Origin of the sequence: Phytopseudomonas straminea (genome assembly GCF_900112645.1) — a bacterium.
Lineage (GTDB): Bacteria > Pseudomonadota > Gammaproteobacteria > Pseudomonadales > Pseudomonadaceae > Aquipseudomonas > Aquipseudomonas straminea.
This window is the reverse complement of sequence record NZ_FOMO01000008.1, coordinates 113,625-169,971: the sequence shown is the minus strand read 5'-3', so window position 1 is coordinate 169,971 and position 56,347 is coordinate 113,625. Positions and strand designations below refer to the sequence as shown.

The window sequence follows — 56,347 nt, the reverse complement described above, 5'->3', positions numbered from 1 at the left end:
ACCTGATCGGCTGCTTCGGCATGGGCCTGAGCCCGTCCGACGTCATCAACATGTGGCCGCTGAAGATTTTCTTCATCATCTTCTCGGTCTGCCTGTTCTACAGCTTCGCCACGGTAAACGGCACCCTGGAGAAACTCGCCGAACACCTGATCTACCACTGCCGTCGGGTGCCTCAGCTGCTGCCCTTCGCGGTGTTCTTCACCGCCACGGTGATCGCCGGCATGGGCGCGGGTTACTACACGGTGCTGGCATTCATGGCGCCGATCACCCTGCTGCTTTGCCAGCGCACCGGCATGGGCCTGATCGTCGGCGGCATGGCGGTGAACTATGGCGCGCTGAGCGGCGCCAACTTCATGTCCAGCCAGAGCGGCATCATCTTCCGCGGCCTGATGACCAATGTGGGACTCAGTGACAGCGATGCGTTCATCAATGCATTCGGTATCTTCGTCAGCACCTTGATCATTCCGTTGCTGGTGATCTCCGCTTTCGTGTTCCTGACCCGCGAAGGGCGAGCCATGAAAACCGCCGTGTTCGACACCAGCGAACCAGCGCCGCTCAATCGTGAGCAGAAGATCACCCTGTGGTTGACCCTGGCGATGATGGCCATCGTGCTGGCCGCGCCCATCGCCCACATCCTGCTGCCGGCCAACGGCACCATCACCTTCATCAACTCGAAGATGGACATCGGCCTGATCGCCAGCATCTTCTCGGTCATCGCCCTGCTGCTCAAACTGGGTGACGAGCGCAAGGCCATGGCCTCGGTACCCTGGGCCACGCTGATCATGATCTGCGGTGTGGGCATGCTGATTTCGGTGGCCATCAAGGCGGGCACCATCGATGTGCTGGCCTCGTGGATCGGCGGCAGCATCCCGCCGGTGCTGGTGCCCGTGGTATTCGGTGTAGTGGCGGCCATCATGTCGCTGTTCTCCAGCACTCTGGGCGTGGTGACGCCGGCCTTGTTCCCCATGGTGTTGCCGATTGCCCAATCCATGGGGATCGAGCCGATGGTGCTGTTCATCGCCATCGTGGTCGGCGCCCAGGCCACCTCGATCTCGCCGTTCTCCTCCGGCGGCAGCCTGATCCTCGGCTCCTGCGCTTCGGAGCAGAGCCGCACCAGCCTGTTCCCGCAGCTGCTGTTCAAGGCAGCGCCCATCGGTTTCGTGGCGGCCCTGGTATTCAATGTGCTGCTGACGTTCGTTTACTGAGCCGAAATCCCGGCATAAAAAAACCGCAGCCTGGCTGCGGTTTTTTATGGTCCTGACGTTGCCTGTGCATCGTCGAACTACTGGTTATTTCGGGAGGAGCTCCAGCAGCCGTCCATCAGCGCCATCCTCCAGCAGCCAGATGCTGCCATCCGGGCCTTGCTCCACTTCGCGGATGCGCGCGCCCATGTCATAGCGCTCGGCCTCGCGGGCGTTGTCGCCGTCGAAGGCGACGCGCACCAGTGCCTGGGACGACAGCCCGCCGATCAGCCCGGCGCCGTTCCAGCCGGGAAAACGCTCGCCCTGATAGATCACGAAGCCTGCCGGGGAAATGACCGGGTTCCAGGTGATTTTCGGCGCTGCGAATTCGGGGCGGGTGTCGTGGTCGGGAATCGGCTTGCCACCGTAGTGATCGCCGTTGGAAACCTCGGGATAACCGTAGTTTTCGCCGCGTACGATCAGGTTCAGTTCGTCGCCGCCGGCCGGGCCCATCTCGTGCACCCACAGCTTGTCATTGGCGTCGAAGGCCAGGCCGAGCATGTTGCGGTGGCCCAGGGACCACACCTGCGCGGCCACACCGCCCTGGTCGGCGAAGGGATTGTCGGCCGGCAGGCTGCCGTCGTCGTTCAGGCGTACCAGTTTGCCGAGGTTGGATTTCATATCCTGGGCCGGGCTGAATTTTTGCCGCTCGCTGGAGGTGATCCACAGCTTGCCATCCGGGCCGAATGCCAGGCGATGGCCGTAGTGCCCTGCACCGCTGACCTTGGGCGTTTGCTGCCAGATCACGCTCAGCTCGGTCAGTGCGCCGCTGCCGTCATCGTTGAGCTGCAGCTTGGCGCGGGCCACCGCCGCGCCGCGGGTGTCGCCGTCACCGGCTTCGGCGTAGCTGATATAGACGTACTGGTTGTTGGCGAAGTCGGGGTGCAGGATCACGTCGCCAAAACCGCCCTGGCCGCCGTAGGCGACTTCCGGTACACCGGCGATGTCGTGGCTCTTGCCGGTCTTCGGGTCGAGGTGCTTGAGCACGCCGCGCTTCTCGGTCACCAGCAGCGTGCCGTCGGGCAGAAAGGTCATGGCCCATGGCTCATCCAGCGTGGCGCGCGGCTCGGCGGTGAACGGCCATTGCTCCTGGGGCAGGGCGTCAGCCGCCTGTGCGCCGAGGCTGGCGAGACCGAGTGCGATACCACCGAGCAAAAGATGAACGGGACGGGTCATGGCAAATCTCTCCTGATAGCGGGCCTCACACGTTACCCGCCCGCCGAGGATGTAACAGGACGTTTTTGTTACCACGCACGTCAAACGATCTGCGTCGCGGCAAGGCCCCGCCAGCCCGCAACAATGCCACAATAGCGGCCTGCTACCGTTTCGAGCCCAGCCCTGCCTCCATGAAAATCCTCAGCCTGCGCCTGAAGAACCTCAATTCGCTCAAGGGCGAGTGGAAGATCGATTTCACCGCCGAGCCTTTCGCCAGCAATGGTCTGTTCGCCATCACCGGGCCTACCGGCGCGGGCAAGACCACGCTGCTCGACGCCATCTGCCTGGCGCTGTATCACCGCACCCCGCGCATGGACAAGGTCGGTGGCGAGAACGAGCTGATGACCCGGCACACCGCCGAGTGCCTGGCCGAGGTCGAATTCGCGGTGAAGGGCCAGGGCTACCGGGCGTTCTGGAGTCAGCGCCGTGCCCGCGACAAGGCCGATGGCGCGCTGCAGGGCGCCAAGGCCGAGCTGGCGAAGCTGGACGGGGAGATCATCACCGACAAGCTCAGCGAAAAGCCCAAGGAGGTGGAGCGCCTGACCGGCCTGGATTTCGGCCGCTTCACCAAATCGATGCTGCTGGCCCAGGGCGGCTTCGCGGCCTTTCTCGAAGCCTCTGCCAATCAGCGCGCCGAGTTGCTCGAGGAGCTGACCGGCACCGATATTTACGGGCAGATTTCCCAGCGCGTGTTCGAGCAGACCCGCGAGGTGAGAAACCAGCTTGATCAGCTGCGTGCTCGCGCCGAAGGCGTCGAACTGCTGGCTGACGAACAACGCCAGGCGCTGGCTGATGAGGCGGCGCAGCTGGCGGTCGAGGAGGGCGAAACCCAGCAGGCCCATGCCGAAGCCACCCGCCAGCGGCAGTGGCTGACTGACCTGGCGCGTGCCGAGGAGCAGGCCGCGGCTGCTACCGCTCAGGTGGATGCGGCTGCTCAGGCCGAGCGCGACGCCGCCACCGAGCTGGCGCGCCTGCAGCTGAGCGAGCCCGCCCAGCGCCTGCAGCCTCTGTACCAGGCCCGGCGTGATGCTGACCGCGCACTGGCAGCCAATGAAGAGCAGCAACGCAATCATCAACAGGAACTTGCCCAGGCCCAGGCGCACTGGCACAGCAGCCTCGAACAGGCTACTCGGGCCAGCGCAGCCCTAGGGCTGGAGAAACAGCAGGCGGTGCAACGCCTTGAGGCTGAATGCCAGGCGCTGGATGCGCAGCTGCAAGCCAACGCTGACCATGAACGTCTGGCTGCCCAGCTAAGCGGCTGGCAGCAGGCCTTTCAGGCCCGTGATCAGGCCCGCCAATCTCTCGCCAGTCTGCAGGCTCGCCAGCAGGCCGGTGCCGGCCAGTTGCAGCAGTTCGCCGGGCAGCTGAATGGCCTTGCCCAATCGATGCAGGCTGCCGTCCAGGCGAAAGCCGAGGCTGAGCGGGTGGTCAGTGAGGTGGAAGGGCGCTGGCAAGCCGCGTTGGCCGGTCGCAGCGAGGCGCAGTGGCGTGAGCATTGGCAGCAGGTGCACGCCCGCGGCAGCGTCCTTGAGCAACTCGCGCAGCTGGCCGAGCGGCGCAGTCAGTTGAATCAGCAGCGCCAGCGCACCGCGGCCAACCTGGCCCGCCAGCAGCAAAGCCTGGCTGAAAAGGAGGCCGAGCGTGGGGTCTTGCGCGAGCGCTATCGCGAGGTCAAGCAGCGCCTGGTCGATCAGGAAAAGCTGCTGGAGCAGGAACAGCGCATCCGCGCCCTGGAAACCTACCGCGCGCAGTTGCAGGCCCATGAGCCCTGTCCGCTGTGCGGCGCCACCGAGCATCCGGCCATCGCCGCCTATCAGGCGCTGGACGTGTCGGCTACCCAGCGTGAGCGTGACGAGGCGCGGCAAACGCTGGAAGCCCTGACCGAGCAGGGCCAGCAGCTCGGCAGCCAGGTCGCTGCCCTGCAAACCCAGGTTGGCCAGAGCCAGGAGCAGGATCAGGATCTGCAGCGTCAGCTCGATGCCCTGGCCGCCACCTGGCAGCGCCTGGGCGAAACCCTCGATCCGCTGCCTGAAGACGAGCAGGCACTCGCGGCCGCACAAACCCGCCAGCTCAGCGAGCACGTCGAGATCAACGCCACGCTCAAAGCACTCGACGGCCTCAAGATCGAGCTAGAAAGAGCCCGTCAGGCCGCCAATATGGCCAGCCAGAAACACCAGGCGGCCCAACATCAGCAGGCCGCCATCGAACATGAGCGCGATCTGGCGCAGGCCGCCCAGCAGGCGCTGGACGAGCAACTGGTTGCCCAGGGTGAGCGCCTGAGCGCAATCGAAAGCGACCTGGCCACGCAACTCGCGGCCTTCGGCCATGAACTGCCGCAGGACGGCGCCGCCTGGTTGGCTGCCCGCCAGGCCGAGGCTAACTGCTGGCAGGAAACCCAGCAGCGGCGCCAGGCGCTGGCCCAGCAACTGCCGGCGTTGCAGCACCAGGCCGGCGAGACCGACAAACAGGCTCAGCAGTGGCAGGCCCGCTGGCGGGAGGCAGAGGGCGAGCCGTTTGCCACCGAGCTGATGGAGCAGGCCGCGGCCCGTCTCGAAGCGGCCCAGGCCAACTGGGAGAGCGCCGAGCGGCGTTGCCTGGAACTGCGCATCACCTTGGACGGCATCGCTCGCCAGCATCAGGCGCTGCTTGAGGCCGAGCAGGCTGCGGCGCAGCAGTGGCAAACGGCACTGGCCGGCAGCCCGTTCGCCGACGAGGCAGCGTTTCTAGGTGCCGCTCTCGATGACGAACAGCGCGAACAGCTGCTGGCGCTCAAGCAGCGCCTGGAGAAAGCTCAGACCGAAGCGCGTGCCCTGCAGGCCTCTGCCCAGGCGCAACTGGCCGCGTTGCGCGCCGAGCCGCAGACCGAGCACAGCGCCACATATCTGGATGAGCATCTGCAGAGTCTGCAGGCGATCTTGAAGCAACTTGGCCAGCGCCAGGGCGAGATTCGCGGGCTGTTGCAGGGCGACGATCAGCGCCGCCTCAACCAGCAGGCGCTGTTCGAAGCCATCGCCCGGCAGCAGGGCGAGTACGACAGCTGGCAACAGCTCAACAGCCTGATTGGCTCGGCTGATGGCGCCAAGTACCGGCGTTTCGCCCAGGGCCTGACCCTCGGCCACCTGGTACATCTGGCCAATGGGCAGTTGCAGCGTCTGCACGGCCGTTACCAGCTGGCGCGCAAATCCCTCGGCGAGCTGGAGCTGGAAGTCATCGACACCTGGCAGGGCGATGTGGCGCGCGACACCCGCACCTTGTCCGGTGGCGAGAGCTTTCTGGTCAGCCTGGCGCTGGCCCTGGCGCTTTCCGATCTGGTCAGCCACAAGACGCGCATTGACTCGCTGTTCCTGGACGAAGGCTTCGGCACTCTGGACGGCGAAACCCTGGAGGTGGCCCTCGATGCCCTGGACAATCTCAACGCCAGCGGCAAGATGATCGGCGTGATCAGCCACGTCGAGGCGCTCAAGGAGCGTGTTGCCGTGCAGCTCAAGGTCAATAAAGGTGTAGGTATGGGCTACAGCACGCTGGAGAAACGCTATGCAGTTTAGGGTTCTGATTCTTTGTCTTTTAGTCGCTGGCGCAGCCCACGCCGAAGACGTACAGAAAGACCACGGCCTGCAGCCGATGGACGAGCGCGGCTGCGTGCTCGGCAATGCCGGCATGCAGGCGCCGACCCTGACCCTGATGGCCGCCGCTTACGGCGAGTCCGAGGCGCGCAAGGCCATGGCGCTGAAGCAGATGAAACAGGCGCTGGAGGCTGGTTGCCCGGTCGACGAGCCGGACCAGATGGGCCTGTCCGCCCTCAATGGCGCCATCCTCTATGACGAGCCGGTGCTGGTGAAACTGCTGCTCGAACACGGCGCCAACCCCAAGCGCAAGATCGTCAGCCCCAAGACCACCCTCAACGGCCTCGATTCCTTCGCCTTTCTCGACCTGCTCGACAAGCGCGACGGCAAGCGCGATCGCAAGGCCATTCGCAACCTGCTTAAGGCGGCACGTTAGCGTTTCGCTTGTGCCGCTGATGGTGTTTCGCGGCGGTTGCACATTCGGCGCGGAACCATGTGGCGGGTAGGGCTATCTGTTGTAGGTATTTTTCCATCGCCCTGCAGGGGCGGTGCCTAGATTCCTTACCGATTCAGGGATGCCCATGCATAGACGTGACCTCCTCAAAGCCTCGATGATGATGGCCGCCGCCAGTGGTTTGCCGGCCAGCCTGTTCAGCCTGCACAGCTTCGCCAAGACCGCCGACGGCGAGGCCGAGCCCTTCGACTTCAAGCAACTGCAGGCGCGCGCCAAGAGCATGGCCGGCCAGGCCTACAAGAGCACCGCCGAGGTGCTGCCCAAGACCCTCGCCGAACTCACGCCCCAGCAGTTCAACGCCATCCAGTACGACCCGGCGCACTCGCTGTGGAACGAGTTGGGCGGCCAGCTCGACGTGCAGTTCTTCCACGTCGGCATGGGCTTTCGCCAGCCAGTGCGCATGCACGCCGTCGACCCCAAGACTCGTCAGGCCCGCGAGGTGCACTTCCGCCCCGAGCTGTTCGAATACGGCAAGAGCGGGGTGGACGTGTCGCAGCTCAAGGGTGACCTGGGCTTTGCAGGCCTCAAGGTGTTCAAGCAACCGAACATCGCCAAGTACGACATCGTCTCGTTCCTCGGTGCCAGCTACTTCCGCGCGGTGGACAACACCGGCCAGTACGGCCTCTCGGCCCGCGGCATGGCTATCGACACCTTCAGCGACAAGCCGGAAGAATTCCCGGACTTCATCGAGTTCTGGTTCGAGACCCCGGCCAAGGATGCCAGCCGCTTCGTGCTCTACGCATTGCTCGACTCGCCGAGCGCCACTGGCGCCTTCCGCTTCGATATCGACTGCCTGGAAGACCGCGTGGTGATGGATATCGACGCCCACATCAACGCCCGCAAGGCCATCAAGCAGCTGGGCATCACGCCAATGACCAGCATGTTCTCGTGCGGTGGCCATGAGCGGCGCATGTGCGACTTCATCGCCACGGCGATCCACGACAGCGATCGCCTGTCCATGTGGCGCGGCAACGGCGAGTGGGTCTGCCGGCCGCTCAACAACCCGGAAAAACTGCAGTTCAACGCTTTCGCCGATACCAACCCGAAAGGCTTCGGCCTGGTGCAGTTCGACCACGACTTCAAGTCCTACCAGGACACCGTGGTGTGGTACAGCCGCCGCCCGAGCCTGTGGGTCGAACCGACCACCCAGTGGGGCGAGGGCAGCATCGACCTGCTGGAGATTCCCACCACCGGCGAAACCATGGACAACATCGTCTGCTTCTGGAATCCCAAGCAGACCATCGAGCCCGGCACCTCGCTGAACTTCGGCTACAAACTGCACTGGGCGGCGCTGCCGCCGGTCAAACCGACCCTGGCTCAGGTGCATGGCACGCGCTCCGGCATGGGCGGTTTCACCCTTGGCTGGGCGCCGGGCGAGCACTGGCCGAAAGTATGGGCGCGGCGTTTCGCCATCGATTTCGCCGGCGGCCCGCTGGCAGAGATGGATGCCAAGGCTCAGGTCGAGGTGGTGGTCGAGGCTTCCCATGGCGAGGCCAAGGATTTCAGCATCCTGGCCCTGTACCCGGAGATCGAAGGCTTCCGCGCGCAGTTCGACTGGTTCCCCACCAGCGACAGCGTCGAGCCGGTGAACATGCGCGCCTACCTGCGCCGCGTCGACAACAAGGAAGTGCTCAGCGAAACCTGGCTGTACCAATACTTCCCGCCGGCGCCGGCGGAGCGCCGTTACCCGGATTGGAAATCGGATAGCTGATCGAGCGAGCAGGGCAGGCGCTTCCTTTGGGCAGCGCGCTGCCCATGCTCCTGGCCGGGCTGATAGACTGGCGCACTTTTCCCCGATTCCAAGAAGTTCGCCATGGCCCTGCCGTCCACGACCTACAAAGTCGATCTCAACCTCACCGATATCGACCGCAACATCTATGAAAGCCTGCGCTTCACCGTGGCCCGCCATCCCTCGGAAACCGAGGAGCGCCTGGCGTCGCGGCTGATCGCCTATGCGCTGTTCTATCAGGAAAACCTCGCCTTTGGCCGTGGCCTGTCGGACGTCGACGAGCCGGCGCTGTGGGAAAAGAGCCTGGATGGCCGTGTGCTGCACTGGATCGAAGTCGGCCAGCCGGACAGCGAGCGCATCACCTGGTGCTCGCGGCGCACCGAGAAATTCAGCCTGGTGGCCTATGGCAACCTGCGCGTCTGGCAGAGCAAATGCCTGGACCCGGTGCGCAGCCTGAAGAACATCAATGTCGTGGCCCTCGGTCAGGAGGCGTTGGCCGAACTGTCCCAGGATCTGCCTCGTTCGCTCTCCTGGAGCGTGATGATCAGCGACGGCGAGCTGTTCGTCACCGACGAGCGCGGCCAGCACGAAATCCCGGTGGAATGGCTGGCCGGCGAGCGCGAACTGAGCAACTGATGCAAACCGGCCCGGCACCGCCGGGCATCGGCCCCCGAGTCAACCGCACGAGTAGAAAATCACGTCCATGCGTATCGAGTCCCGCCCGCTTCCCGATTCACTGCCCGACCTGGGCAATCTGCCGCCCCTGTTGACCCGCCTTTATGCAGCACGTGGGGTGCGTTCGGCAGTGGAGCTGGAAAAGGGCCTGGCGCGGCTGATCCCGTTCACCCAGCTCAAAGGTATCGAGGAGGCGGTCGAGTTGCTGGTCAAGGGCCTGCAGCAACGCCAGCGTATGCTGATCGTCGGCGACTTCGATGCCGATGGCGCCACCGCCAGCAGCGTCGGCATGCTCGGCCTGCGTATGCTGGGCGCCGCTCACGTCGATTACCTGGTGCCCAACCGCTTCGAGTACGGCTACGGCCTGACCCCGGAAATCGTCGCCGTGGCGCTGAGCCGCGAGCCCGACCTGCTGATTACTGTGGATAACGGCATCTCCAGCATCGAAGGCGTGGCGGCGGCCAAGGCGGCCGGGCTGAAGGTATTGGTTACCGACCACCATTTGCCGGGCCACGAATTGCCGGCGGCCGATGCCATCGTCAACCCCAACCAGCCGGGCTGCACGTTCCCGAGCAAGTCCCTGGCTGGCGTCGGGGTGATTTTCTATGTGCTGCTGGCGCTGCGTGCGCGGCTGCGCGAGCTGGGCTGGTTCACCACCGAGCGGCCCGAGCCGAACCTGGGCGAGCTGCTCGATCTGGTGGCCCTGGGTAGCGTCGCCGACGTGGTGCCGCTGGACGCCAACAACCGCATCCTGGTGCACCAGGGCCTGGCGCGCATCCGCGCCGGCCGCGCCCGGCCGGGTTTGCGCGCGCTGCTGGAAGTGGCCGGCAAGCAGCACGCCCGCATCACCTCCACCGACCTCGGTTTCATCCTGGGGCCGCGCCTGAATGCGGCCGGGCGTCTGGATGACATGAGCCTGGGCATCGAGTGCCTGCTTTGTGAAGACGAAGCCCTGGCCCGCGACATGGCCGTGCAGCTCGACCAGCTCAACCAGGACCGCAAGGCCATCGAGCAGGGCATGCAGCGTGAGGCCCTGGCCCAGCTCAAGGACCTGCCGCTGGAAAATCTGCCGTTCGGCCTGTGCCTGTTCGAAGCCGACTGGCACCAGGGCGTGATCGGCATCCTCGCCTCGCGCCTTAAGGAGCGCTACCACCGCCCGACCATCGCCTTCGCCGATGCCGGGGAGGGCATGCTCAAGGGCTCGGCGCGTTCTGTGCCGGGCTTTCATATCCGTGATGCACTGGACGCCGTGGCCTCGCGTCACCCAGGGTTGATCAGCAAGTTCGGCGGCCATGCCATGGCCGCCGGCCTGTCGCTGCCGGCCGAACACTTCGAGACCTTCGCCAGGGCCTTCGACGACGAAGTACGCCGCCAGCTCTGCGAGGACGACCTGACCGGTCGGCTGCTTTCCGATGGTGTGCTGAGTATCGACGAATTCAACCTGCCGCTGGCCCGTGAATTGCGTAATGCCGGCCCCTGGGGTCAGCATTTCCCCGAGCCGCTGTTCCACGGCGCCTTCCAACTGGTGCAGCAGCGCATCGTCGGCGAGCGTCACCTCAAGGTGGTGCTCAAGAGCGAGTGCGGTAGCGTTCAGCTCGACGGCATCGCCTTTGGCGTCGACCGCGAAGTGTGGCCCAACCCCACCGTGCGCTGGGTCGAACTGGCCTACAAACTCGATGTAAACGAGTTTCGCGGCCAGGAGTCCGTACAGTTGCTTATCTCGCACCTGGCGCCGCGCTGATCGCATCACCACGCGCCCTATCGCCGCGCTGAACGTTGCCTGTAGGTCATCTGTCTATCGACCTGCGGGTGCCGGCCGTTCGCGCAATATCCTGACGCAATCTGTAACCGACGGCGGCCAGGCTTCGCAGTAGATTCATCCGTTCCGAATCCTTGGAGACGTCCATGAATACGCGTGGCTTGCTCGATCAACTGCTCAAGTCCGGGCAGCAATTGCTGCAACAGAAAACCGCTGGTAAATCCTCATCCGGCCTGGGCGACGCCCTGGGCGGCTTGCTTGGCGGCGCTTCTGGCAAATCCTCTGGTGGTGGTAGCGATCTGGGCTCGATGCTCAAGGGCGCTGGCGGCGGTGCGGCGCTGGCCATGCTGCTGGGCAATAAGCGCGTCCGCAAGGTCGGTGGCAAGGTGGCGATCTATGGCGGCCTGGCCGCCCTGGGAGTGATCGCCTACAAGGCCTACGGCAACTGGCAGGCCAAGCAGGCGGGCGCTCCCAAGGGTGAGCCGCAGACCATCGATCGACTGCCGGCGCCCGAGGTGGAGCTGCACAGCCAGGGCATCCTCAAGGCGCTGGTGGCTGCAGCCAAGGCCGACGGTCATGTCGACGAACGCGAGCGCGAGCTGATCGAGGGCGAGTTCAGCAAGCTGGCCAGCGACAGCGAAACTCAACATTGGCTTCACGCCGAACTGAACAAACCACTGGACCCGGCCGAGGTGGCGCGCGCCGCCAGTACGCCGGAAATGGCCGCGGAGATGTACGTGGCCAGTGTGCTGATGGTCGACGAGGAGCACTTCATGGAGCGCGCCTATCTGGACGAGCTGGCCCGCCACCTCAAGCTCGACCCGGCCCTCAAAGCCGAGCTGGAAGCCCAGGTTCGCCAAGACCTCAATTAATCCCCTCGCACTATGACTGCCGGTGGCCTCGTGCCGCCCGGCAGCTGTCCGCGTTCTCCCTCTTCATGTCCGGGTGCCTGTTCTACAGTGAATAGGTCCGGTCTCGCTTGCGCTGCACTCGCAACGCCCCTAGAGTCCGGCAGGATGAGCTGGAGGCGCTGCCCTGCGGCGGATCAGTAATATCGGCAGATGGGGTTGAATGTGAAGAACTGGACTGTTCGCCAGCGTATCCAGGCAAGTTTTGCGGTCATCATCGCGATCATGGTGCTGATGGCGGTGTCATCCTTCGAGCGCCTGCTGAAGGTCGAGGAAGGCGCTACTCGCCTGCTGGACGACGCCATGCCCGGTATGTTCCAGATTACTCAGGTGCGCAGCGGCTGGACGGACATGTTTCACCAGACCATCGTTCAGGTCAGCTTGCGTGAAGTGCACAGCCTCGCCGACGCGGACAAGCAACTGATCAAGGGGGCTAACGACAAACTGGCTGCGTCCCTCACTGACTACCGCGCCACCATCCGCGATGACGCCGACCGAAGCGCACTCGAGGCGTTCGAAAAGACCCGAGATCTGTTCATTCAGCAGCAGGCTGAAGTCCTCGACCTCTATGACCTGGGGCGTCAGGCCGACGCCGAGGCACAGCTCAACGGTCAGCTCACCAATACTTGGAACGAAGGCCGCACGCAGCTGACCTCGATGATCGAACTCAATCGCGATGTGGCTTATTCCTCTGCGGGCGACATCGTGTCGGCAGTCAACCGCGCCGAGCTGAGCATGGCAATTTCCGTGCTGTTGGCGATCATCGTCGCATTCGTGTGCGGCTACTTCCTGATGCAGGCGATTACCCGCCCGGTGCAACAGGTGGTCAACACCCTGCAGACATTGGCCAGTGGCGATCTGACCGCGCGGCTGAATCTGGGCCGTCGCGACGAGTTCGGCGCTATCGAAACCGGTTTCAACGGTATGGCAGAAGAAATCAAAGCGCTGGTCGCCCAGGCGCAGCGCTCGGCCGTGCAGGTCACCACCTCGGTGACCGAGATCGCCGCTACCTCCAAACAGCAGCAGGCTACGGCCACCGAAACGGCTGCCACCACTACGGAAATCGGTGCCACCTCTAGGGAAATCGCTGCTACGTCCCGGGACCTGGTGCGCACCATGACCGAGGTTTCCGGCGCCGCCGAACAAACCTCGACCCTGGCCGGTGCCGGCCAGCTCGGCTTGGCGCGCATGGAAGACACCATGCACCAGGTCATGAGCGCCGCCGAGCTGGTCAACGCCAAGCTAGCGATCCTCAACGAGAAGGCTGGCAACATCAATCATGTGGTCACCACCATCGTCAAAGTGGCGGACCAGACCAACCTGCTGTCGCTCAATGCGGCCATCGAGGCGGAGAAGGCCGGGGAGTACGGGCGGGGGTTCGCGGTGGTCGCCACCGAAGTGCGCCGCCTGGCTGATCAGACGGCGGTGGCCACCTACGACATCGAGCAAATGGTGCGTGAGATCCAGTCGGCAGTATCCGCCGGTGTGATGGGCATGGACCGCTTCTCCGAGGAGGTACGCCGCGGTATCGCCGAGGTGGGGCAAGTTGGTGAGCAGTTGGCGCAGATCATTCATCAGGTGCAGGCGCTGGCGCCGCGCGTGCTGATGGTCAACGAAGGCATGCAGGCGCAGTCCACCGGTGCCGAGCAGATCAACCAGGCGCTGGTGCAGCTCAGCGAGGCCTCGTCGCAGACCGTCGAGTCGCTGCGCCAAGCCAGCGCCTCCATCGACGACCTCAATCTCGTGGCGAACGGTCTGCGCACCGGCGTCAGCCGCTTCAAGGTCTGAATCAATGACCGAGGCAGGCAGGTCTTCGCCGGGGCGGCGTAGTCCGGGACAACTGTTCCTGCTGTTCAGCATGGGCAGCGACCGCTACGCCCTGGACGTTCACGAGGTGGTCGAAGTGTTGCCGTTGCGCCGCTTTAAGCAGATTCCCGCCGCACCGGCGTGGGTGGCTGGATTGTTCGTGTTTCGCGGCACACCCGTGCCGGTGATCGACCTGGCTGCCCAGGCGCTAGGGCAGCCTGCAGTGGTGCGCACCAGCACCCGCTTGGTCGTCGTGCATTATCAGACCCGCTGGCTGGGCCTGATTCTGGAGCAGGCCAGTGACACCCTGCGCAGCCCTGCCGAGTCCTTTGTGGACAGCGGCGTCGACCTGCCGAACGCCCGGTATCTGGGCCCGGTCCTCAAGTCCGAGCAGGGCCTGGTGCAGTGGGTTCGGGTCGCGGACCTGCTCGACGAGCCGGTCCGCGAGTTACTGTACGCGCCGCTTGCGGAGGGCGGTCGATGAGCGCGCGTTTTGAACGGCTCCTGCACGGCCTTATCGGCCTGGATGCCGAATCAGTCGGTCAGGTGGTGATCGAGCGTGCGGTTCGTCAGCGTATCGCGGCACTGAGCTGTGGCGACGAGGATACCTACTGGTTGAAAGTGCAGGGGTCGGCCAGTGAGCAGCAGGCGCTGGTCGAGGCGGTGGTGGTGCCGGAAACCTGGTTCTTCCGTTACCCGGAATCCTTCGTCGCGCTGGTCAGCCTGGCCCGTGAGCGCTGCGTGCAACTGGCTGGTGCCCGGCCGCTGCGCATCCTCAGCCTGCCATGCTCAACCGGCGAGGAGCCCTATTCGATCGCCATGGCACTGCTTGATGCCGGTGTGCCAGGCGACGGCTTTCGCATCGATGCCATGGACATCAGCGAGGTCAACCTGCAGAGAGCCGAGCGGGCCCTGTATGGCCGCAATTCCTTTCGTGGCGACGACCTGAGCTTTCGTGATCGTCATTTCAGCGAAACCCCAGAGGGCTTCGAGCTGCGCACTGAGGTACGACGCAAGGTGCGCCTGTTGGCTGGCAATCTACTGGCGCCCGGCTTGCTGGCCGGCGAAGCGCCCTATGATTTCGTGTTCTGCCGCAACCTGCTGATCTATTTCGACCGACCGACCCAACATGCGGTAGCCAGTGTGTTGCAGCGACTAATGCGCAATGACGGTGCAATGTTCATCGGCCCCGCCGAGGCCAGCCTGTTCAGCCAGATCGGCATGCAGGCGTTGAGTATTCCGCTGGCGTTTGTATTTCGTCGTCAGGCCGCGCGGCCAGTGCAGTCGCCAGCGCCAAGCCTTCAAGTTCCGGCGAAGCCTGCGCCCAGAACAGCGCCTTTACCGCGCTCGGCTGCCCGGGTGCCTGCTGCGGTAATTCGCACGCCGCCCGCGGCGCCTGCACCTGCTGCGGTCGTTGCCGATAGCGCACTGGAGGAAATTGCCGCCCTCGCCAATGCCGGGCGCAGTGACGAAGCGCGCGCCGCCTGTGAGCGCTACCTCGCCGCCCATGGGCCAGACGCCCAGGTGTTTTACTGGCTAGGGTTGCTCAGCGATGTGGCCGGGCGCCGCAGCGAAGCCCAGGCCTATTACCGCAAAACCCTTTACCTGGCGCCGACCCATGCCGAGGCCCTGGCGCACCTGTCGGCGCTGCTCGCCGCCGGTGGCGACTTGGCCGGTGCCAAGCGCCTGCAACAGCGAGCGGGCCGTGGAGTGAGCCGTGATGAGCGATAACTTGCTGCCGCTGAGCGATGCCGAGCGCGATGCCGTCGACGACTGCTGGAACCGCATCGGCGTGCAGGGCGACAAGTCCTGCGAACGCCTGGTCAAACATATCCACTGCCGCAATTGCGAAGTGCACGCCGAACTGGCTACTCGACTGCTTGACCGCTTCGCGCTGCAGCGCAGCGACGCCCAGCCCGATGAGGAATGGGTCGAACAGGACGACAGCGAGCGCCGTTCGCTGCTGCTGTTCCGTCTGGGTGATGCCTGGTTGGCCTTGCCGACCCGGGCGCTCAGCGAAGTCGCCGCCAGTACGCCGATCCATTCCCTGCCGCACCAGCGCTCGCTGGGGCTGATCGGCGTGACCAACGTTCGCGGCGCCCTGGTGGCGTGCTTTTCCCTGGGCGAAATGCTCGGGCTCGAGCCCGGCGAGGCGGTAAGCGAGCGCCGCGTGGTGCCGCGTATGCTGATCTTCAACCTGGCGGACGGGCCGGTGGTGATTCCGGTCGACGAGGTCGAGGGCATCGAGGCGATCGCCGTCGGCCAGATCGTCGAGTCCGGCGCTGGCAGCGTACCGGTGGGCCGCCGGTTCGCGGCGGGCGTGTTGCAATGGAAAGGCCGTAGCGTGACCCTGCTCGACGAACAGCTCGTGCAGCAGACCATCGCCAGGAGTCTCGGATGACACCCGATCAGATGCGCGACGCATCACTGCTGGAGCTGTTCAAGCTTGAAGCCGAGGCCCAGACCCAGGTGCTCAACAGCGGCCTGATGGTGCTCGAGCGTGACCCACGGCATGCCAGCAGCCTCGAGGCCTGCATGCGCGCGGCCCACTCGCTCAAGGGGGCGGCACGTATCGTCGGCCTGGATGCCGGGGTCAAGGTCGCCCACGTCATGGAGGATTGCCTGGTCGAAGCCCAGGAAGGCCGCCTGCTGCTCAGCCCTGAGCACATCGACGCCTTGCTGCAGGGCGCCGATATTCTGCTTGGGCTTGGCACGCCGCTTCAGCCCGGTGCGGTCGATCCTGGTATCGACGCCCTGGTGGCGCGCCTGGGCGCATTGGCGCGCGGGCTCCCGGCTCCGTCTGCGGCGCCGGTGCAAGCATCAACTCCTGTTGCGGAGCCTGCTGCCGCCATTGCGCCATCCGAGTCGTCAGTTAAAGCACCTGTTGTCGAGCCGCCCGTTGCACTGCCGCCTGCCAAACCGGAACCCAGCGAGCCTGCAGGCGAGGGCCGCGCTCGGATTCTGCGGGTCAGTGCCGAACGACTCGATCACCTGCTGGATATCTCCAGCAAATCCCTGGTGGAATTCCAGCGCATCAAACCCCTGGGCGACAGCCTGCAGCGCCTGAAACGTCTGCAGGCCACAGCCCGCCGCGCACTGGATATGGCACGCGAAGCGTTGCCCAAGGGCGCTGTGGATGCCCAGGCCGAGGCCATGCTGCAGGAAACTCGCCAAGCGCTTGGCGAGTGCCAGCAGCTGCTGGTTCAGCACATGACCGACCTGGACGACTTCGGCTGGCAGGGTGGACAGCGCGCCCAGTCGCTCTACGACGCTGCGCTGGCCTCGCGCATGCGTCCATTCGCCGATGTGCTGGCCGGGCAGGAACGCATGCTGCGTGACCTATCCCGCTCGCTTGGCAAGCAGGTGCGCCTGGTGGTCGAAGGCGAGAGCAGCCAGGTCGACCGCGATGTGCTTGAACGCCTCGAAGCGCCGCTCACCCATCTGCTACGCAATGCTCTGGACCACGGTATCGAGACGCCCGAGCGGCGCCTGGCTCAGGGCAAACCGGCCGAAGGGCAGATTCTGATCCGTGCCCGTCACCATGCCGGCATGCTGTTGCTCGAGCTGCGCGACGATGGCGGCGGCGTTGATCTCGAGAAGCTGCGCCAGGCGGTGATCAGCCGCGGTTTCGCCACCGAGCAGACTGGCCAGCAGCTGACCGAAGACGAACTGCTGGCTTTCCTGTTCCTGCCTGGCTTCAGCATGCGCGATCAGGTTACCGAGGTGTCCGGCCGTGGTGTTGGCCTGGACGCCGTACAACATATGGTGCGGCAGCTGCGTGGCGGCGTACGCATGCAGCAGCGCCACGGCAAGGGCTCGACCTTCCACCTGGAAGTGCCGCTGACCTTGTCGGTGGTGCGCAGCCTGGTGGTCGAGGTGGGCGGCGAAGCCTACGCGCTGCCGCTCGCCCATATTGAACGCATGACCCGTCTGCAGGCCGAGGACATCGTTCAGCTCGAAGGTCGTCAGCACTTCTGGAGCGAGGGCCAGCACGTCGGCCTGATCGCCGCCAGCCAGATTCTCCAGCGTCCGGAAGGCAAGCCCAGCGACAACGGCATCCCCGTGGTGCTGATCCGCGACCGCGACAGCCTGTTCGGTCTGGTGGTCGAGCGCTTCATCGGCGAACGCACCCTGGTGGTGATGCCGCTGGACGCGCGCCTGGGCAAGGTGCAGGACGTATCCGCCGGCGCCCTGCTGGACGACGGCACTCCGGTGTTGATTCTCGATGTCGAGGACATGCTGCATTCGGTGGCCAAGCTGCTCGGCAGCGGGCGCCTGGAACGGGTCGACCGCAACGCTCGGCAACTGTCCGGCAGCAAGCGCAAGCGCGTGCTGGTGGTCGACGACTCGCTGACCGTGCGCGAGCTGGAACGCAAGCTTTTGCTGTCGCGCGGCTACGACGTGGCGGTGGCAGTGGATGGCATGGACGGCTGGAACGCGCTGCGCGCCGAGCACTTCGATTTGCTCATAACTGACATCGACATGCCACGCATGGACGGCATCGAATTGGTCACCCTGGTACGCCGCGACAGCCGCCTGCAGTCGCTGCCGGTGATGGTGGTGTCCTACAAGGATCGGGAAGAAGACCGCCGGCGTGGACTGGATGCCGGGGCCGACTATTATCTTGCCAAGGCCAGTTTCCATGACGAGGCGTTACTCGACGCCGTGGTTGACCTGGTAGGGGAACCACACGAATGAGGATCGGGATCGTCAACGACATGCCGCTCGCGGTGGAGGCCATTCGCCGCGCGTTGGCCCAGGAGCCGGCGCATCGTATCGTCTGGGTGGCGGGCAACGGTGCCGAGGGCGTGGCGTGTTGCCAGGCTGACACGCCGGATCTGGTATTGATGGACTTGCTGATGCCGGTCATGGACGGTGTCGAGGCGACGCGGCGGATCATGGCGCAGACGCCCTGCGCGGTACTGATCGTCTCGGTGGATATCGAGCAGTACGTCAACCGCGTGTTCGAAGCCATGGGGCATGGTGCTCTGGATGCCGTCAACACCCCTTCGCTTGGCGGGCAAAGTAGCGAAGCTGCGGTGCTGCTGCGCAAGATCCAGAACATCGGCTGGCTGATCGGCCAGAGTAGCAACCGCAAGCCGATCGCCGCGGCAACTGCGCCAGCTAACACAGCCGCCCGCCGCCTGGTGGCTATCGGTGCCTCGGCCGGCGGGCCGGCGGCGCTGGCCGTGCTGCTCAAGCAATTACCGCGTAACTTCAATGCTGCAGTGATGCTGGTGCAGCATGTCGACGAAGTGTTCGCTGCCGGCATGGCCGAATGGCTGGCAGGTGAGTCGGCCCTGCCGGTGCGCCTGGCTCGCGATGGTGAGCAACCGCAGCCGGGCCTGGTGTTGCTGGCCGGTACCAACAACCATATGCGCCTGCAGCGCAACGGCACCCTGACCTACACCGCGGAGCCGCGCAGCCACGTATACCGGCCTTCCATCGATGTGTTTTTTGACAGCTTGGTCGAGCACTGGACGGGCGAGGGCATTGGCGTGCTGCTCACCGGCATGGGCCGCGACGGTGCCCAAGGTTTGAAGAACATGCGCAACCGTGGTTTCACCACCATCGCCCAGAACCAGGCCAGTTGCGCGGTGTATGGCATGCCCAAGGCCGCCGCCGAACTGCAGGCGGCCAACGAAATACTCACGCTGGAGCGTATCGCACCACGCATCGTCGAACTGTTTGGCTGATAGACTAACCGCCACTCACCAGAGGCCTGCCTTCAACCGGTCCGGAGACCAACATGCAAGTCCCACCCCAATCCATGGAAGAATTCGGCTCACGCAAGGACGGCGCGGTCATGGTGTTGCTGGTCGATGACCAGGCGATGATCGGGGAGGCGGTTCGTCGTGAGCTGCTGGGCGAGGAGGGCATCGATTTCCACTATTGCTCCGACCCGACTCAGGCCATCGCCGTGGCCGAGCAGCTGCGCCCGACGGTGATTCTGCAGGATCTGGTGATGCCCGGTGTCGACGGCATTACCCTGCTCGGCGAATACCGTGCGCGCCCGGCGTTGCGCGATGTGCCGATCATCGTGCTGTCGACCAAGGACGATGCCACGGTAAAGAGCTCGGCATTCGCCGCCGGCGCCAACGATTACCTGGTCAAGCTGCCTGATACCATCGAGATGGTGGCTCGTATTCGCTATCACTCGCGCTCTTACATGGCCCTTCTGCAGCGCGACGAAGCCTACCGCGCATTGCGTGAAAGCCAGCAGCAACTGCTGGAAACCAACCTGGTGCTGCAGCGGCTGATGAACTCCGACGGCCTGACCGGGCTGTCCAATCGTCGCCATTTCGATGAGTACCTGGAGATGGAATGGCGCCGTGCGACCCGCGAGCAGACTGCGCTGTCGCTGCTGATGATCGACGTCGACTTCTTCAAGAGCTTCAATGATCATTTCGGTCATGTGGCCGGTGACGATGCTCTGCGCCGTGTAGCAGCCGCGCTACGCGGTAGCTGTAGCCGCTCTACCGACCTGGCTGCACGCTACGGCGGCGAGGAGTTCGCCATGGTGTTGCCCGGCACTTCAGCTGGCGGTGCGCGACTTCTGGCCGAAAAGGTACGCCGCGCGGTGACCGACCTCGGCATCCCCCACCACAAACCAGAGCCGGACTCGGTGCTGACCGCCAGCATCGGCGTCGCCACCCTGGTGCCGCGGGTCGGCCAGACGTCTCTGCAACTGGTCAACCTTGCCGACCAGGGCCTGTACATGGCCAAGCAGGCTGGCCGCGATCAGGTCGGTCTGGTCAACGACACCAGCGCATTGTCCTGAGTCACTGCGGCTCGTCCGCCGGCGCTTCGCCGTGCAGCATGACGCGGCCGCGGCCGGTCTGCTTGGCGCGGTACAGGGCCTGATCGGCCATCTCCATCACCTTTTCGAGATCCGCATCGTGCTGTGGCCAGAGCGCGCCGCCGATGCTGCAGCCGATCAGCAATTGCTGGCTTTCCCAATGTATCGGCGCCGCCAGGGCCTGGAGCGTGCGCTCGGCGATCTGCCGGGCCTGGTTGGCGGCGTCATCGGCAGCCACCTGCAGGATCATCAGAAACTCGTCGCCGCCCAGGCGCACCACCAAGTCGCCGCCGCGCAGGCAGCCACGCATCCGTGAGGCCGCCTCGCGTAGCACCTGATCCCCAGCGCCGTGCCCATAGCGGTCGTTGACCGGCTTGAAACCGTCTAGATCCAGATAGAGCACCGCCAGGCCGTCCTGGGCGCTCTGATTACGTTGCTGCGCCCGGGGTAGAAAGCGCGCCAGCGCGGCGCGATTTGGCAGGCCGGTCAGCGGGTCGTGGTGGGCACGGTTTTCCAGCGCATCAAGTTCGGCGTGCTGATGGGTGAGGCTTTCCACCAGGTGGCGGATGGAATGGCTGAGCCGGGCGATCTCGCGAGGACTACCGATTTCCGGGATCACGGTGATTTCGCCACTGGCCAGGCGGTCGGCCGCGCGGGCGATGGTGCGCAGCGGGCGGGTCACGTAGCTGGCCAGCAGCCAGCCGCAGGCGGCGAACAGCAGGGCCAGCACCACGCTCCAGGCGAGAATGATCAGGTGCATGGCCCGTACCGGCGCATCGGCCAGCTCAAGATCCTGACGGGCCACCACCATCCAGCCCAGGCCCGGATAGTCGAGGTAGCCCTGGCTGGCTGTCAGGCCGGTGAGGTATTGCTTGCCGTCGGGCCATTGCTGAACGGCCCAGTCGCTCTGCCGGGCCGACAGGTTCTGCATCATCGGCAGATGCAGTTTCTGTCCGACCAGCTCGCGGGGGCCAAGCAGGATGGTGCGATCGCGGCCGATCACGAAGAATTCCACCTGGCGGGTTTCCTCGATGGGCTTGAGGATCGCCTCGCGTACCTCGTCGGCCCAGGACCATGACAGATGCGAGGCCAGCACACCGACCAGGTGGCCAGCGTCATCGCGCACCGGCAGGCTGATGTCGACGAACTTCATCGCCTCGCCGGTAGGGTTGGGCAGCAGCTTGGCCAGTAGCACTGCCTCGTGCACGTCGCCGATGAACAGTTCCTTGCTGCCTTCGAGAAATACCGGCCGCTGGGCGATGCTGGCGCCTTCAAGAATGCCGTCGCTGGAAGCCCGTACCTTGCCCTGGGCATCGGTGAAACCGATCCAGGCGATGCTCGGGAACTTGCCCTGCAGCTCGTCGAGCAGGCGGCGTACTTCGCGGCTGTCGCCCGGGTGGCGCAGGGCACTGAGGCTGCCGATCACCTGTAGCATGCTGGCGCGGCTCTGCATGTCGCGATCCAGGCGATCGACCATGGTGTAGGAGACTTCGGCCAGGTCGCGGCCGATTTCTGCGCGGATGCGCTGGCTGGAATCCCGGCTGATCAGGCCGCCGAGCAGCAGGCTGAGCAGGCAGACCAGTGCCACGGTGAGCAGGGCATAGTGGCTACGCAGGCTTTGGGTGCGGAGCATTGGGGCTGGAGATCCTTGGCTCGATGGCGGGCTGCCCGTCGAGTATAGAAGGGCCGTTAGTGCGCAGGTGGCCGATCACCGCCTGGCGTGCTGCCAGAATAGCCTGAGTCGAGTATACTCCGCGGCTTTTCCGAAGTTTTACCTGCGAGTGCCGCCAGCCATGGAAATCAACCCGATTCTGAATAGCATCAAGGACCTGTCCGAGCGCACCCAGACTATTCGGGGGTATCTTTGACTACGATCACAAGCATGATCGTCTCGTCGAAGTAAACCGCGAACTCGAAGACCCGAACGTCTGGAACAAGCCTGAATACGCCCAGAGCCTGGGCCGTGAGCGCTCCACCCTGGCGCAGATCGTCGAAACCATCGACGACCTGACCGGCAGCCTGGCCGACTCTCGCGACCTGCTGGACATGGCTGTAGAAGAGAACGATCAGGGCGCCGTCGACGACGTCGCCGCTGAAATCGAGCGCCTGCGCGAAATTCTCGAGAAGCTCGAATTCCGCCGCATGTTCAGCCACGAGATGGACCCCAACAATTGCTACCTGGATATCCAGGCCGGTTCCGGTGGTACCGAGGCCCAAGACTGGGCCAACATCCTGCTGCGCATGTACCTGCGCTGGGCCGACAAGCGCGGCTTCAATGCCGAGATCGTCGAGCTGTCCGAGGGGGAGGTCGCCGGTATCAAGGGCGCCACCGTGCACATCAAGGGCGAGTACGCCTTCGGCTGGTTGCGTACCGAGATCGGCGTGCACCGTCTGGTACGCAAGAGCCCGTTCGACTCCGGCGCCCGTCGCCACACCTCGTTTTCGGCGGTGTTCGTCTCGCCCGAGATCGACGACAAGGTGGAGATCGAAATCAACCCGGCCGACCTGCGCATCGACACCTACCGCTCCTCCGGTGCTGGTGGTCAGCACGTCAACACCACCGATTCGGCGGTACGTATCACCCACGTACCGACCAACACTGTGGTGGCCTGTCAGAACGAACGTTCCCAGCACGCCAACAAGGACACCGCCATGAAGATGCTGCGGGCCAAGTTGTACGAGCTGGAGATGCAGAAACGCAACGCCGCCTCCCAGGCGCTGGAAGACAGCAAGTCGGATATCGGCTGGGGCCACCAAATCCGCTCCTATGTGCTCGACGACTCGCGCATCAAGGATCTGCGTACCGGCGTCGAGCGTAGCGATTGCCAGAAGGTGCTCGACGGCGACCTCGACGGTTACCTCGAAGCCAGCCTCAAACAGGGCCTCTGAGCCCGCACCCCATGCCGGGGCCGCTGCCCGTGAGCAGCGGCGCCCTGCGGATTTATTCATCGAATCAGTGACCAGACGCCAGGCAGACAGACGACCATGAGCGACCAACAGCCCGACCAGCACGAACTGCAACAGGAAGAAAACAAGCTGATTGCCCAGCGCAAGGAAAAGCTTGCTGCCATCCGTGAGCAGGGCAGTGCCTTCCCGAACGACTTCCGCCGCGACAATCTCTGCGCCGAGCTGCAGAAACAGTACGTGGACAAGACCAAGGAAGAGCTGGAAGCGGCGGCCATTCCGGTCAAGGTTGCCGGGCGCATCATGCTCAACCGTGGCGCGTTCATGGTCATCCAGGACATGAGCGGGCGTATCCAGGTCTACGTCAACCGTAAGACCCTGCCCGAAGAAACCCTGGCTCAGGTAAAGACCTGGGACATGGGCGACATCATCGCCGCCGAAGGCACCCTGGCCCGTTCCGGCAAGGGCGACCTTTACGTCGAGATGACCAGCGTGCGCCTGCTGACCAAGTCGCTGCGCCCGCTGCCGGACAAGCACCACGGCCTGACCGATACCGAGCAGCGCTACCGCCAGCGCTACGTCGACCTGATCGTCAACGAAGAAGTACGCGACACCTTCCGCGTGCGTTCCCAAGTCATCGCCCACATCCGCAAGTTCCTCGCCGAGCGCAACTTCCTGGAAGTGGAAACGCCGATGCTGCAGACCATTCCCGGGGGGGCCGCGGCCAAGCCGTTCGAAACTCACCACAATGCCCTGGACATGGCCATGTTCCTGCGCATCGCGCCGGAGCTGTACCTCAAGCGTCTGGTGGTTGGTGGCTTCGAAAAGGTCTTCGAGATCAACCGCAACTTCCGTAACGAAGGCGTTTCGACCCGGCACAACCCCGAGTTCACCATGCTCGAGTTCTACCAGGCCTACGCCGACTACGAAGACAACATGGACCTGACCGAGGAGCTGTTCCGCGAGCTGGCCCAGACCATTCTCGGCAGCACGGACGTGCCCTACGGCGATAAGGTGTTCCACTTCGGCGAGCCATTCGTACGCCTGTCGGTGTTCGACTCCATCCTCAAGTACAACCCGGAAATCACTGCCGCTGACCTGCAGGATCTGGACAAGGCTCGCGCCATCGCCAAGAAAGCCGGCGCCAAGGTGCTCGGCTTCGAAGGCCTGGGCAAGCTGCAGGTGATGATTTTCGAGGAGCTGGTCGAGCACAAGCTGGAGCAGCCGCACTTCATCACTCGTTACCCGTTCGAAGTCTCGCCGCTGGCCCGTCGCAGCGACGATGATCCAAGCGTGACCGATCGCTTCGAGCTGTTCATCGGTGGCCGCGAGATCGCCAATGCCTACTCCGAGCTCAACGACGCTGAAGACCAGGCCGCGCGCTTCATGCAGCAGGTGGCCGACAAGGACGCCGGTGACGACGAAGCCATGCACTTCGACGCCGACTTCGTGCGCGCCCTCGAGTACGGCATGCCGCCGACTGCGGGCGAGGGCATCGGCATCGACCGTCTGGTGATGTTGCTGACCAATTCGCCGTCGATTCGTGACGTGATTCTATTCCCGCACATGCGCCCGGAACTCTAAGAACCTGTTCGCGATCTGCTGCGCGTCGGCGCTCCTGCGTTAAAAACAAGCTCGGAATGCTCATTTACCACTTGTAAACTCCGCTTCCTCGCTTGTTTTTGCCTTGGATCGCTCTAGCTCGCGAGATCGTGAACAGGCTCTAAGGATCGAACGAGCCGCCTCAGGGCGGCTTTTTATTGCCCGCTATTCTGCGCCTATCCTTGAGATAGCGCGCTTGACGCAGTGCGCAGCAGGGTTGGACTATCAGGTCGTTGCCGGCCATACGCCTGTCTCAAGGAGAGCATGATGAAAGCCTGTCGCGCATTGGTGGTGCTGTCGTTGCTGCTCTTGAGCGGCTGCCTGGTGACCTTCAGGGAGCCGATTCCGGCCAACGAGGCGGCGCCGATTCCGCTGCTCGGCGTGTGGTCGCGGGTGGACGAGTGGGGCGAGCTGCGTTACCTGGACATCACCCGTGCCGGCTCCAACCTGTACAAGGCCGACACCTACGTCGACAACCCGGATAACGTGCCCAGCGTGCAGAGCTACAGCTTCACCGTGGCCCACCACGGGCGGCGCTGGTACCTGTCTGCAGGCCTGCCCAAGCGCATGGGCGCCAACTACGCCATCGGCGGCTTCGAACTGACACAGACCGGCGAGCTGGTGCTTTTCAACCTGGATGTTGAGCGTATTCGCCAGGCCATCGCCACGGGCGAGCTGGCCGGCAACGACGTACAGATGCCCCAGGGCCAGGGCGTGCTGGTCACCAGCAAGTTGGACAAGGTGTTCGCCTACCTGAACGATCCTGCCAACTCCGACCTGTTCGTCGAAGTGGCGCGCTACCAGCGCAGCGTGCCCTGACATTTTCAACGCAAAGAGGATTGCCATGAACAGCCACTTAGCACTCGACGGCTACCAATTGGCGGTGCGCGCGCTGTCCGACCGCATTGTCGAGGCGCAGACGCCAATCCGCGTGCTCGATGCGGTGAAATGGGACGATTCCGTTCGCCAGACCTTTCTCAAGCACAAGGGCCGCGAGCTGCCGGCCATCGACCGTAGCTACTACGACAGCCGTCCGCTGCCCTTTGACCCGGCCGCCAAGAAGCTGGAATTCCAGAATATCGAGCGCGACATCACCCGCCAGCTCGGTCAGTTCAACCCGGTCGGGCAGATCATGCGCCGCATGTGCCGCGAGTACCGCATGGTGATTCGCATGCTGGAAGCGCGCGGCACCTCGGATTTCGGGCTGATTTCCCAGGAGCTGTACGGCGCTGCGTCCGACGCCTTCCACGCCGGTGACCCGACCCTGGCGGATCTGGGGCTGATGTTTTCCGACTACCTGAACAACATCGACAGCCGCGGTGATCTCAAGGACGAACCCAAAACCCTGGGCGCCAAGGAAGCCGTGGCCCTGCTGCAGAGCCGCCTGAACCTGGTATTCGGCGAGAGCGAGAACACCATTCGTGTGTTCGAGTCCGACGGCATTCTTGCCGACGCCGCGGCCGGCGCCGACTACATCAAGATCCGCACTGACGCCATGTTCAACGAGCGTGACGTCAAGGCGCTGGAAGTGCACGAAGGGCTGGTGCACGTGGCGACCACGCTGAATGGCCAGAACCAGCCGATCTGCACCTTTCTGGCCAAGGGGCCACCCTCGTCGACTGTCACACAGGAAGGCCTGGCGATTCTCATGGAAGTGATCGCCTTCGCCTCCTACCCCAGTCGCCTGCGCAAGCTGACCAACCGTACCCGCGCCATTCACATGGCCGAGCAGGGCGCCGACTTCGTGCAGGTCTGCGATTTCTACCGCGAGCAGGGTTTCAGCCTGGAAGACAGCTACAGCAACGCCAGCCGTGCCTTCCGCGGCTCGGCGCCGGACGGTCTGCCCTTTACCAAGGACCTTTCTTATCTGAAGGGTTTCATCATGATCTACAACTATATCCAGCTCGCGGTGCGCAAAGGAAAGCTGGAACAGATCCCTTTATTGTTCTGTGGCAAGACCACGCTCGAGGATATGCGTACGCTACGCCAGCTGGTCGATGAAGGGCTGGTGAGCCCACCCAAGTACCTACCGCAGCAGTTTCGCGACCTCAACTCGCTGTCGGCCTGGATGTGCTTTTCCAACTTCCTCAATCACCTGAGCCTGGATCGGATCGAAGCCGACTACGCCAATATCCTCTGAGCACCGGCTCGGGTCGGTGGCGATGCGGCGCGGCAGATCCCCACTTTTCCGAGCTGCCTGACCGGGCAGCCTGCACCGAGATGATGCCGGTATGACAGCGCCCAACCCCATTCCTCTGATTCTCACCGCCATCGGCAGCGTCGCCGGCACCGTGGCGGTGCTCGGTTATTACGGCTACCTGCATTTCGCCAAGCCTGAAGACGCCTTGCTGCTGGCCGAATTCACCATGCTCAAGACCATTCCCGGCGAGGATTACCGGGTCAGCCTGAAGCCCGCCGACCAAGTGGCGCAGTGCATCGATGGCGTGCTGGTACTGTTCGATCTACAGCAGAAGGGCCTCAGCGGCGTACTGGTGGATGACGCCAAGCGCGCGGTGCGTTGCAACCCCTGAAACGACAAACCCCGCCTGAGCGGGGTTTATCATTCAAGGAAGTCTGTAGCCTTGCGCAGCAGACTCCCTCAGGCAGGCCAGAGCCTTAGTTGCTCATGCTCGAGCGTGGGGCGACCGGCTTGTTGTCGTTGGAAATAGTCACTTCCACACGACGATTCATGGCGCGGCCGGCCGAGTCGCTGTTGCTGGCAACCGGGTATTCTTTGCCATAACCCTGAGCGACGATGCGCTCCGGGCCGACACCCTGGCTGATCAGCGCGGCGCGAACGGAGTTGGCGCGGCGCTCGGACAGGCTCTGGTTGTACTGAGCCGAGCCGGTGCTGTCGGTGTAGCCTTCGACGATCACCTTGCGATCCGGGTTTTCCTGCAGGAACTGGGCGAGCTTGGTGATGTTGTGCATGCCGCCCGGCTTGAGCTCGGAGCGATCCAGATCGAACAGTACGTCACCAAAGGTCACCAGGGTGCCGCGCTCGGTCTGCTTGGCGTTCAGGCTGTCCTGCAACTGCTTGATCTGCGCATCGCGGGCTTCCAGACGCGCCTGGGCACGTTGGGCGCCGGTCTGCTCCAGGTTCTGCTCGGTGGTGCGCAGAGCGATGGTCTGTTCGGCAAGCTCGATGCGCTTGTTGGCCAGGTAGGACAGCTGGTCGACGCGCTTCTCGTCTTCTTTCTCGCGGTACGCCTTCTCTGCACGCTCCAGGGCTTCACCGGCGTCCTTGGTTTCCAGAGCGGCTACTTTGACCGACTCCGGGTTGGTCTGCAGGCTGGAGTAGCTGCTGCGCGCCTGCTCCAGGTTGACGTTGGGCTTGGAGGCGCAAGCAGCCAGGCCGACGCTCAGGGCCAGCAGGGCAGGAATCATCACTTGATTACGCATGGTCGTTCATCCTTCTATGAATTGGCGAAAGCGGTAGCGGGCGTTATTACTGCTGACCCTGAGGGCGCATCTGCTCGGCGCCACGCATGCCTTCCTGACGCAGCTCTTCGATACCCTGCTGAGCATCCTTGAGCGCCTTGTCCGCCTTGGCAGCCTGGGTCTTGCGGGTCGCTACGCGGGCGTCCCACTCGGCCTGCTCAGCCAGCCGCTTGGCTTCTTCGTAGTTCTTTTCGACCATTTCCAGCTCGGCCTGCTTGAGCTTGTCCTGAGCGGATTTGGTTTCTACTGCGGCGAACTCGGTGCCGCCGGAGCTGACGGCTTCATTGACGGCGGACTTGGTCACGGCCATCTGCTCGCTGGGCGGGTTGCCAGCGCAGCCTGCCAGCAGCAGGCTGCTGCCAATGGCCAGCGCAGCGACCTTCCAGCTGGCCAGTTGGGTACGAGCATTTGGGGCAGTTTTAGTGGTCATGGTGTGCAACTCCATTGGTAAATAACTGGCAAAACAGTCGGTTCCACGATGGTTACCTGCCGGACGGAGCTCAGGAGCGTAGGGCTGCTGAGTAAGTTTTTCTCCGGCGACCAGTGGTCGCATCGGCATAGTTGTGTGAGTTGGCCACTTAGCGAAACGTTCAGCAAAAAACTGCAGAGTGCCACCAGAGAGTTGCCATTCAGAGCTGCGCAGGCCCCGTGGCTGCTGGCCTGCACGCATCTGACCAAGTGATCAGGTTGGCGAGGGCGGTTGCCCCGCGTCGAGCTCCTGGCGGTAGTGGCGGGCCAGTTCGAGAAAGCGCGGCGTTGGCCCGATGTCTTCATAGACCGGATTGCCTTCCTCGTCGGTGGCCACCACCTGGCTGCCCTGCACGTAGGGCATGCTGGCTTCCAGGTCTTCCAGCGCGGCGCTCAGCAGTTCGGCGAGCAATTCTTCGGGGCGACGTTTGGGGTACATGTGGTGCAGCGCCGCCAGGCGGGCGGCGGCCTCCACGTCCAGGTGCACTTGGTAAGGCGCGCTGGTCAACTGGCCGGTGGCGTTCTGTTCCCATTGCTGGACGAGCTGGCGAATCTTCATAGGGACCTCGGGGCAGGGTTGTTTCCTACAGACCCGAGTGCTCCGGTGGCGTTCCGGTTGCAGCTCGTTGTGCGGGCCGGATGCGGCTTTGCTCATGGCCTGGCTTGTCAGGCGCCTCGCGGCTGGGCAATCTGAGGGCTCACGCAGAGGCGATGGGAGACTGGTATGACGCAAATCGATGCACGTCTACGCGAGGATGTTCACCAACTCGGTGAGCTGCTCGGCACCACCATCCGCGATCAGCACGGCGAAGCGTTTCTCGACAAGATCGAGCGCATTCGCAAGGGCGCCAAGGCCGCGCGCCAGGGCTCGGCTGACGGCGCACGGCAGCTCAGCGAAACTCTCGACGGGCTGCACGATGACGAGCTGTTGCCAGTGGCCCGTGCTTTCAACCAGTTTCTCAACCTGGCCAATATCGCCGAGCAGTACCACCGCGTGCGCCGCCGTGGCACTGGCGAAGCGCAACCCTTCGAAAACCGCGTGTTCGACGAGTTGCTGCAGCGCCTGCGGGCCAACGGTCGTGAGCCCGCAGCCCTGGCCCGACAGGTCGCCGAGCTGGATATCGAGCTGGTGCTTACCGCACATCCCACCGAGGTGTCGCGGCGCACGCTGATTCAGAAGTACGACGCCATATCCGCGCAGCTCGCCGAGCAGGATCACAGCGACCTGTCGGGCGCCGAACGCGAGGCCATCGCCAGCCGCCTGCAACGGCTGATCGCCGAAGCCTGGCACACCGAAGAGATTCGCCGCGTGCGGCCAACCCCGGTGGACGAGGCCAAGTGGGGCTTCGCGGTGATCGAAAATTCCCTGTGGTACGCGCTGCCGACGATGATGCGCAAGGCCGACCAGGCGTTGCAGCGGGAAACCGGGCAACGCCTGCCGCTGGACGCCGCCCCGATTCGCTTCGCCTCGTGGATGGGCGGTGATCGCGACGGCAACCCCAATGTCACCGCCAAGATTACCCGCGAGGTGCTGCTGCTGGCGCGCTGGATGGCCGCCGACCTGTACCTGCGCGACATCGACAGCCTGGCCGCCGAGCTGTCCATGCAGCGCGCCAACGACGAGCTGCGCGCCCGCGCAGGTGACAGTGCCGAGCCCTACCGCGCCGTACTCAAGCAACTGCGCGAGCGGCTGCGTGCCACCCGAACCTGGGCCCACGAATCGCTGGCCGGGCCGGTCAATCCGCCAGCGCAGGTGCTGCACGACAACGCCGAGCTGCGCGAGCCGTTGCTGCTCTGCTATCGCTCCCTGCATGACTGCGGCATGGGGGTGATCGCCGATGGCCCGCTGCTGGATTTCCTGCGTCGCGTCGGTACCTTCGGGCTGTTCCTGGTGCGCCTCGACGTGCGCCAGGACGCCACCCGTCATGCTTCTGCCATGGCCGAGATCACCGAGTACCTGGGCCTGGGCCGCTACGACAGCTGGGACGAAGAACAGCGGCTGGCATTCCTGCAGGATGAGCTGAGCGGTCGCCGGCCCTTGCTGCCGGCCGATTTCAAGCCCAGCGACGACACGGCCGAAGTGCTCGCTACCTGTCGCGAAGTGGCGGCTGCGCCGGCGGCTTCGCTGGGCTCCTATGTAATCTCCATGGCGGGCGCTGCCTCCGACGTGCTCGCGGTGCAGCTGCTGCTCAAGGAAGCCGGGCTGCGCCGCCCGATGCGCGTGGTGCCGCTGTTCGAAACCCTGGCAGACCTGGACAACGCTGCTGTGGCCATCGAACGGCTGCTCGGTTTGCCGGACTATCGCGCCGGCCTGCAGGGCCCGCAGGAAGTGATGATCGGCTATTCGGATTCCGCCAAGGACGCCGGCACCACCGCAGCCGCCTGGGCGCAGTACCGCGCCCAAGAAAGCCTGGTGCGCATCTGCCGCGAGCACGAGGTCGAGCTGCTGCTGTTCCATGGTCGCGGCGGCACCGTAGGACGCGGCGGCGGCCCGGCCCACGAGGCGATCCTGTCGCAGCCGCCGGGTTCGGTTAACGGGCGCTTCCGCACCACCGAGCAGGGCGAGATGATCCGCTTCAAGTTCGGCATGCCGGATATCGCCGAGCAGAACCTCAACCTCTACCTGGCCGCGGTGCTGGAAGCCACCTTGCTGCCGCCACCGGTGCCGCAGAAGAGCTGGCGCGCGCAGATGGACAAGCTGGCCGCCGATGGCGTGGCCACCTACCGCGGCGTGGTGCGCGAGCATCCGCAATTCGTCGAGTACTTCCGCCAGGCCACGCCCGAGCAGGAGCTTGGCCGTCTGCCCTTGGGCAGCCGGCCAGCGAAGCGTCGCGAGGGTGGGGTGGAAAGCCTGCGCGCCATCCCGTGGATTTTCGCCTGGACCCAGACCCGCCTGATGCTGCCCGCTTGGCTCGGCTGGGAGGCCGCTTTGCGCAATGCGCTGGAGCGTGGCGAGGGCGAGTTGCTGCGCGAAATGCGCGAACACTGGCCGTTCTTCCGCACGCGCATCGACATGCTGGAGATGGTGCTGGCCAAGGCCGACGAGTCGATCGCCAGGCTGTATGACGAGCGCCTGGTGACGCCTGAACTGCAACCTTTGGGTGCGCATTTACGCGACCTATTGTCGCAGGCCAGCGAGGTGGTGCTGGGGCTGACCGGTCAATCGCAGCTCTTGGTACACAGTCCCGAAACCCTGGAGTTCATTACCGTGCGCAACACTTATCTCGACCCGCTGCACCTGCTGCAGGCCGAGCTGCTGGCCCGCTCACGGCAGCGTGAACAGGAGCCCGGAAGCGCTCTGGAACAGGCGTTGCTGGTCAGTGTGGCGGGGATTGCGGCAGGGCTGCGCAACACAGGTTGAGGCGGTATCGAGCGCGCTGCATTGATGAATGATCGTGCTGGCAAAAGCGTTGATTCAGGGATGAATTGCCAGATATAGATCAGGGTGCGGCGCGCTTTCGACTTTGGTGGGATGGCGCGGCCATCACCGCTGCGCTCAAGCTGTACCAGCGTAACGGCAAGTCGACACGAACTGCGACTTTTCAACGGCTTGTGCGGCATTGGAGCGCTGTGTATCTTGATCGACCTTCTGACAGTTCGGCACCTGGCCGGGCTGCCGAAATCCAGTTGCGATTGGCCCCGCAAGGCGAGTCCACAATACCAAGAACTTGAGGAGCACATCGATGCGCGTGATTCTGTTGGGGGCGCCCGGTGCCGGCAAAGGTACTCAGGCAGGTTTCATCACCAAGAAATTCTCCATTCCGCAAATCTCCACCGGCGACATGCTGCGTGCTGCGGTCAAGGCCGGCACCGAGCTGGGCCTGGCAGCCAAGAGTGTGATGGACGCCGGCGGTCTGGTTTCCGATGAGCTGATCATCAACCTGGTCAAAGAACGCATCGCTCAGCCTGACTGCGCCAATGGCTTCCTGTTCGACGGTTTCCCGCGCACCATTCCGCAGGCTCAGGCCCTGAAAGATGCTGGCGTGCAGATCGACCACGTGGTGGAAATCGCCGTCGACGACGAAGAAATCGTCGGTCGCATCGCCGGTCGCCGCGTGCACCCGGGTTCGGGCCGCGTGTACCACACCGAGCACAACCCGCCGAAGGTGGCTGGTAAGGACGATGAAACCGGTGAAGACCTGATCCAGCGTGATGACGACAAGGAAGCCACCGTGCGTCATCGTCTGTCGGTCTACCACTCGCAGACCAAACCGCTGGTGGACTTCTACCAGAAGCTGTCGGCCGCCGAAGGCACGCCGAAGTACAGCGCCATCGAAGGCGTCGGCTCGGTCGAGCAGATCACCGCCAAGGTGCTGGCAGCGCTGAGCTGACCTGACCCACTTCAACAACGGCCCGCTTGCGGGCCGTTGTCGTTTCTGGGCATGCCAGAGCGATCACGGGCCCAAGTCGGGTCGCTGTCAGGCAGCCACGGCCGCTGCCGTTTCGTTACTATCGGGCTCTCCATCGCCATCTGGCATGCTCCGAATTCCAGCCGGCGCGCCGCTGCGCGGGCTGGTTTGATCGACCGTCACGAAGAACTTCGAGAAAGGCGGCTACAACCCACCCTCCATCAGAGTGCATTCCATGACCCAGAACAGAAGATTCGCCTGCTTGCCCATCGCCCTGGTATCGGCACTGACTGCATCCGTCGCATTGGCCGACGGCGCCCCGGAGAAGAAGGGCGACTGCTCGGTTGACCAGTTCACCATGGCGCTGCGTTACCAGCAGCAATCTGCGGAAGTTCGTGCCTTGCAGATGCAGGCTTACAACATCGCCACCGAGAAGCTCGACGCCGCTGTGGCCAAGGCCAAGGATCCTTCCAAGCTGGCCATCGTCACCGATGTGGATGAAACGGTGATCGACAACTCTGCGTTGCTGGCGCGTGACCTCGCCAACTGCCACAACTATGACGACTGGGACACCTGGCTGCCGTGGGAGCGTGATGGTGATCCGGTGCTGATCCCCGGTGCGAAGAACTTTCTCGAGCACGCCGACAAGCTGGGCGTGACCATTCGCTACGTGTCCGACCGCTCCGAGGAGCAAAAGGACTACACCCTCAAGGCGCTCAAGAAACTCGAGCTACCTCAGGTCAGCACCGACAGCGTATTGCTGCTTGGGCCACCCAAGGTGGAGCGCCGCGAGCTGGTCGCCAAGGACTACCGCATCGTGATGCTGCTCGGCGACACCCTGCATGATTTCGATGCGCGCTTCCGCAAAAAACCGGTGGCCGAGCAGCGCGCCACTGCCGATGCCGAGTCGGCCAAGTGGGGCACCGAGTGGATCGTGTTCCCGAATGCCGGCTATGGCACCTGGTCGAAAGAGCCCCTCAAGGCCTGGGACGCCAAGCCCGTTATCGAGAAGTGGTAACCCCCGCCCTGGATTGCTGATCCTCATCACCGGCGCCCCTTTGGGCGCCGGTTGTTTATCCGGCGGCCGCCTGGCCACTGCGTAGCGCCAGTTGACCCGCCGTGCTGGAAAAAAACGCCCCAAACCGTTTTAATGCCCGCCCGCTCAGCTACCTCTACAGATCGCCATGACCACTCTGCTGGCCCTCGATACCGCCACCGAAGCCTGCTCCGTCGCCTTGCTGCATGACGGCCGCGTGACGAGCCACTACGAGGTGATTCCGCGCCTGCACGCGCAGAAGCTGCTGCCGATGATCAAGACGCTGCTGACCGAGCAGGGCGTCGCGCTGTCGGCGCTGGACGCCATCGCCTTCGGCCGCGGCCCGGGCGCCTTCACCGGCGTGCGTATCGCCATCGGCGTGGTGCAGGGGCTGGCTTTCGCGCTGGATCGCCCGGTGCTGCCGGTCTCCAATCTGGCCGTGCTGGCGCAGCGCGCACAGCGTGAGCATGGCGCCAGCCAGGTCGCTGCCGCCATCGATGCGCGCATGGATGAGGTGTACTGGGGCTGCTACCGGGCCGAAGCGGGCGAGATGCGTCTGGTCGGGCGCGAAGCCGTACTGGCTCCAGAACGCGCGTTGCTGCCGGACGACGCCCACGGCGAATGGTTTGGCGCCGGCACCGGTTGGGGCACCTTCGCCGAGCGCATCGGTGGCCAGGTCGCTGCCTGCGACGGGGCGATGCTGCCCCATGCCGAAGATCTGCTGAGCCTGGCCCGTTTCGCCTGGGCCCGCGGCGAGGCGGTGGTGGCCGATCAGGCCCAGCCGATCTACCTGCGCGATCAGGTCGCGACGCCAAAGATGCCGCCACCGGCGGGCTTTTGATCACCGAGCGACGAAAGGGTCGTCCTTTTGTCGTCAACTTACCGACATTAATTGCCAAGGGCGGACGACGCGGCTAAATTGCCGGTACTTCCGCACGCCTTCCTGCCGAGCCTTCATTGATGCGTATCGACGGTAACATCGCGCCCTATTCACCGGATCGTGGCCCCCGCTCGGGGACTGCGGTTACGCCCTATCGTGAGGCGAACCGGGAAACGGAAGTAAAGCGTGAGCAGCCGGCACCTACCGCAGCCACCCAGGGCTTCGAACAGACTCCGCAGATTCGTCGTGTGCAACAGAGCAATGCCAGCACCGACAACTACCCCGTGCGCGCGTTGGACACCACCTACCAGCCGGCCATGAGCAACCGTGCCGCCCAGGCCATCGCCAGCTATAGCAGCACCGCCGCGTTCGCCCGCGATCAGGATGCCCAGCAGATTCTGGGCCTCGACCTCTACGCCTGATCGATTGGCGGTCGCTGAGCCGTCTGGCTCAGGCACAATAGCCGTTTTGGCTGTCTAGCGATTCGCGATGCTTCCCTATTTTCTTGGTTGTCCTTCCTGGAACGAGCCCGCCTGGCGCGGCAGCTTCTATCCGCCCGACCTGAACATGAGCGACAGCGTGGAACACTACTGCCGCGTGTTCAACGCGGTGGAGGGCAATACCACCTTCTATGCACGGCCCGACGCGGAAAAGCTCGCGCGCTGGGTGGCGCGCATGCCGGCGCATTTCCGTTTCTGCGCCAAGGTACACAAGGACATCAGCCACGAAGGCGATCTGCGCGACCAGCTGGGCAGCACCCAGGCATTTCTGGATCTGCTTGCACCGCTGGGCGAGCGCGTCATGCCGCTATGGTTGCAGCTGCCGGCGCAGTTCGGCCCTTCGCGGCTGGGTGAGCTGGCGGTGTGGCTGGACGAATTCGCCAACCGGCGGATCGCCGTGGAAGTGCGACATACAGCGTTCTTCGACAAGGGCGACGAGGAGCGGGTACTCAATCGGCTGCTCCACGAGCGTGGCGTCGAGCGTATCTGCCTGGATTCCCGGGCGCTGTTCAGTTGCACGTCCCGCGACCCGGCGGTGCTGCATGCTCAGTCCAAGAAACCGCGTCTGCCGATTCGCCCGGCGGCGTTCACGGACAGCCCCCAGGTGCGCTTTATCGGCGGGCCGGACCTGGACGCCAACCAGCCGTTTCTCGAGCCCTGGCTGGACAAGGTCGCTGCCTGGATCGAGCAGGGCCTGACGCCCCATGTATTCCTGCACACCCCGGACAACCACCTGGCTGCGGCTCAGGCGCTGCGTTTTCACGCGCTGTTGAGCGAGCGGTTACCGGGCCTTCCGCCATTGCCGCCGTACACCGACAACGAGCCGCGGGCGGAGCAGTTGGGGTTGCTTTAAGGCAGAAGCAGACATCGGGCACCGCCGCTCTTGTAGGAGGAGCTTTAGCTCCGAGCTTTATGAGGGTGCAAAGAGCTCGGGGCTAAAGCCCCTACTACAATTTACGCGAACGGCCGCTCCAGCCACCTTTCTGCACGTCAGTCGCAGCCGCAGGATGGGTGCAACCCATCGAGCGTTGATGGGGTTCACCTACGCAGCCCGACCGATCCTACGTTGGCAATGTTTTAGGAGTTCGTGACAGTGGGAGCGGGCCATGCCCGCAAAAAACCGAGTACACGCTGCGCTCCCACCGTTGACAGCAATCAAGCCAGGCGTAGGTGGTTATCCCAGAAGCCCGCTGGCAGCTCCAGCGCCTGCATGGCGATGCGTTCGCTGCGGCAGTCGTAAAGGCGGCAGCGGCCGATACCGGCGCTGACCACGAAGCCGTTCTCCACCGCGCCGACGCCGGCGCAGTCTGGGAGGGCTGCGTCCAGGCGCACGGCGCCACTGTCCAGATCCCAGATGAACAGGCGGTTGCCGCGCGGGGCGGTCATCGCCAGCAGGCGCAGCTCGCTGTGCACGGCGACGCTGGCGGTGTACTGGCTCATCATCTGGCGCTGCGCGTCGGCCATGGGGAAGTGCTGGAACGGCTGGCCCGGGCGCTTGATCGCCACCAGGGGCACGGCGTCCATCGGATCGCCCATGTACTGCTGGCCGCTGACCACGGTGCCATCGCTGGCCACGGCCAGGTGGCGCACGCTGTTCATCGGCTCGGGCAGCTGTTCCTTGCTATGCAGCGTGCCGTCGCGGCCCATCAGCACAAGGCTGGCTTCCATGGCGTTGAGGTTCATCTCCACCCGGCTTTCCGCCTCGGTGCGAATACCGCCGTTGGCCACTACCAGGGTTTCGCCGTCGGGCATCCACAGCAGCTGGTGGGGCCCCAGGCCGTGGCTGGAAAGCTCGTCGCGGTGCACCAGCGTTTCGCCTTCCAGGCGATAGGCGCCAATCACGCCACGGCCGGGATCGCGGGTGTCGTTCTCGGTGGCGTACAGCCATTCGCCATTCTTGTGGAACACCGCGTGGCCGTAGAAATGCCGACCCTTCTCGCTGCGCAGGGTGTGCAGCAGGCGGCCGTCGCGGGTGTCGATCAGATAGCTCTCGGTGCTCGGCCGGCGCCCGACGAACAGCGCCATCGGTAGGCTGGGGTGGGGCACTACGTCGTGGCAGCGCTCGGTCACCTGGGTGACGAAGGTGCGCTCGCCGTCGAGGCGATAGCCGACCGCGTAATGCTTGCCGCCTTCATCGTTGCGTGCTGATAGCAGCAGTGGCTGGTGACCGGTGTGGGTCAGCTTCCAGCCACCAACGGCGCCGGCAGCCAGCAGGGTGGCACTCAGGCCGAGAAACGCCCGGCGTTTCATGCTCATGGTTCAGTCTCCGTCATGGGCGTTGAAGCCCAGCTGGATGCCCAGCGCTCGCGCCAGTTCGCCTTCGTGCAGGCGGTGCAGCACGTTGAGGCTGTCGTAGAAGGCGTTGAGGCTCTGGCGGCCGGCATCGTCGGCGAGTAGCTCGCCGAGCGGGCGCTGCAGGCCGGCCAGTTGCTTGCGACTTTCTGCGTAGGCAGCGTCGATGCGTTTCTTGAGATCGTCCTGATCGCTGCCCAGCAAGGCCTGCAGGCCGTCGTTCTTGGCGCCGTGCCAGAGCTGCTCGGCGCCGCTCAGTGTGGCGCCCAGGTTGCTCAGGCTGGCCTGGCTGCGCCACGCTTCGGCCTGGTAGGGCTGTGGAACGCCTTTGCTCTGACGGCCCAGCGGGGCACCGAGTTTCTTCTTCAGGCCGTCGATGGCGCTGACCTGGGTACGCAGCATGTCGGAGATCGCTTCGCCCGCTTCGGCATAGCGCTCGTTGGGGAAGGTGCGAAACAGCGCCAGGGCACCATTGTCGCCTTGCCACTGCTCCAGCACGCTGGTTGCCAGCGCCTGCTGATGCTCGCCGATGGCCACCAGCAGTGGGCAGTAGCGGGTTTTCTGCTCGGCGTTCTGGAGATCGATCTCGGGATCGAACATCAGGTATTCGTAAGCGGTGAGCCCCTGGACGACCACGCTGGCCTTTTCCAGATCGGCTGCGCCGAGCTGTGGCTTGGCCTTGACCAGTGCTTCGACCTGGCGCGCCACGAGGTTTTTCTTGTCCGGCCAGAACTGTACCTGCCAGGCGCGGTTGCCCTCGGCCAGCGGACCGACCGCCAGAGGCTGCAGGCTGGCCCACGCGCTTTGCGCGGTAAGGAATGCCTGACGCGCGCGGGCGAGGTCTTCCTGGCCTGCGCAGAACGCCTTGGCGCTGCTGGCCAGGGCGACGTCGGCCTCTTTCCAGGTGGCGTGGGCCGGCAGCAAAACGCCTTCGGCCAACGCCGAACTGGTGGTGGCCTGTGGGTCAGCCGGGAAACACGCAGCCAGGGTCAGGCCCAGCAGGGCGAGGGTCAGCGGAGAACGGATCATGCGCGGCTCCTTACAGTGAGTTCAGAAACGCCAGAAGCGCGGCGCGCTCCTCGCTGGAAAATTGCAGCACCTGCTGCTTGGCCGCTTCGGCTTCGCCGCCGTGCCAGGCGATGGCTTCGAGCAGATTGCGGGCGCGGCCGTCGTGCAGGAACTGGGTGTGGCCGCTGACCGTTTCGGTCAGGCCGATGCCCCACAGCGGCGCGGTGCGCCATTGGCGACCGTTGGCGCGAAATTCGTTGCGGCCATCGGCCAGGCCGTCGCCCATGTCGTGCAGCAGCAGGTCGGTGTAGGGGTAGATGGTCTGACCCGCCAGCTCCGGTTCGGCAGCATCGGCGGCGGTGACGAAGCTGGGCGTATGGCAGCCCTGGCAGCCGGCGCTATGAAAAAGGGTCTTGCCGGCCAGCACCTGGGCATCGCCGACCTTGCGCCGCGCCGGTACAGCGAGGTTGCGGGTGTAGAACAGCACCATGCTCATGATGTTATCGCTGACCTCAGGCTCGCCGCCGTGGGGCGCCTGGCGGCAGGTGGTCTGCGCCTCGGTGCAGCCGTCGGTGGGCAAGAGAGTGCTGGTCAGGCCCATGTCCTGCAGGAAGGCGTGGGCGTTCTGCTGGTTGAGCGTCGGCTGCCCGGCCTTCCAGCCGAAGCGGCCCAGCACCGTCTCCTGGCGCGCGTCGTCCCACACCCGATTGGCTTGGCCGCGAATACCGTCGCCGTTGCGGTCGTCCGGGTCGGCATTGGCGAGGATCGCCGCTTCGGGAATCGCTTCGAGCAGCCCCAGGCCGATCATCGGCGGGGCGACGCGCGCCGAGAACAGCGTATCCGGATGCATAGGCCCATAGCCCAGTTGGGTGATGTTCAGCTGCGGTTTGCGCAGTTCGATGGTGTGCCCGTCGGCGAAGCGTACCTGTTCGGTGCTGTACTCGACGCGCACCTTGCCTTCTGGAGCGACGCCGGGATTGGCCATGTCCTGCAGCTGGCCGCCGTAGGTAGGCTCGGGCACCACGCCAAGGCGCTCGAGTGCGGCGCGATCGGCATTGCCGGCCGGAATCGACAGGCGCACCAGCATCGATACGGCGTTGACGCTGCCCGGCTCGGGCGGATGGCCGCGGCCATCACGCACGTGGCAGTTCTGGCAGGCGTTGGTGTTGAACAGCGGGCCGAGGCCGTCACGGGCCGTGGTGGTTGACGGCGCGATTACCCAGGGGTTGCGGAAGAAGCTGTTGCCCACGCTGAAATCCAGGCGGCGCTCAGGCGCCAGGTTGGCGGAGGGCAGGGAGAAGGCCACGCGGTCGCTACGCGAGACGGTGGCGGCGCCGCCGGATAGCGCTTCGCCGGGTTCGACGCTGGTGAAGGTGGGCGACTTATCGCAGGCGCTCAGGCCGAGAGCCAAACACAGCAATGGCAGCAGGCGAGCGGGTGACGCGGGCATGGATGGATCCGCAGAGCTGAAATCGAGGGCGGCAATCTTAGCAGTCCGCGCCGCTTTAAATAAGATGGATTTGCGTTTAATCGCTGGCGCATCAGGCCGCTATAGACGACGTGCGCCATGAGCATTCGTGCAAGTAACGCCTGCGGTCATGGGCCAAATAAAAAAGCCGGTGCGAACGCTCACACCGGCTTTTTCGTTACGCGGTCAGCGCGTCGATCAGAACTCGTGATCGGCGGTGTCCGGGTTCAGGTCGTTGATACCCAGTTTGGCGGCGGCCTGTTCGATGGCACCAGTCTGCTTGACCAGAGCAGCGATGGCGTCGCGCACCAGTTGCTGGCCTTCGGCGTTGTCGGCGGCGATCAGCTGGTCGAAGTGCACGTTGTTCTTCTCGGCACTGTCGACCAGCGCCTGCAGCTTGGCTTCGGTGGCTTGCAGATCGGCCTTCACGGTGCTGTCGGTGGCGGCGTCAGCCTTGGCGACCAGCTCGGACAGGCTCGGGCCGGTCAGGGTGCTGCCGTCTACCTTCTTGTACTCGCCCAGGTAGACGTTACGAATGCCTTTGCCGTTGTAGAAATGCGAGTTGTGGGTGTTGTCGCTGAAGCAGTCGTGCTCGTCTTCGGTGGAGTTGGCTTCCAGGGCGACCTTCATGCGCTCACCAGCCAGCTCGCCGAGGGACAGGCTACCCATGCCGAACAGCATCTTGCGCAGGCCGTTCTCGGCGGATTCGCCTTCCAGGGTGGCGCGGTAGTTGTCGGCCACGCCGGCTTTCCACTGACCAGCCATTTCGTCTAGATCGGCGACCAGCAGATCGGTGGCAGCTTTCAGGTAGGCGCGGCGACGCTCATTGTGGCCGCCGGTGGCGCCGTTACCCACTACATAGTCGGTAGCCGGACGCTCGCCAGCGCCTGGGCCGGTGCCGTGCAGGTCCTGGCCCCAGAGCAAGAATTCGATGGCGTGGTAGCCGGTGGCGACGTTGGCTTCGGAACCGCCCAGCTCGTTGAGGCTGGCCAGCAGATCCGGAGTGATTTCGGTGACGTCGATCTTGTCTTCGCCGACCTGGATCTCAGTATGGGCGATGATGTTGGCGCTGGCCGCCGGGTTGCCCAGGGCGTGCTGGTAATCGGAATCGACGTAGTCGATCAGGCCTTCGTCAAGGGGCCATGCGTTAACCTGGCCTTCCCAGTCGTCGACGAGAGTGTTGCCGAAGCGGAACACTTCGCTCTGCATGTAAGGCACACGAGCGGTCAGCCAGGCTTGGCGGGCGGCCTTCAGGGTTTCATCGTTGGGGTTGGCGAGCAGGGCATCGACGGCGCTCTGCAGTTTCTTGGCAGTGCTGGCGGCGTCGTCGAACACGGCCGAGGCGATGTCGGCGTAATGTTTGACCACGGCCTTTGCAGCGGCTTCGTCGAAGGCGCCGGCTGCTGCAGGTGCGCTGCTGGTCGCTTGCGCAGCCGGGGCAGCGGCTTGGTTGGCAGGCGCCTTGTCTTCGCCGCAACCCGCCAGGGCGATAGCGATGGTCAGCAGGCTGGCAGAGGCCAGGGGCATACGAATCATGACGAAATCCTTTGCGTGTTAATGGGGGGAGCGCGTGGGGCTCCACGCGAGCTGTAACATAATGCGAAAGATTTGCATTTTAAGCAAAGGGTCGATGTGCCAGCACCCAATCGCGAGGTTTGCGCGATTGGGTGGGAGAGGGGATTGAACAGACCGTTAAAAAAAGCCGGCGGCTAGGTAGTTTTTCAACGGTCTGTCAAAGCGTGGCGGGGTTAATCAGGCGCTGCGAGCGGCTGGACTGCTTGAGGTATTGAGTCAGCTCGCGTGCAGGCAGCGGCCGGCTGTAGTAGTAGCCCTGACCTTCATGGCAGCCCTGAGCGATGATGTAGGCCTCCTGCTCGGCGGTTTCCACGCCTTCGGCGATGACCTGCATGCCCAGGCTCTTACCCAGCTGAATGATGGCGCGCACGATGGTGGCGTCGTCTTCGTCTTCGAGCAGATCCTGCACGAAGCTCTTGTCGATCTTGATCTTGTCCAGCGGCAGGCTCTTCAGGTAGCTGAGTGAGGAGTAGCCGGTGCCGAAGTCGTCGATGGCGATCAATGCGCCGGAGCGGCGCAGGCTCAGCAAGTGCTGGGCAGCGGTGGTGATGTCTTCCATCAGGCCGGTTTCGGTGACTTCCAGCTCAAGACTGCGGGCGGGCAGGCGGTACATCTGCATCAGGTTGTTGATCACCCGCGGCAGCTCCGCGTGGTGCAGCTGCACGGTGGACAGGTTGACCGCCATGCGCAGCTCTCCATAACCCTGATCATGCCATTCACGCAGTTGGCGGCAGGTCTGGTCGAGTACCCATTCGCCAATGGGGATGATGCTGCCGTTCTGCTCGGCCAGCGGGATGAACAGGTCCGGGCCGACGAAGCCATGCTGCGGATGTTGCCAGCGCAACAATGCCTCGACGCCGACCACGCTGTGGTCGCGGTAGCTGATCTGCGGCTGGTAGACCACGTGAAGTTGGTTCAGAGCCAGGGCGTCGCGCAGGTCCTTTTCCAGCTCGCGGCGGCGGCGCATTTCGCTGTCGACGCTGGCGATGTAGAACTGGTAGCGGTTGCGCGAGCGGCTCTTGGCCAGGGTCATGGTCTGTTCGGCTTTCTGCAGCAGCTTTTCAGGGCTGTCGCCATCTTCCGGGAACAGGGTGATGCCGATGGTGGCGCGCAGTTGCACCTGATGGTCGTCGAGGGTGAAGGGCGTTTCCAGGTCGTCGAGCACGCTCTGCGCCAGTTCGGCAGCTTCGTAGGGTTGCTCGATATCGGCCTGCACCAGGGCGAACTGGTCGCCGCCCAGGCGCGCCAGGGCGCCGAGCCGGCCACTGTGGCTGCGCAGGCGGTCGGACAAGGCCAGCAGCAACTGATCGCCGGTCTGGTAGCTGAACTGTTCGTTGATGCCCTTGAAGTCATCCAGACCGACGCACAGCACCGCGACGCGGCGCTGCATGCGCCCGGAGTCTTCGAGGATCTGTTCGAGTTGCTGTTGCAATTGCAGGCGGTTGGGCAGGCTGGTGAGGAAATCGTACTGCGACATGCGCTGCAGGCTGGTTTCCGCCTCGCGTCGCAGGGTGGTGTTACGTTCTATCGAGGCGAGCAGCTGGTTGGCAGTGTTGATCCACAGGCCGAGCTCGTTGCGCTCGTTGCCGGCAAGCATTGGCAGCTTGGTCTCGCTGGGGCGGTCCGGGTTGATATTGCTCAGGTGCTGGATGATCAGGCCCAGGGGTTTGGTCAGCAGCCAGTAGTAGACCAAATACAACACCAGGCCCATTGCCAGTGCGCGCAGCACGCCGGAGATGAAGATGATCACCGAGTTGGTGAGAAAGCTTTCCCCGTACAACGCGGTGTCCAGGGTGATATTCAGGTCGCCGTAATATTCGTTGTACGGCTCGCGGCCAACCAGGCGTGTGCTGAAGCGCTGTTCTTCACCGAGAATCGGGTCGGTCAGCCAGCGCATGGGCAGGTCGGCGAGGGGGCGGCTTTTTTCGGCGAGCATCTGCTCACCCGGATGGCCGATGGAGGCCTCACGTACCGAGTCGTGGCGAAACAGGCCTTCGACCACCTGCATGCCCATCTCGCGATCCAGGCTGTAGACCGCCTGGGTGGAAGGGTCGCGGAACATGCCAAGGATACGCTGGGCGTCACTGGTGATCGAATGACGGGTCTTGTACATGTCGAACACGATCTGCCCGAGGCTTAGCACCACGCCCACGGCAAGCGCGGACAACAGCACCACGCGCAGCAGTTTCACGGACAAGCTGTGCTTGAGTTCCAGCTTCAAATGGCAGTTCCTTGTGCGATAACCGGCGCCGGATTGGGTTGAGTATTGGCAAACTCGCGGTGCCAGTCAAAGGCCGCATGTGCGCGACGCCCAATCTTGTCGCACTCAGGGTCTGTTTCGGAAAAAAACGACAGGCCTTGAGGCCGCTCGTCGCGGCCGTGAATTTATGGTGGATACAAAAATGCCCCCCTGACTCGCATCAGGAGGGCATCTTTACTTACCTAGGCAGGGCTCAGGCAGCGAAGTTCTTCGCCACGAAGTCCCAGTTGACCAGGTTCCAGAACGCCTCGACATACTTCGGACGTACGTTGCGGTAGTCGATGTAGTAGGCGTGTTCCCAGACGTCGCAGGTCAGCAGCGGGGTGTCGCCGCTGGTCAGCGGGCAGCCGGCGCCGATGGTGCTGGCCAGAGCCAGGGAACCGTCAGCCTTTTTCACCAGCCAGCCCCAGCCGGAACCAAAGGTGCCGATGCTGACTTTGCTGAACTCTTCCTTGAACTTGTCGAAGGAACCGAAGGCCTTGTCGATGGCTGCAGCCAGTTCGCCGGTCGGCTGGCCACCGCCGTTCGGGCTCAGGCAGTTCCAGTAGAAGGTGTGGTTCCACACCTGGGCAGCGTTGTTGAAGATGCCGCCGGAGGAAGTCTTGACGATTTCTTCCAGGCTCTTGCCTTCGAACTCGGTGCCAGGCACCAGGTTGTTCAGGTTCACGACATAGGTGTTGTGGTGCTTGTCGTGGTGGTACTCCAACGTTTCCTTGGAGATGTGCGGCTGCAAAGCATCGTGTGCGTAGGGCAGCGGCGGCAATTCGAAAGCCATGGTTATTCTCCTAATCAGGTCAGTTGCGATGAGCGCAAGGCCGATCACGGGCGGCCAAACTTGCGTCGGCGGGTTTATACCCTTTGCGACGCAGGGCAAGGATCATAGCACCGGGGCTACGCCATAACCACGCAGCAACTGTGCGGGATAGCTTGCCAGAGCCGTTGCGGGGCGTTTCAGGCCAGTTTCATCATCGCTACGCCGGCGAGAATGATCAGGCAGGCCATGGCGCGCAGCGGTGGCAGGCTTTCCTTGAGCCACAGTCGGCCGATCAGCAGGGCGAACACCACGCTGGTTTCGCGCAGTGCCGAAACCAGCGCCACAGGTGCGTGGGTCATGGCCCAGATGGCGATGCTATAGGCCAGCATCGACATGGCGCCGCCGAGCAGGCCGGCGCGCCAGTGCGGGCCGAGCGCGGAGACCACGGCCGGGCCGCGCTGGGCGATGATCACCAGTGCGGCGACCAGACCGTTGGCCGCGAACAGCCATGCTGAATAGGAAAGCGGGTCGCCATTGGCGCGGGCACCGCTGGCGTCGGCCAGGGTGTAGCCGGCGATGAACAGGGCGGTGAGCAGGGCATTGATCAAAAGGCCACGGCTGCTTGCGCCATGGCCGCCGCGGATCGCCATCAGCCAGATGCCGCCAACCAGCACACTCAGGCCCAGCCACTGGCCGGCGGGCAATATTTCGCCGAGAAAGAGAATTGAAAGCAGCGCCACCAGCAGTGGCGAACTGCCCCGGGAAATCGGATAGACCTGGCCGAGATCGCCATGTTGGTAGGCGCGGCTCAGGAACAGGTTGTAGCCGATGTGCAGCAGCGCCGAGAGGATGATCCATGGCCAGGCGGCTGCATGAGGAACGGCCACGAAAGGCAGGGCGATGAGGGCGACGATGCCGGCGCCGATCTGAATCAGCGAGGCGGTGAGAAAGCGGTCCAGACCGATCTTGAGCAGCGCGTTCCAGCCGGCGTGCAGAGCCGCGGCGGCAATGACCATCACAAAAACGCTGGTTTCCACGGCTGCTCCGTTGCATGTCAGGCGGGCCCCAGCATAACAGTTGGGGCCGCGGTAATGCGGGCGTTACAGCGGGCTGGCGATCAGTTGCCAGGCGATGGTGAACATCATGGCCGCGACCACCAGATCGATGATCCGCCAGGTCAGCGGGCGAGCCAGCCAGGGTGCGAGCCAGGCGGCGCCGAAGGCCAGGCACAGGAACCACAGCATCGACGCACTGGCCGCACCCGCTGCGTAGGCCGAGGGCACCGGCTGCTGAGCGCCGAGCGAGCCGATCAGCAGCACGGTGTCCAGGTATACGTGGGGGTTGAGCATGGTCACCGCCAGGGTCGCCAGCAGCACTGCGCGCAACGATCGCGAGGCGCCGGTCTCGGTTTGCAGCCCGGCGGGGCGGCAGGCGCGCCGCAGGGCCTGGGAGCCGTACCAGATCAGAAACGCGGCGCCGCCCCAGCGGGCGATGCCCAGCAGCAATTCGCTCTGCAGCAACAGGGTCGCCAGGCCGAACACGCCAGCGCTGATCAGCAGCGCGTCGCAGACGATGCACAGCAGCGCCACAGGCAGATGATGTTCGCGGCGCAGGCTTTGCGCGAGTACGAAGGCATTCTGCGCGCCGAGGGCGATGATCAGGCCGGCGGTGATCGCCAGGCCGTTGGTGTAGCTCTGCCACATGATGAGAGTCCTTGAAGTGCGCAGCAATGCGGTTGATGGCTGTCAGTCTGCGCGGATCATCTGTATAAGGAAAACCAATAGTGCTGATCGCTCATTAGGAAAATCGATGCTCGATTACAAGTTGTTGGCCGCTCTTGCTGCGGTCGTCGAACAGGCTGGTTTCGAGCGCGGCGCCCAGGTGCTGGGTCTGTCGCAATCGGCGGTGTCGCAGCGCATCAAATTGCTGGAGGCACGTATCGGCCAACCGGTGCTGTTGCGTGCCACGCCGCCGACACCCACCGATGTGGGCCGGCAGCTGCTCAACCATGTGCAGCAGGTGCGCCTGCTCGAACGCGACCTGCAGCGACAGGTGCCGGCTCTGGAAGCGGACGGCGAAGCCCAGCGCCTGCGCATCGCCATCAACGCCGACAGCCTGGCCACCTGGTGGGCAAGAGCCGTAGCGGACTTCTGCGCCAGCCACCGGGTGCTGCTGGAACTGGTGGTCGAGGACCAGGAGGTTGGCCTCAAGCGCATGCGCGCCGGTGACGTGGCCGCCTGCGTGTGTGCTGCAGAACGCCCGGTATCCGGCGCGCGGAGCCTGGCGCTGGGCGCCATGCGCTACCGTGCCATGGCCAGCCCGGCCTTTATCGCCCGGCATTTTCCGGGCGGAGTTAGCACCGCGCGCATCGCCCAGGTGCCGGCCATCGTGTTCGGCCCGGATGATCAACTGCAGCATCGCTACCTGAGCGAGCTGGGCCTGTCGGGCAGCTTTCTGCATCACCTGTGCCCCTCGTCCGAAGGCTTCCTGCGCCTGACTGCCGAAGGGCTGGGCTGGGGCATGGTGCCTGAACCGCAGATGACCGAGGCCATGACTCGCGGCGAGTTGGTCGAGCTGCTGCCTGGCCGACCCGTCGACGTGCCGCTGTACTGGCACCACTGGCGCAACGGCGGCGAACTGCTCGATCAACTGACCCGGCACCTGCAACGTCATACCGGCGATTATCTGGTGCCGCTGGCATGAGCACCGCTGTCGCTGGCAGCAAGACGCACTTATAGTGCGCGCAGCAGCGGGCGGAGGGCGTGATGAAGATTCTGGTCACCGGAGCAAGCGGGTTCATTGGCGGGCGTTTCGCGCGGTTCGCCCTCGAGCAGGGCCTGGACGTGCGCGTCACCGGCCGCCGTGAGGAAGCGTTCGAGCACCTGATTCGCCGCGGCGCGCAGTTCACGTCGGGCGACCTGGCCGATCCCGAGCTGGCGTTGTCGCTGTGCAGCGACGTCGAGGCTGTGGTGCACTGTGCCGGCGCCGTGGGTCTGTGGGGGCGCTACGAGTATTTCCACCAGGGCAACGTGGTACTCACCGAGAACGTCATCGAAGCCTGCCTCAAGCGCGGTGTGCGCCGCCTGGTGCACCTGTCCTCGCCGTCGATCTATTTCGATGGCCGCGATCACATGGGCCTGCGCGAAGAGCAGGTGCCCAAACGCTTCGCCAACCATTACGCACGCACCAAGTTCCTCGCCGAGCAGCGCCTGTTCGGCGCTCAGGAATTTGGCCTGGAAGTGCTTGCGCTGCGCCCTCGGTTCGTTACCGGGGCTGGGGACGTGAGCATCTTTCCGCGGATGATCGCCCTGCAACGCAAGGGCCGTCTGGCGATCATCGGCAACGGCCTCAACAAGGTCGACTTCACCAGCGTGCACAACCTCAACGACGCACTGTTCGGCGCCTTGCTGGCCGCCGGCCCGGCGCTCGGCAAGGCCTACAACATTAGCAATGGCGCGCCGCTGCCACTGTGGGACGTGGTCAACTACGTGCTGCGCCAGCTGGAATTACCACCGGTCACCCGTCATGTGCCGGTTGCTGTGGCGCGCAGCCTGGCGGTGGCCAGTGAAGGCGTGTGCAGCCTGCTGCCCGGTCGGCCGGAGCCCGCGCTGACGCGCCTGGCGGTGGACGTGATGAGCCGCAACTTTTCCCTCGACATCAGCCAGGCCCGGGAGCATCTGGACTATCAGGCAAGCCATGGCCTGTGGCCGGCGCTTGACGAGTTCTGCCGCTGGTGGAGAGCGCAGAGCTAGGCGCCCGCATTAGGCTGTCGCGGAACCCGAGCCGCTCGCTGTGGGTCTCTGTGGCCAATAAAGGCCGTTGCGAACCCCCGATTACTGGCACTGCGACACCCTAGCGACAGCCGTGAATCGGTATACTGCGCGGCACTTTGCCTCCACCCTGGTTTTCTCAAGGTCTCCCACATGCGTAACGATGCCCACGACGACTTCGATGACGTACCCAGCCTGACTCCGGATCGCCGCGATGACGACGATTTCGAGTCCGAGCCGCAGCCCTACGCTCGTGCTGCCGCGGCGCCACGTGCCGCCAAGGCGCCGCGCGCGGCCAGCACCGGGCCGCTGTGGGCGCTGGTTGGTGCCCTGAGCATCGCCCTGGCCGGCCTGGGTTGGTGGAGCTTTCAGCAGATCAGCCTGATGGAGCAGCAACTGGTGGCGACTCAGGAAAGCTTCGCGCGCATCAGCGAGGAAGCCGCCGGGCGCATTCAGGATATTTCCGGCAAGGTGGTGGCGGCCGAGTCGACCTCCACCAGTGGCAGCGAAGCGTTGAAACTGCAGGTGCGTCAGCTGGAGAACAAGCTGAACGAGCTGAGTAAGCAGCAGCAGGCTGCCGGTGGCCAGCAGAGCGGCCAGGACAAGCGCATCGAGCAACTTGTCGCCGACCTCAAGACCGCTCAGGGCGATGCCGGCAAGTACGGCGACAGCCTGAAGAGCTTGGGCAGCGGCCAGGACGCGCTGAAAAGCGAGCTCGCGAATCTGAAAACCGAACTGGCTTCGCTGAAGAGCAGCCAGGGCGACGCCGGCAAGCTGGCGACCCAGATCAAGAGCCTGTCCGGTGAAGTCGAGGCGTTGAAGAAGGCCGGCAATTCCAACGCCGCTGTCGAGCGCCTGGAGCAGGACATGCTGGTGCTCAAGAGCGAGATTGACAATCGCCCGGCAGCCAGCAACAGCGGCAGCAGCACCGCTGAGTTCGATGCCTATCGTGCGCAGACCACCCGCAGCATCAATACCCTGCAGGCGCAGATTCAGAACCTGCAGCAGCAGATCGACGCGCGTTGATCCGAGTCGCAGATATGAGAAAGCCCGCGTTTTACGCGGGCTTTTTTTGGAGCTAAAGAAAATTACAGACGCGGATAGTCGATATAGCCGACCGGGCCGGAGCCGTAGAAGGTGTCCTTGTGCGGCTCGTTCAGCGGCGCGTCCTGGCGCAGGCGCTCGGGCAGGTCCGGGTTGGCGATGAAGGGCACGCCAAAGGCCACGGCGTCAGCCTTGCCACTGGCCAGCCAGGCGTTTGCCTGATCCTTGGTGAAGCCTTCGTTGGCGATGAACACGCCGCCGAACGCCTCTTTCAGGCTCGGCGACAGGCTGTCGTCGGCCTCGTGCTCACGGGCACACAGGAAGGCGATGTTGCGCTTGCCCAGCTCGCGTGCCACGTAGGTGAAGGTTTCGGTGCGGTTGGAGTCGCCCATGTCGTGGCTGTCGGCGCGCGGCGCCAGGTGCACGCCCACGCGGCCCGGCTCCCACACGCTCAATACCGCATCGGTGACTTCCAGCAGCAGGCGGGCACGGTTTTCCAGGCTGCCACCGTAGTTGTCGGTGCGCTGGTTGGTGCTGTCCTGCAGGAACTGATCGAGCAGGTAGCCGTTGGCGGCATGGATTTCCACACCGTCGAAGCCGGCTGCCTTGGCGTTCTCGGCGCCCTGGCGGTAGGCCTCGATTACATCAGCGATCTCTTCGGTTTCCAGGGCGCGCGGAGTCACGTAGTCCTTCATCGGGCGGATCAGGCTGACGTGGCCCGCTGGCTTGATGGTGCTGGGAGCGACCGGCAGTTCACCGTTCAGGTAGACCGGGTCGGAGATGCGGCCCACGTGCCAGAGTTGCAGAACGATCTTGCCGCCGTTGGCGTGCACCGCTTTGGTGATGCCGCTCCAGCCACGCACCTGGTCGTCCGACCAGATGCCGGGCGTGTTCGGGTAGCCCACGCCCATGGGCGTGACCGAGGTGGCTTCGCTGATGATCAGGCCAGCCGAGGCGCGTTGCGTGTAGTACTCGGCCATCAGGGCGTTGGGCACGCGGCCTTCGTCGGCGCGGCAACGGGTCAGCGGCGCCATGATGACGCGGTTGGCGAGTTCCAGATCGCCGATCTTGATGGGGTCGAACAGTGTGGTCATTGCCTAGATCCTCGAAACATTCGCTTGGTACGGGTTGATGGACGGGTTAACAGTTCTGGTTGCAACGCATATTGCTCAGAGCTCACGGGTGATGCGCTCGATAAAGGCCGCGATGGTCGCCTCGTTGCGTTTGAAGAAATTCCACTGGCCAACCTTGCGGCTGGTTACCAGGCCGGCGCGCTGCAGGGTGGCCAGGTGGGCCGAAACCGTGGATTGAGACAGCCCGGTGGCCTGGTCGAACTTGCCGGCACATACGCCGATTTCGAAGGAGTGATCGGGCTGCACGAAGTGCGCTTCGGGCTCTTTCAGCCAGCGCAGAATTTCGCGGCGCACGGGGTGGGCCAGGGCCTTGATCACTTCGTCCAGGTCCAACTCTTCGGGTCTCATCGGCTCTCCTGCGCAGCTGCAACGGTATATCGCGATGGGGCGAACTTTATATCGAGACTTGGCGATATACAGATCGTTCAAGGAGATAGTGCATATCGAGCGGCATGATGGCGCGCCTATCGCGGTCAGCCGACCGAGGCTTTAAGCTGGGCGGCATGAACTACCTCGCACACCTTCATTTGGGCGGCTATGCGCCCGCCGAACTGCTTGGCAGCCTGTATGGCGATTTCGTCAAAGGGCCGCTGGCCGGGCAATGGCCGGCCACCATCGAGGCGGGTATCGCCTTGCATCGGCGCATCGACGCCTTTACCGACAACCATCCGCTGCAGGCCAGGGCGCGGGCACGTTTTCCCGTCGAACGGCGTCGGGTGGCCGGGATCTTTCTCGACCTGTTCTTCGATCATTGCCTGGCTCGCGACTGGCAGCGTTACAGCGACCAGCCGCTGCAACATTTCACCGACCGCGTCTATCGCGTGCTGGCCGCCGAACCGCAACTCCCTAGCAGCCTGCAGCGCATCGCCCCACGTATGGCGGCCCAGGACTGGCTGGGTAGCTACGAGGAGTTCGAGGTGCTGGGACAGGTGATCACCGGTATGTCGCGGCGCTTGTCACGGCCAGGCTTGCTAGATGGCGGGCTGGACGAGCTGCGCCGTCTATACGAGCCGTTGAGCGAGGATTTCAGCGTGTTCTATCCCGAGCTGATGGCCTTCGCCCGGGAGCAGCGCGAGGCACTGACACCCGCCGTTGGCTGAGCGAGCCCCAGCCGGTTATCAGTCCTGACCGGTGTTCTGCAATTTGTCGAACAGCGTGGCGTCGACCTTCTTGCGTCGTGCGCCTTCCAGATGCGCGCGCATGCGGTCGGCGGCGGCGAGGCGGTCGCCCTGTTCGATCAGGTCGAGGATTTCCAGGTGCTGTTCGACCTGGGCGCGGCGATGTTCACGGGACACGTCCACGCGATATTCGACCAGGCGGCGCAGGCGATCCAGACGCTTGAGCGACTGCAGCAGAAAGCGGTTGCCGGAGAAGCCGGCGATGATCTCGTGGAAACGCGAGTTGGCTTCGTAGAGCTCTTCGATGGTCATGCTCAGGTAACCGCCCTCGGCGATGAACGCCTGCTGCTTGCGGCAGCTGGCCAGCAGCTCGCGGTCGACCTGGAAGGTCGGCGACAAAAGACCGGCCGGCTCGATGATCGAGCGAAAGGCGAAGCTCTCCTCGTAAGCCTCGATGGAGTCGATCACCGGCAGCATCTTCCAGCCTTGGCCGCTACGCTGCTCGGCCCAGCCTTCCTGCTGCATACGCAGCAGCGCCGCGCGCAGCTCCGCGCGAGATACATCGAACTGACGCATCAGCTCGATCTCGGTGAACTGCTCCGGCAACTGCCGCGACAGGCGCAGGGCGACGAAGCGGCGATACACCGAATCTTCCTCGGCCTCTGCGATTTCCTGTACCAGCTCGTTGAGGTCTTCCGCGGCGCGGGCCAGGAAGAAGCCGCGATTGCGGTCGTGCTTGAGCATGCCGCGCTCGGCGAGGTGGTTGAGCACGAACTTCACCGGCGTACGTGAGGTGTTCAGCGTCTGTGCCAGGTGCGATTCGGCCAGGTGGTGGCCGATGGGCAGGCGCTCACGGCGCACGTAGGCGATCACCTCGCGGGCGACGCGCTTCTGCAGGGCAGTGAGTACCGCCGACGGGGTGTTGTCCTGGGCCATGGCAGTGAGCGTCGATTCCTGTCTGGGGTGGTTCGCCGGCGCCGATCAGCGGGCAGGCGCTGCATTCTGCTACGTAAACGAGGCCACGAAAAGATGCCGGGTAGCTGATGCTTTTCAATGGTAGATTGTTTTTTATTATTCTAAAGATCAATAATGGTCGGGTCGATTCACGAGGCCTTCGGCAATATTTCCTGATTAATGCCGTCGCGCTTGACAGGCTGTGAATAACGTAGCGATAAAAAACATCCAAGATTCGCCTTCCGTTTTCCGCGACCACCTCGATTTTGATCCATCACCAGGCCGCTGGTGCACGTACCGAAGGGGACGCAATGTTCAAGACCCACTGGAGCAATCACCTGGGAACGCCGCTGGTCGGTGCCCTTGGCGCGGTAATCGCGACGTATATCGGTTGGCCGCTGCCCTGGATGATCGGCTCGCTGGTGGCGGTGATCCTGGTGCGCTGCTTCAGCACCTGGCAGCTGCAGCCGTTGCCGGGCGGGCGCAAGGTCGGTCAGTGGATCATCGGCATCGGTATCGGCCTGCACTTCACGCCGGCGTTGGTGGCGCAGATCGGCGGGCATCTGCTGCCGATCATCGTCGGTGCACTGATTACCGTGCTCAGTAGCATCGCTGGCGTCTGGTTCATGCGTCGCACTGGTGAAAGCATGGCCACGGCGTATTTTTCCAGCATGCCGGGCGGCTCTGGCGAAATGGTCAACCTCGGCGCCCGCAATGGCGCCGAGCTAACTCGAGTGGCGGCGGCGCAGAGCCTGCGCGTGGTGGCGGTGGTGCTGCTGGTGCCTGCGGTGTTCAAGTTTCTGCTGGGCGATGGTGAGGCGCATCACCACACGGTTCACGTCGACTGGCCCTGGCTGGCCCTGATCCTACCGGTGGCCGGGTTGGCCGGCTGGCTGTTACAACTCTACCGCCAGCCCAACCCCTGGCTGTTCGGCCCGCTGCTGGTCAGCGCCGCGGCGAGCATCGGTTTCGACCTGAACAACACGCTGCCGGCGGGCGCCAGCCAGGTCGGCCAGCTGATGATCGGCAGCGCTCTGGGCTGCTTCTTCAACCGCGCGTTCTTTCGCTACGCTCCGTCATTTCTGGCCCGCACGCTGCTCACCACGCTGGTGATGATGGTCGTAGCCTTCGTCGGCGCGGTGCTGGTGAGCTGGGCAAGCGGACTGGATGTGCAATCACTGACCTTGGGGATGATGCCCGGCGGCATCGCCGAGATGAGCCTGACGGCCGAGACCCTGCAACTGGCGGTGCCACTGGTGACGGCGATGCAGGTGGTTCGGCTGTTTCTGGTGCTGTTTCTGGCAGAGCCGATTTTCAGACGTTGGTTGCAGAGCGATAGTCCGCAGTTGCGGCGGGCGTGATCGATCTCTTGGTAATTCCACGGGCAGTGGTCGCGATGTAGTGAGAATGCACGCAAGTGCACTACCCGTGGGAGCGGGCCATGCCCGTGATTTTTTCGCGCGCATGGCGCGCTGCTACAACCGCAGCAGGGTCTGAGAGTATGGAAGGATCCGCCGGGAAAGCTCGCGGCTAAAGCCGCTCCTACGCGGTCGCTGGGATTGCGCTTTTGCCCTGTCGCCATTGCGCTGCGGAAAAATGAGTTCGGAAGATGGTGAGCCGGCTTCAAGCCGCAGCCTGCGCTTCCGGCTGCCGTCCATACAGCGCCTCGCTCACCGCCGCCTGCGCCCGGCGGGCCAGTTCGTTGCGGTTGCCGGAGTTGCTGGCAATCGGCTCGAGCAACTGGATTTCCACCTCGGCCACATCGCTTTTCATCAGCCGCAGCAGGTGCGAGAGCATGTCGTCGTCGCCGATAAAGGGCGCCACGCTGCAGCGATGGCCATCGCGCAGGTAGCGAATGGCGACCGGCTGCAGGTCGATGCCGCTTTCGATGGCGCTGCTCAGCAGGCGGCCGTGAAAGGTACGCAGGGCGGCGCCGTCGCACGTGGTGCCTTCGGGGAAGATCAGCAGGTGGCGGCCGCCGCCTAGGTGGCGACCCAATTGCTGGTTGAGCAGCCCGCCGTCCCCCGCGCCGCGGCGGATGAACAGGGTGCCGGCCTTGTGGGCCAGCCAGCCGGCCAGCGGCCAGGTACGCACTTCGGCCTTGGACAGGAACGACAGCGGTGCCAGCATGCCGATCAGCGGGATGTCGGTCCAGGAAATATGATTACTCAGCCACAGCATCGGCTTGCGTGGCAGTTGCCCCTGCACACGAACGCGAAAGGGCAGGGCGTTGCCCAGGCGGGCCAGCCACCAGCGGGTCAGGTGCTGGCGAAGGCCTGTCAGATTGCGGCGGGTGAGGCGCTCGACCGGCACCAGAAAGGCGGCCAGCAGCGTGCCGACGGCCAGTACAGCTGCCAGGCGGGTCAAGCGCAGATACAGACGCAGATTGCTCATCAACATCGGGCCAAGGTTGGGAAACGGAAAGGCGCGCGGCTTTTCGATATAGCCAGCACCGGCGCGGCCTTTCTACCGCGCCGGGCCAGTGTGGGCAAGTCGTCGATCAGACTGCCGCTTTGAAGTGTTTGGCATAGCGGGGGCACAGCTCGTCGCGCTTGAGCAGGATGAACACGTCGGCAACCTGGAAATCCTTGTCCCAGCAAGGCTCTCCGCACACCTTGGCGCCCAGGCGCATGTAGGCCTTGAGCAGCGGCGGCATTTCAGCGATCACATTGCCGGAGACTTCCATCGCCGGCAGCGGCGTCTTTGGTTCGGCGCGCAGGTTTTCGGTGCACAGGTAGCGTTCGCGCAGGCGCTGCATGATCGCCTGGGCCTGGATGCCACCGTCCTGCATGGGGATGCTAGCGCAGCCCATCAGGTAGCGGTAGCCGCCTTCGTTGAGCACTTCGGCCAGCTCGGCCCACAGCACGGCGATGGTGCCGCCGTTGCGGTAGGCGGCATCCACGCAAGTGCGGCCGATTTCCAGCACCGGGCCTTGCAGGTGGCGCAGGCCGTGCAGGGCGAATTCCTCTTCGCTGTAGAAGCGGCCCAGGCTGGCAGCCGCCTGGTGGTCGAGCAGGCGGGTGGTGGCCACCAGCTCGCCGCTGTTCAGGTCGCGCACGCCGATATGGCGGCAGTGCAGGTCGTAGTCGTCCATGTCCAGGCCCAGTTCGGCGCCCTTGAGCTTGGCGTCGAATTCGGCGCTGAACACGCGAAAGCGCAGGGCCTGGGCCTCGCGCAGGGCGCGTGGCGTGGTCAGGCGCTCGGCCTGCAGGCGACGGGACGTGTTGCGCTCGGGTGCCATGGCGTTCTGGGTCATGCCTTACCTCCTTTGCGTCCCGGGCAGCCTCGCTGCGCACGGGCCGGATTGACCTGCAGACCTGAGCGAACTCAGGAAACAGGCTCAGGCTAGGCAGTGCCGGTGTCACGCCCATGAAGGTTCGGTGATGCTTGTGTGACAGCGCTCAGGCTGCGATCAGGCGTGCAGCACAGGTGCGGCTTGCTTACCATGGGCGTCTTTGAGCCTCTCGAGCGCCCACTGCCCATGTTCTTCATCCGCAACCTCGCCGTACCCTTCATCCTCATCATCGGAGGCGTGGTCGCCATGATGGGGCTGGCGATCCTTTCCCGGCAGGGCGGCGCGGT

General features: G+C 64.2%; 49 protein-coding genes (2 of these 49 only partly in view). 31 read left to right on the top strand and 18 right to left on the bottom strand.

Going from position 1 to position 56,347, the window contains the following annotated elements; genetic code table 11:
* Positions 1–1,205: the 3' portion of an SLC13 family permease gene (locus BM279_RS18600; protein ID WP_093506169.1), read on the top strand. It extends 97 nt beyond the left edge of the window; the window shows 1,205 of its 1,302 coding nt (coding positions 98–1,302); the start codon falls outside the window, past its left edge; it ends in the stop codon at positions 1,203–1,205.
* A gap of 84 nt (positions 1,206–1,289) precedes the next feature.
* On the opposite strand, the gene BM279_RS18595 is transcribed toward BM279_RS18600, so the two are convergent.
* A complete protein-coding gene (locus tag BM279_RS18595; RefSeq protein ID WP_093506167.1) occupies positions 1,290–2,417 on the bottom strand; it encodes a PQQ-dependent sugar dehydrogenase in 1,128 nt (375 codons plus the stop codon).
* 170 nt (positions 2,418–2,587) lie between these two features.
* Here BM279_RS18595 and sbcC point away from each other — a divergent pair, with 170 nt between their 5' ends.
* The 13 genes from sbcC (at position 2,588) to BM279_RS18530 (ending at position 20,191) form a co-directional block, all read left to right on the top strand.
* Complete coding sequence (gene sbcC, locus BM279_RS18590; RefSeq protein ID WP_093506165.1) at positions 2,588–6,001, top strand: exonuclease subunit SbcC; 3,414 nt, start codon at positions 2,588–2,590, stop codon at positions 5,999–6,001.
* A complete protein-coding gene (locus tag BM279_RS18585; protein ID WP_093506163.1) occupies positions 5,991–6,455 on the top strand; it encodes an ankyrin repeat domain-containing protein in 465 nt (154 codons plus the stop codon). Before sbcC ends, BM279_RS18585 begins: the two co-directional genes overlap by 11 nt.
* A 145-nt stretch (positions 6,456–6,600) precedes the next feature.
* Positions 6,601–8,244, top strand: a complete 1,644-nt coding sequence (locus BM279_RS18580; protein WP_027905896.1) for a glucan biosynthesis protein D — start codon at positions 6,601–6,603, stop codon at positions 8,242–8,244.
* 102 nt (positions 8,245–8,346) lie between these two features.
* Positions 8,347–8,898 (top strand): YaeQ family protein, encoded by a 552-nt coding sequence (locus tag BM279_RS18575; protein WP_027905895.1) that lies wholly within the window; start codon positions 8,347–8,349, stop codon positions 8,896–8,898.
* A gap of 67 nt (positions 8,899–8,965) precedes the next feature.
* Positions 8,966–10,678 (top strand): single-stranded-DNA-specific exonuclease RecJ, encoded by a 1,713-nt coding sequence (gene recJ / locus BM279_RS18570; protein WP_093506161.1) that lies wholly within the window; start codon positions 8,966–8,968, stop codon positions 10,676–10,678.
* 164 nt (positions 10,679–10,842) lie between these two features.
* The gene (locus BM279_RS18565; RefSeq protein ID WP_093506159.1) at positions 10,843–11,568 is read left to right on the top strand and encodes a tellurite resistance TerB family protein; all 726 of its coding nucleotides are present in this window, start codon (positions 10,843–10,845) and stop codon (positions 11,566–11,568) included.
* A 201-nt stretch (positions 11,569–11,769) separates the two neighbouring features.
* Positions 11,770–13,392, top strand: a complete 1,623-nt coding sequence (locus BM279_RS18560; protein WP_093506251.1) for a methyl-accepting chemotaxis protein — start codon at positions 11,770–11,772, stop codon at positions 13,390–13,392.
* Between the two features lie 4 nt (positions 13,393–13,396).
* Positions 13,397–13,894, top strand: coding sequence for a chemotaxis protein CheW (locus BM279_RS18555; RefSeq protein WP_093506157.1), 498 nt, complete (start codon positions 13,397–13,399; stop codon positions 13,892–13,894).
* Positions 13,891–15,141, top strand: coding sequence for a CheR family methyltransferase (locus BM279_RS18550; protein ID WP_093506155.1), 1,251 nt, complete (start codon positions 13,891–13,893; stop codon positions 15,139–15,141). Before BM279_RS18555 ends, BM279_RS18550 begins: the two co-directional genes overlap by 4 nt.
* A complete protein-coding gene (locus BM279_RS18545) occupies positions 15,131–15,811 on the top strand; it encodes a chemotaxis protein CheW (RefSeq protein WP_093506153.1) in 681 nt (226 codons plus the stop codon). The genes BM279_RS18550 and BM279_RS18545 overlap by 11 nt, the downstream gene beginning before the upstream one ends.
* The gene (locus BM279_RS18540; RefSeq protein ID WP_093506151.1) at positions 15,808–18,108 is read left to right on the top strand and encodes a hybrid sensor histidine kinase/response regulator; all 2,301 of its coding nucleotides are present in this window, start codon (positions 15,808–15,810) and stop codon (positions 18,106–18,108) included. The genes BM279_RS18545 and BM279_RS18540 overlap by 4 nt, the downstream gene beginning before the upstream one ends.
* Positions 18,105–19,106 (top strand): chemotaxis response regulator protein-glutamate methylesterase, encoded by a 1,002-nt coding sequence (gene cheB / locus BM279_RS18535; protein WP_093506149.1) that lies wholly within the window; start codon positions 18,105–18,107, stop codon positions 19,104–19,106. The genes BM279_RS18540 and cheB overlap by 4 nt, the downstream gene beginning before the upstream one ends.
* 53 nt (positions 19,107–19,159) lie before the next feature.
* Positions 19,160–20,191, top strand: a complete 1,032-nt coding sequence (locus tag BM279_RS18530) for a diguanylate cyclase (protein WP_093506147.1) — start codon at positions 19,160–19,162, stop codon at positions 20,189–20,191.
* 1 nt (position 20,192) lies between these two features.
* Here the strand turns inward: BM279_RS18530 and BM279_RS18525 are convergent, their stop codons facing one another.
* Positions 20,193–21,842, bottom strand: a complete 1,650-nt coding sequence (locus BM279_RS18525; protein ID WP_093506145.1) for a sensor domain-containing diguanylate cyclase — start codon at positions 21,840–21,842, stop codon at positions 20,193–20,195.
* A 160-nt stretch (positions 21,843–22,002) separates the two neighbouring features.
* Here BM279_RS18525 and prfB point away from each other — a divergent pair.
* The 5 genes from prfB to BM279_RS18500 all read left to right on the top strand — a co-directional run bounded on the left by prfB (position 22,003) and on the right by BM279_RS18500 (position 27,246).
* A protein-coding gene (prfB, locus tag BM279_RS18520; protein WP_143103616.1) for a peptide chain release factor 2 occupies positions 22,003–23,098 on the top strand; the annotation gives its coding sequence in 2 pieces (ribosomal slippage) (positions 22,003–22,074 and positions 22,076–23,098; 1,095 coding nt in all).
* Positions 23,099–23,194: 96 nt separating this feature from the next.
* Positions 23,195–24,697 carry a lysine--tRNA ligase gene (gene lysS / locus BM279_RS18515; protein ID WP_093506143.1) on the top strand — a complete coding sequence of 501 codons (1,503 nt, stop codon included), beginning with the start codon at positions 23,195–23,197 and terminating at the stop codon, positions 24,695–24,697.
* Between the two features lie 285 nt (positions 24,698–24,982).
* Positions 24,983–25,534, top strand: a complete 552-nt coding sequence (locus BM279_RS18510; protein WP_093506141.1) for a hypothetical protein — start codon at positions 24,983–24,985, stop codon at positions 25,532–25,534.
* A 25-nt stretch (positions 25,535–25,559) separates the two neighbouring features.
* Positions 25,560–26,855, top strand: coding sequence for a flavohemoglobin expression-modulating QEGLA motif protein (locus BM279_RS18505; RefSeq protein WP_093506139.1), 1,296 nt, complete (start codon positions 25,560–25,562; stop codon positions 26,853–26,855).
* A gap of 91 nt (positions 26,856–26,946) precedes the next feature.
* Entirely contained in the window at positions 26,947–27,246 is a 300-nt protein-coding gene (locus BM279_RS18500; protein ID WP_093506137.1) for a PA3694 family proteiin, read from the top strand.
* Between the two features lie 85 nt (positions 27,247–27,331).
* Here BM279_RS18500 and lptF read toward each other — a convergent pair whose 3' ends face one another.
* The 3 genes from lptF to BM279_RS18485 all read right to left on the bottom strand — a co-directional run bounded on the left by lptF (position 27,332) and on the right by BM279_RS18485 (position 29,183).
* Positions 27,332–28,117 carry a lipotoxin F family OmpA-related lipoprotein LptF gene (lptF, locus tag BM279_RS18495; protein WP_093506135.1) on the bottom strand — a complete coding sequence of 262 codons (786 nt, stop codon included), beginning with the start codon at positions 28,115–28,117 and terminating at the stop codon, positions 27,332–27,334.
* A gap of 46 nt (positions 28,118–28,163) precedes the next feature.
* On the bottom strand, positions 28,164–28,601 hold the full coding sequence (locus tag BM279_RS18490; RefSeq protein WP_093506133.1) for a DUF4398 domain-containing protein: 438 nt from the start codon (positions 28,599–28,601) through the stop codon (positions 28,164–28,166).
* A 237-nt stretch (positions 28,602–28,838) separates the two neighbouring features.
* Positions 28,839–29,183 (bottom strand): pilin assembly protein, encoded by a 345-nt coding sequence (locus BM279_RS18485; RefSeq protein WP_093506130.1) that lies wholly within the window; start codon positions 29,181–29,183, stop codon positions 28,839–28,841.
* 165 nt (positions 29,184–29,348) lie between these two features.
* Here BM279_RS18485 and ppc point away from each other — a divergent pair, with 165 nt between their 5' ends.
* The 6 genes from ppc to BM279_RS18455 all read left to right on the top strand — a co-directional run bounded on the left by ppc (position 29,349) and on the right by BM279_RS18455 (position 36,242).
* Positions 29,349–31,985, top strand: coding sequence for a phosphoenolpyruvate carboxylase (ppc, locus tag BM279_RS18480; RefSeq protein ID WP_093506128.1), 2,637 nt, complete (start codon positions 29,349–29,351; stop codon positions 31,983–31,985).
* A 322-nt stretch (positions 31,986–32,307) separates the two neighbouring features.
* The gene (gene adk, locus BM279_RS18475; RefSeq protein ID WP_013790274.1) at positions 32,308–32,955 is read left to right on the top strand and encodes an adenylate kinase; all 648 of its coding nucleotides are present in this window, start codon (positions 32,308–32,310) and stop codon (positions 32,953–32,955) included.
* Between the two features lie 253 nt (positions 32,956–33,208).
* Positions 33,209–33,991 carry a 5'-nucleotidase, lipoprotein e(P4) family gene (locus tag BM279_RS18470; RefSeq protein WP_093506126.1) on the top strand — a complete coding sequence of 261 codons (783 nt, stop codon included), beginning with the start codon at positions 33,209–33,211 and terminating at the stop codon, positions 33,989–33,991.
* A 166-nt stretch (positions 33,992–34,157) separates the two neighbouring features.
* Positions 34,158–34,850 (top strand): tRNA (adenosine(37)-N6)-threonylcarbamoyltransferase complex dimerization subunit type 1 TsaB, encoded by a 693-nt coding sequence (tsaB, locus tag BM279_RS18465; protein ID WP_093506124.1) that lies wholly within the window; start codon positions 34,158–34,160, stop codon positions 34,848–34,850.
* Positions 34,851–34,969: 119 nt separating this feature from the next.
* Complete coding sequence (locus tag BM279_RS18460; RefSeq protein ID WP_093506122.1) at positions 34,970–35,311, top strand: hypothetical protein; 342 nt, start codon at positions 34,970–34,972, stop codon at positions 35,309–35,311.
* Between the two features lie 67 nt (positions 35,312–35,378).
* The gene (locus tag BM279_RS18455) at positions 35,379–36,242 is read left to right on the top strand and encodes a DUF72 domain-containing protein (protein WP_093506120.1); all 864 of its coding nucleotides are present in this window, start codon (positions 35,379–35,381) and stop codon (positions 36,240–36,242) included.
* Between the two features lie 302 nt (positions 36,243–36,544).
* On the opposite strand, the gene BM279_RS18450 is transcribed toward BM279_RS18455, so the two are convergent.
* From BM279_RS18450 to BM279_RS18415, 8 genes are all read right to left on the bottom strand, one after another.
* The gene (locus tag BM279_RS18450; protein WP_093506249.1) at positions 36,545–37,639 is read right to left on the bottom strand and encodes a DUF1513 domain-containing protein; all 1,095 of its coding nucleotides are present in this window, start codon (positions 37,637–37,639) and stop codon (positions 36,545–36,547) included.
* 9 nt (positions 37,640–37,648) lie between these two features.
* Entirely contained in the window at positions 37,649–38,710 is a 1,062-nt protein-coding gene (locus BM279_RS18445) for an imelysin family protein (RefSeq protein ID WP_093506118.1), read from the bottom strand.
* 10 nt (positions 38,711–38,720) lie between these two features.
* The gene (locus BM279_RS18440) at positions 38,721–40,139 is read right to left on the bottom strand and encodes a di-heme oxidoreductase family protein (RefSeq protein WP_093506116.1); all 1,419 of its coding nucleotides are present in this window, start codon (positions 40,137–40,139) and stop codon (positions 38,721–38,723) included.
* Between the two features lie 216 nt (positions 40,140–40,355).
* Positions 40,356–41,693 (bottom strand): imelysin family protein, encoded by a 1,338-nt coding sequence (locus BM279_RS18435; RefSeq protein ID WP_093506114.1) that lies wholly within the window; start codon positions 41,691–41,693, stop codon positions 40,356–40,358.
* Positions 41,694–41,889: 196 nt separating this feature from the next.
* Positions 41,890–43,953 (bottom strand): putative bifunctional diguanylate cyclase/phosphodiesterase, encoded by a 2,064-nt coding sequence (locus BM279_RS18430; protein WP_093506112.1) that lies wholly within the window; start codon positions 43,951–43,953, stop codon positions 41,890–41,892.
* A 232-nt stretch (positions 43,954–44,185) separates the two neighbouring features.
* The gene (gene sodB, locus BM279_RS18425; protein ID WP_013790284.1) at positions 44,186–44,767 is read right to left on the bottom strand and encodes a superoxide dismutase [Fe]; all 582 of its coding nucleotides are present in this window, start codon (positions 44,765–44,767) and stop codon (positions 44,186–44,188) included.
* A 176-nt stretch (positions 44,768–44,943) separates the two neighbouring features.
* Positions 44,944–45,783 carry an EamA family transporter gene (locus tag BM279_RS18420; RefSeq protein ID WP_093506110.1) on the bottom strand — a complete coding sequence of 280 codons (840 nt, stop codon included), beginning with the start codon at positions 45,781–45,783 and terminating at the stop codon, positions 44,944–44,946.
* 63 nt (positions 45,784–45,846) lie between these two features.
* Positions 45,847–46,449: a LysE/ArgO family amino acid transporter gene (locus tag BM279_RS18415; RefSeq protein ID WP_093506108.1), complete on the bottom strand. Its 603-nt coding sequence runs from the start codon at positions 46,447–46,449 to the stop codon at positions 45,847–45,849.
* Between the two features lie 106 nt (positions 46,450–46,555).
* On the opposite strand from BM279_RS18415, the gene BM279_RS18410 reads away from it, so the two are divergent.
* The 3 genes from BM279_RS18410 to BM279_RS18400 all read left to right on the top strand — a co-directional run bounded on the left by BM279_RS18410 (position 46,556) and on the right by BM279_RS18400 (position 49,542).
* Entirely contained in the window at positions 46,556–47,449 is an 894-nt protein-coding gene (locus tag BM279_RS18410; RefSeq protein WP_093506106.1) for a LysR family transcriptional regulator ArgP, read from the top strand.
* Between the two features lie 62 nt (positions 47,450–47,511).
* Positions 47,512–48,498 carry an NAD-dependent epimerase/dehydratase family protein gene (locus BM279_RS18405; RefSeq protein WP_093506103.1) on the top strand — a complete coding sequence of 329 codons (987 nt, stop codon included), beginning with the start codon at positions 47,512–47,514 and terminating at the stop codon, positions 48,496–48,498.
* Between the two features lie 171 nt (positions 48,499–48,669).
* Entirely contained in the window at positions 48,670–49,542 is an 873-nt protein-coding gene (locus BM279_RS18400) for an ATPase (RefSeq protein ID WP_093506101.1), read from the top strand.
* A gap of 62 nt (positions 49,543–49,604) precedes the next feature.
* On the opposite strand, the gene BM279_RS18395 is transcribed toward BM279_RS18400, so the two are convergent.
* Positions 49,605–50,654 carry an alkene reductase gene (locus BM279_RS18395; protein WP_093506098.1) on the bottom strand — a complete coding sequence of 350 codons (1,050 nt, stop codon included), beginning with the start codon at positions 50,652–50,654 and terminating at the stop codon, positions 49,605–49,607.
* A 75-nt stretch (positions 50,655–50,729) separates the two neighbouring features.
* Positions 50,730–51,041, bottom strand: coding sequence for an ArsR/SmtB family transcription factor (locus tag BM279_RS18390; RefSeq protein WP_093506096.1), 312 nt, complete (start codon positions 51,039–51,041; stop codon positions 50,730–50,732).
* A gap of 155 nt (positions 51,042–51,196) precedes the next feature.
* Here BM279_RS18390 and BM279_RS18385 point away from each other — a divergent pair, with 155 nt between their 5' ends.
* Positions 51,197–51,793 (top strand): acyl carrier protein phosphodiesterase, encoded by a 597-nt coding sequence (locus BM279_RS18385; RefSeq protein ID WP_093506247.1) that lies wholly within the window; start codon positions 51,197–51,199, stop codon positions 51,791–51,793.
* Between the two features lie 18 nt (positions 51,794–51,811).
* On the opposite strand, the gene BM279_RS18380 is transcribed toward BM279_RS18385, so the two are convergent.
* Positions 51,812–52,747, bottom strand: coding sequence for a GntR family transcriptional regulator (locus tag BM279_RS18380; RefSeq protein ID WP_093506094.1), 936 nt, complete (start codon positions 52,745–52,747; stop codon positions 51,812–51,814).
* Between the two features lie 329 nt (positions 52,748–53,076).
* On the opposite strand from BM279_RS18380, the gene BM279_RS18375 reads away from it, so the two are divergent.
* Entirely contained in the window at positions 53,077–54,126 is a 1,050-nt protein-coding gene (locus BM279_RS18375; protein WP_093506092.1) for an AbrB family transcriptional regulator, read from the top strand.
* Positions 54,127–54,388: 262 nt separating this feature from the next.
* Here BM279_RS18375 and BM279_RS18370 read toward each other — a convergent pair whose 3' ends face one another.
* Positions 54,389–55,159 (bottom strand): lysophospholipid acyltransferase family protein, encoded by a 771-nt coding sequence (locus BM279_RS18370; RefSeq protein ID WP_093506090.1) that lies wholly within the window; start codon positions 55,157–55,159, stop codon positions 54,389–54,391.
* 106 nt (positions 55,160–55,265) lie between these two features.
* Positions 55,266–56,021, bottom strand: a complete 756-nt coding sequence (gene olsB, locus BM279_RS18365; protein WP_093506088.1) for an L-ornithine N(alpha)-acyltransferase — start codon at positions 56,019–56,021, stop codon at positions 55,266–55,268.
* A gap of 189 nt (positions 56,022–56,210) precedes the next feature.
* On the opposite strand from olsB, the gene BM279_RS18360 reads away from it, so the two are divergent.
* Positions 56,211–56,347: the beginning of a hypothetical protein gene (locus BM279_RS18360; RefSeq protein ID WP_093506086.1), read on the top strand. Its footprint extends 181 nt past the window's final position; 137 of the gene's 318 nt are visible here — the first part of the coding sequence; the start codon lies at positions 56,211–56,213; its stop codon lies beyond the right edge, outside the window.

What these genes read in the sequence shown, in the direction of transcription:
- BM279_RS18595 (WP_093506167.1), bottom strand. Translation starts at nt 2,417, where the DNA reads ATGACCCGTCCCGTTCATCTTTTGCTCGGTGGTATCGCACTCGGTCTC.
- sbcC (WP_093506165.1), top strand. Translation starts at nt 2,588, where the DNA reads ATGAAAATCCTCAGCCTGCGCCTGAAGAACCTCAATTCGCTCAAGGGC.
- BM279_RS18585 (WP_093506163.1), top strand. Translation starts at nt 5,991, where the DNA reads ATGCAGTTTAGGGTTCTGATTCTTTGTCTTTTAGTCGCTGGCGCAGCC.
- BM279_RS18580 (WP_027905896.1), top strand. Translation starts at nt 6,601, where the DNA reads ATGCATAGACGTGACCTCCTCAAAGCCTCGATGATGATGGCCGCCGCC.
- BM279_RS18575 (WP_027905895.1), top strand. Translation starts at nt 8,347, where the DNA reads ATGGCCCTGCCGTCCACGACCTACAAAGTCGATCTCAACCTCACCGAT.
- recJ (WP_093506161.1), top strand. Translation starts at nt 8,966, where the DNA reads ATGCGTATCGAGTCCCGCCCGCTTCCCGATTCACTGCCCGACCTGGGC.
- BM279_RS18565 (WP_093506159.1), top strand. Translation starts at nt 10,843, where the DNA reads ATGAATACGCGTGGCTTGCTCGATCAACTGCTCAAGTCCGGGCAGCAA.
- BM279_RS18555 (WP_093506157.1), top strand. Translation starts at nt 13,397, where the DNA reads ATGACCGAGGCAGGCAGGTCTTCGCCGGGGCGGCGTAGTCCGGGACAA.
- BM279_RS18550 (WP_093506155.1), top strand. Translation starts at nt 13,891, where the DNA reads ATGAGCGCGCGTTTTGAACGGCTCCTGCACGGCCTTATCGGCCTGGAT.
- BM279_RS18545 (WP_093506153.1), top strand. Translation starts at nt 15,131, where the DNA reads ATGAGCGATAACTTGCTGCCGCTGAGCGATGCCGAGCGCGATGCCGTC.
- BM279_RS18540 (WP_093506151.1), top strand. Translation starts at nt 15,808, where the DNA reads ATGACACCCGATCAGATGCGCGACGCATCACTGCTGGAGCTGTTCAAG.
- cheB (WP_093506149.1), top strand. Translation starts at nt 18,105, where the DNA reads ATGAGGATCGGGATCGTCAACGACATGCCGCTCGCGGTGGAGGCCATT.
- BM279_RS18530 (WP_093506147.1), top strand. Translation starts at nt 19,160, where the DNA reads ATGCAAGTCCCACCCCAATCCATGGAAGAATTCGGCTCACGCAAGGAC.
- BM279_RS18525 (WP_093506145.1), bottom strand. Translation starts at nt 21,842, where the DNA reads ATGCTCCGCACCCAAAGCCTGCGTAGCCACTATGCCCTGCTCACCGTG.
- lysS (WP_093506143.1), top strand. Translation starts at nt 23,195, where the DNA reads ATGAGCGACCAACAGCCCGACCAGCACGAACTGCAACAGGAAGAAAAC.
- BM279_RS18510 (WP_093506141.1), top strand. Translation starts at nt 24,983, where the DNA reads ATGAAAGCCTGTCGCGCATTGGTGGTGCTGTCGTTGCTGCTCTTGAGC.
- BM279_RS18505 (WP_093506139.1), top strand. Translation starts at nt 25,560, where the DNA reads ATGAACAGCCACTTAGCACTCGACGGCTACCAATTGGCGGTGCGCGCG.
- BM279_RS18500 (WP_093506137.1), top strand. Translation starts at nt 26,947, where the DNA reads ATGACAGCGCCCAACCCCATTCCTCTGATTCTCACCGCCATCGGCAGC.
- lptF (WP_093506135.1), bottom strand. Translation starts at nt 28,117, where the DNA reads ATGCGTAATCAAGTGATGATTCCTGCCCTGCTGGCCCTGAGCGTCGGC.
- BM279_RS18490 (WP_093506133.1), bottom strand. Translation starts at nt 28,601, where the DNA reads ATGGAGTTGCACACCATGACCACTAAAACTGCCCCAAATGCTCGTACC.
- BM279_RS18485 (WP_093506130.1), bottom strand. Translation starts at nt 29,183, where the DNA reads ATGAAGATTCGCCAGCTCGTCCAGCAATGGGAACAGAACGCCACCGGC.
- ppc (WP_093506128.1), top strand. Translation starts at nt 29,349, where the DNA reads ATGACGCAAATCGATGCACGTCTACGCGAGGATGTTCACCAACTCGGT.
- adk (WP_013790274.1), top strand. Translation starts at nt 32,308, where the DNA reads ATGCGCGTGATTCTGTTGGGGGCGCCCGGTGCCGGCAAAGGTACTCAG.
- BM279_RS18470 (WP_093506126.1), top strand. Translation starts at nt 33,209, where the DNA reads ATGACCCAGAACAGAAGATTCGCCTGCTTGCCCATCGCCCTGGTATCG.
- tsaB (WP_093506124.1), top strand. Translation starts at nt 34,158, where the DNA reads ATGACCACTCTGCTGGCCCTCGATACCGCCACCGAAGCCTGCTCCGTC.
- BM279_RS18460 (WP_093506122.1), top strand. Translation starts at nt 34,970, where the DNA reads ATGCGTATCGACGGTAACATCGCGCCCTATTCACCGGATCGTGGCCCC.
- BM279_RS18455 (WP_093506120.1), top strand. Translation starts at nt 35,379, where the DNA reads ATGCTTCCCTATTTTCTTGGTTGTCCTTCCTGGAACGAGCCCGCCTGG.
- BM279_RS18450 (WP_093506249.1), bottom strand. Translation starts at nt 37,639, where the DNA reads ATGAAACGCCGGGCGTTTCTCGGCCTGAGTGCCACCCTGCTGGCTGCC.
- BM279_RS18445 (WP_093506118.1), bottom strand. Translation starts at nt 38,710, where the DNA reads ATGATCCGTTCTCCGCTGACCCTCGCCCTGCTGGGCCTGACCCTGGCT.
- BM279_RS18440 (WP_093506116.1), bottom strand. Translation starts at nt 40,139, where the DNA reads ATGCCCGCGTCACCCGCTCGCCTGCTGCCATTGCTGTGTTTGGCTCTC.
- BM279_RS18435 (WP_093506114.1), bottom strand. Translation starts at nt 41,693, where the DNA reads ATGATTCGTATGCCCCTGGCCTCTGCCAGCCTGCTGACCATCGCTATC.
- sodB (WP_013790284.1), bottom strand. Translation starts at nt 44,767, where the DNA reads ATGGCTTTCGAATTGCCGCCGCTGCCCTACGCACACGATGCTTTGCAG.
- BM279_RS18415 (WP_093506108.1), bottom strand. Translation starts at nt 46,449, where the DNA reads ATGTGGCAGAGCTACACCAACGGCCTGGCGATCACCGCCGGCCTGATC.
- BM279_RS18410 (WP_093506106.1), top strand. Translation starts at nt 46,556, where the DNA reads ATGCTCGATTACAAGTTGTTGGCCGCTCTTGCTGCGGTCGTCGAACAG.
- BM279_RS18405 (WP_093506103.1), top strand. Translation starts at nt 47,512, where the DNA reads ATGAAGATTCTGGTCACCGGAGCAAGCGGGTTCATTGGCGGGCGTTTC.
- BM279_RS18400 (WP_093506101.1), top strand. Translation starts at nt 48,670, where the DNA reads ATGCGTAACGATGCCCACGACGACTTCGATGACGTACCCAGCCTGACT.
- BM279_RS18395 (WP_093506098.1), bottom strand. Translation starts at nt 50,654, where the DNA reads ATGACCACACTGTTCGACCCCATCAAGATCGGCGATCTGGAACTCGCC.
- BM279_RS18390 (WP_093506096.1), bottom strand. Translation starts at nt 51,041, where the DNA reads ATGAGACCCGAAGAGTTGGACCTGGACGAAGTGATCAAGGCCCTGGCC.
- BM279_RS18385 (WP_093506247.1), top strand. Translation starts at nt 51,197, where the DNA reads ATGAACTACCTCGCACACCTTCATTTGGGCGGCTATGCGCCCGCCGAA.
- BM279_RS18380 (WP_093506094.1), bottom strand. Translation starts at nt 52,747, where the DNA reads ATGGCCCAGGACAACACCCCGTCGGCGGTACTCACTGCCCTGCAGAAG.
- BM279_RS18375 (WP_093506092.1), top strand. Translation starts at nt 53,077, where the DNA reads ATGTTCAAGACCCACTGGAGCAATCACCTGGGAACGCCGCTGGTCGGT.
- BM279_RS18370 (WP_093506090.1), bottom strand. Translation starts at nt 55,159, where the DNA reads ATGAGCAATCTGCGTCTGTATCTGCGCTTGACCCGCCTGGCAGCTGTA.
- olsB (WP_093506088.1), bottom strand. Translation starts at nt 56,021, where the DNA reads ATGACCCAGAACGCCATGGCACCCGAGCGCAACACGTCCCGTCGCCTG.